Here is a 57,671-nt window from a genome sequence, read left to right on the forward strand (position 1 = left end):
TACCTGGTTGATAGGTCGAAGGTGTAAGTGCAGTAATGTATTTAGCTTATCGATACTAATAGGTCGAGGACTTGACCAAAATAAAATGATTGACTAAATGATATGCAGTTTTGAGGGTACTAAACTTAATCAAAAAAATAATATGCTGGTGTGGCTCAACGGTAGAGCAGCTGACTTGTAATCAGCAGGTTGTAGGTTCGATTCCTATCACCAGCTCCAGTAAAAGACTATGTATTTATACATAGTCTTTTTTGTTATAATAAATTACTTGCAATATTATAACTAATGATAAATCAAAATATAGAGTTTTATATTATATAAAAATAAATATTATATATAAATTATATTTTATAATAAAATTTATACACAATATAATCTAATTATGATATATTGTAATTAGATATATCAATAATGGATATATTAATTAATGATATAGAGGTATAGATAGTAAAATTGTTTAATCAATACCTAGACATATAAGTACAAGAGAAGAGTAGATTATGTGGGAGTAAATAGGTATTAGTGGTTGAGTAGCTTTAATAATAATTTTTGATTTATGTTTTGTTGTTAAGTTAGCTGTTATAAGTAGAATAAACGAATCAGCAATAGTTAATATGGGTAAAAAAGATTCCATTAAACATGTAGAAAAAATATTTGAATATGCGCAAAAAATAAAAATGTAAAGCTAAAGAGAGATTAAATATTGAACTAGGTTTATACCTATAGAAAGGAAGTGAGTAGAGTGAGTAGAAATAATTCACTACAAGAAGAGCAGTTAACGGAATCAGGGTATTATATACTTTTAGCATTATTAGTACCTATGCATGGTTATGGAATTAGTAAATATATAGAGGAGTTGACTGAAAAAGAGGTTATAATAGGTCCTGCTACCTTATATACTATGCTAAAGAAGATGCAAGAACAAGATTATATAGAATTAGCTGGAGAAGAAGGAAGAAGAAAGATATATAAGCTTACAGAGAGAGGACTAAAAGTTATAACTATGGAAAAAGAAAGAAGATATAAGATGGCTCTTCATGGTGCAGAGGCCTTTAGTAGATTAGAGAGATAGATATAAGTAAATCAAAACGATTTAATGATAATGTAGATTAGTTATAAAGGGTAAATATAATAAATTAATGATATTAAAAAGGTGATAATTATGAGTAAAAATGTAAAATATATAGCATCAATGGGATTAGGATTTGCGGAAGAAAAAGAAATGAAAAAGCTAGGAAAATTAGCTAAAGAAGGATGGATATTTGATAATTTTGAGAAATTATCTTATAAGCTTGTAAAAGGAGAACCTCAAAATCTTATATACTGTGTTGATTATAATGAAAATAAAGATGATTTAGATTCTTATATAGAATTAATAGAAGAAAGCGGATGGACTCATGTAACTTCTTATGAAGGCTTTCATTTTTTTAAGGCACCAGAAGGAACACATCCTATATATAGTGATGGATATACTTTAGGACTTAAATACAAGGCTATGAATAAAGGTGTTAAAAAGACCGCGATTTACTCAGTAGTAATAGCGATAATATCAGGATTAATAGCTTATATAATGGAGAATATAGCAATAGATTCAAGTGTATATGAATGCCTAATACTTATTATTTATATGATAGCAGGAGGAGCTTTTGGATTTTTTATAGCTTTAATACCATGTAGTATGTGTATTAAAAACAAGATGAAAAAAGCAATATTATCAGCTAAAAATTAATGATTACAATTCTAAAACGTATATAAAATATTAGATAATACCTATAGGGCTAATTAATTATTATAATAAATAACTATTAAAACATAAATTAACTTATTATCATCAGTAGTTTTGCTTAAGTAATTATATTATTTATTATAAATATAATCATATATTACTAAACTAATGAATTAGTAATAATCCTTTTGAACAGGCATATTAGTTGTATAAATATGATCGATTATAGAACAAGGAAAAGTTGAATTATTAGTCCATATGATAGAAATATAGGTAAAATTTAAATTTTGACATAAATAATAATATATGATATATTATATACATCAATTAAATATTAAGTAAGCCAGACAATCGCGGGTAGCTTTTAGCTACGTGAGGAAAGTCGGAGCTCCATAGAGCAGGGTGCTAGGTAACGCCTAGTGAGAGTGATCTTAAGGAAAGTGCAACAGAAAATAACCGCCACTTTTGTGGTAAGGATGAAAAGGTGAGGTAAGAGCTCACCGTTTGCTAGGTGACTAGCAAAGCCGTGTAAACCCCACCTGGAGCAAGGCCAGAATAGGATAAAAAGGGTATTGCTCGTACCCTCCGGTTGGTAGGCCGCTTGAGTTTATTGGTGACAATAAGCCTAGAAAGATGATTGTCAAATACAGAACTCCGCTTATAGACTTGCTTATTATTTATAACACTAGTTTAGCTAGTGTTTTTTTATTGCACAAATTTATGTAAAAAATAATTAAACTAAATTGAGTATATCGAAAAATAAAGAGGATAAATATTGGAGTTAAAAGAAGCTATAGAGCTTATGCATAAAATGTACTGAAAAATAAAAAAATCTATATTAACTATATTTTTAAAATTTCAAATAATCTTTTTAAAATATCATATCTAATATTAAAATAGAGCTATATACCAAGAGAAGTATTGATAATATATGTATAAATTTATACATATATTAGAATATATTGAATTAAATTATTGTAAAAAGTTTCAGGTAAAATTGTTACATTTCTGACATATTGTTTATCCAATTTGTTCCTTTACTAACCAAAAGTATTACCTTATAATTAGCATTGCAACTTACAAAAATCGACAAGAGGTGGTGCTTATATCCAAATAAAGATTAAATTGATAATATTATATTTACTTATATAATCGATTGTATAAATAGATATAAATAATACAGAAATGTTTATATAAAAAAATATATAAACATATATTTTAAATTGAGAAATTTAGAATTAGAAAAAATTACATTTAATAAAAAATTTTATTTATATTATAATAGAATTCATAATAATTAAAAAGTAACCAAGAGAAGGGTAGAACTACTATGAAAAGAAAACTTAATAAAAAAAGAGTAGCAATAGCAACATTTTTACTACTAGTAGCTATACTAGCCCTATTCACAGTAATTAGAGGAGAAATGAAAAACTCAGGTAATGAAAAAATTAGTAATAGCAAAGAAATAAGTAAAGACAAGAATAACAATGATAATACTAATAGCGAGGAAGTATTTGAAATGGCTAATAGTGACAAAACAGTAGAGTCAGGTATAAAAGCAGTAAAGCGATTAGAAAGTAAAAATATTACAGAGATTCAAGAAGAAATAAATGATATTAAACGTAAAAAAGAAGAGAATGAATCTAAAGATAAAAATAAGAAGGTAGACTATAGCACTTTGTTTGAAAACTCAGTTATAATGGGAGATTCAAGGGCGGAAGGTCTTACAGAGTATGAGATATTAAGTGGCTCATCAGTAGTTGCCTATAAAGGTAGAACTACTGTAGAGGCAAAAGATGATGTATCAACCGTAGTAGATTTATCACCTTCAAATGTAATTATGACTTATGGAATGAATGACTTAGAATTATACAGTAATCCTAAAGATTTTATAAAAAGCTATGAAAAACTAATCAAAGAAGTTCAAAGTAAGTTACCAAGTTCTAAAATTTATCTAACATCTATCTTCCCAGTACAACAAAAAGCCATAAACAAACAACCTATGCTTAAAAATTTAGATAGTTTTAATATAGCATTAGAAAATATGTGTAGTGAATTAGGAATTAGATATATAAATGTAGGCACTTTAGACTCTAAGTATTATGAACCAGATGGAATACACTTTCTACCAAGTGCTTATAAATTGTGGCTAAATTCTATGGTATCACAAATGAATTTATAAGATTAGCATTTATGGACAAATCTATAAGGGAAGTGATTATATTGAAAAAGAAATTAAAAGTTAGTCTAATGATTCTTGTAGTTATGTTTTCTATGATTTTTATGAGCGGATGTGGAATTAATCAAAATAAGAAACTAGAAGATATAGAAAAAGATATAAGTAGTAAAGTTAGCTTAGATAAGATGGAAAAAGGAAATAGCAAAACTTTAAAAAGATACTATGGATTAAATTCAAATGACTTAGATGGTTTTATATTATACACTCCAAAGTCTACTATGGATGTAGATGAGATGTTAATAGTAAAAGTTAAGGATGAAAGTCAAGTTCAGTTCATAGAAGATGTTATAGACTCTAGAGTTAATAAACAATTAGAAAGCTTTAGTGGATATGGACCAAAGCAATGTGAGCTTTTAGATAATTATGAATTAAAAGTTAAAGGTAAGTACATATTTTTTGCTGTATCACCAAAGGCAGAAGAAATGAAAGAGGCTTTTAAAGAAAGTATTGTTAAGTAATATAGTTTAAAATAAATACAATATACAAATGGTAAATTATGCAAAATATATGATTTGTATCGATATAAAAGTCAATTAACGTATACTTTATAAAATGAGAAAGTTTTAAATTAATATTTATTAAGATTTGAAATTTGCTTTAAATAAATATTTATATTTAAAAGTAATAGTATTAAGTAAAAATTGATTAATTTAATTAAATAAAGAAAATAGAAAGTAGGTAAAGGTGTGGTTTTTAGTAGTATAATTTTTATGTTTACTTTTTTACCTATAACACTAATGCTATATTATATAGCTCCTAGAAGTTTTAGAAATTTTATATTACTTCTTATAAGTTTAGTGTTTTATGCATGGGGAGAGCCTGTGTATGTATTTTTAATGATATTTACAACCATATTTGATTATATTATGGGGCTTATTATAGACAAGCATAGAGGCAAAAGTTTGTCAAAGGGTATATTTATACTCACAATAGTAGTTAACTTAGGAATATTAGGATTTTTTAAATATTATGGTTTCTTAATAGAAAATATAAATACTTTATTTTCTTTAAATATTTCCTATTCACAACTACCTTTACCTATAGGAATATCTTTTTACACATTCCAAACATTATCTTATGTAGTAGATGTGTATTTAAATAAGGTAAAAGTCCAAAAAAGTGTTATATCATTTGGACTTTATGTATCTATGTTTCCACAACTTGTAGCAGGACCTATAGTTAGATATTCTGATATAGACTACCAAATAGATAATAGAAAAGAAACTGTTAGTAAATTTGGAGAAGGTGCAGAAAGATTCATACAAGGTCTAGGAAAGAAAGTTTTATTTGCAAACAACATAGGTATGTTATTTACAAGTGTACAAGCAATGGATATAAACTCTATTTCAGTGCTTACATCATGGCTAGGAATAATAGCATACACACTTCAAATATACTTTGATTTTAGTGGATATAGTGATATGGCAATAGGTCTTGGAAAAATGTTTGGATTTGACTTTATAGAAAACTTCAACTATCCATACGTATCTAAAAGTGTTACAGAATTTTGGAGAAGATGGCATATAAGTCTTGGAAGCTGGTTTAGAGAATATGTATATATACCATTAGGTGGTAATAGATGTTCTATACCAAAGCAAGTTAGAAACTTATTTGTAGTATGGTTTTTAACAGGTCTATGGCATGGATCTAGTTGGAACTTTATAGTTTGGGGATTATACTATGGAGTAATACTTTTTATAGAGAAGATATTCTTAAAAAATGTATTAGAAAGTATTCCATCATTTATAAGACATCTATACACTATGATATTAGTTATGATAGGATGGGTATTTTTCTCATATGATAATCTAGGAGCTGGACTTCAGTATATAAGTGTTATGTTTGGATTAAATGGAAATCCAATTATAGATAGTACTTTTATATATTATTTATATACAAATATAATAATTTTAATTCCTATAATACTATGTTCAACACCAATAGTTAACATAGTATACAAAAAAATAGTGTATAAGAAAAAATGGGGTATTATATTGGGAATAGCTATAAATTTAATAATACTATTTATAGCAACAGCATATCTAGTAAATGCAACCTACAATCCTTTCTTATACTTTAGATTCTAGGAAGGGAGATTATTATGAAAAAAAGATGCTTAAAAAATAAAAATGAATCCAAAATATATAAACAAATTAGATATAAAAATAGATATTTTAAAACTTTAACTTTAGTATTTTTAGTATTTATATTTTTAGTATTTACATTAAATATTGTAACTAAGGATAAGGACTTTTCCGAATCGGAAAATAGAATGCTTGCAAAGAAACCAAAGTTTACCTTTGAGAGACTATTAGAAGGTAGATTTACAACAAAATATGAAAAGTATAAGGTAGACCAATTTATAGGAAGAGATTTCTTTATAAATGTAAAGTCACATATAGATAGAATGCTTGGAAAAAAACAAAACAACGGAGTATATATATGTGATGATGGATATCTTATGGAAGGGTTTAGTAAGCCAGATAAAGAAAATTTAAATGAAAATATAAAAGCTATAAATGACTTTGCTAAAAAGCATAAGGATATAAATCAATATATGTTTATAGCACCAAATGCAATTAGCATACTAGATGATAAATTACCTACATATGCTCCAGTATTAGATCAAAAGAAATATCTAGATGATTTAAATAAATCTTTAGATAATAAAATAAACTTTATAGATTCATATAATGCACTAGATAAACATAAGGATGAATATATATACTATAAAACAGACCATCACTGGACGACTTTAGGAGCTTACTATGGATTTTTAGAAACTGCTAAAGCTATGAAGTTAGATAATAAAGGAAAAGAATATAATATAGAACCAGTAGCTAATGATTTTTATGGAACATTATACTCAAAAAGTGGATTTGCATCTAAGGATACTGATACTATAGATGTATATATTCCAAAGGATGATAATGACCAAGTAGTAGTTAATTATGTTGAGGAAAAGAAAAAAGCACCATCTATATATGATAGTGAAAAGTTAAAAACTAAGGATAAGTATGGAGTATTCTTAGGAGGAAACCATCCATTAGTTAAGATAAGTACGACATCAACTAGTGATAGAAAGCTATTATTAGTTAAGGATTCTTATGCAAATAGTATGGTTCAGTTTTTAACTCCTTATTTTAGCGAGATAATAATGGTTGACCCTAGATATTTCTATGAAGATATAGAAAAATTAATAGACAAAGAAAAGATAACTGATATGCTTTATTTATATAATGCTAATACATTTTTCTCTGATAATACATTAGCACCAGTTTTGAATAATATATAAATACTATTTTAAGTAAAATAATAATAGATAAGTATTAACAAAGAAAAACAATACTATTTTATATAGTATTGTTTTTCTTTGTTAATATAAAAATTTTTAGAGTGTGAATGTATATAAAGATAAAAAGGCTAATGATATAGTTAGTGAATAATAAGAGTATATAATAACAAGTAATAAAAAATGAATGAAATAATTTAATTATGAAATGTATAATTGAAAAGAATAAACTAAATTATTTGACGGAGCTTTTTATAATTAATAATTTCACTATAAATAATAAAAGTTACAATACGTAAAATTAATATATAAAAATATCATAAAGTTTTAGATACTAGAATGGTAGAAAAGATACTATGGAGGAATAAATATTGAATCAGCGTGTGAAGCAGAATAAAGTCGTAACAATGTTAATTGCTATATTTTTATTGGTTAGCATCAGTGAAATTAACTCTTATGCAGAGGAAAAATGCTATAAAGAATTAGAAAATATAGAACCAGAAAATAATGAAGAAACAATAGACGAAAAAGAAATAAGTGAAATTATAAATATAAGCGATGTAAATTTAAAAAGAGCAATAAATAAAGAATTAGATAAAAGTGATATAAACTCGTCTGTAACAAGATCAGAAATAGAAAGTCTTAAAAGTATAAGCTCAGATAATGGAAGCAATAAAAATATAAAAAGTCTGTCAGGCCTAGAATATGCAACGAATCTAGAAAGTATAGATTTATCAAATAATAATATAGAAAGTATAAATGAAATAAAAAACTTATTTACAAATGGAAAACTAAAAAGTGTAAATATATCAAATCAAATCATAGATCTTGGAATTGAGAGTATAATAGAAAATAAGTATAAAATATATAATAGTATAGATAATCTAGATAACAAGCAAATAGTACCAAATTATATAAGTGATAATGGAAAATATGTAGAAGGTAATGTACTGTGGGATGATTTAGAAAGCTTTAAGGATTATAACTTATACTATAACTTTGAAGAAAATGTAAACAAAGATGGGAAGCACTTAGTATTTGGTGGTAGAGCATATAAGTATCTTCAAGTGGGAGGAGATGTATCCTCAATAAATAATGATAAACAAGAAAATAATCAAGAATCAAATAAAGGTGAAAATTTAGATTCAAGCAATGATAAAGATGTTGATAATGATAATAGAACAGATAATAATATAGACAAAGATATAAATGTAAACGAAGCAAATATAGATAAAAAAAATAACTCTAATAATGAAGTGACAAATACCGATGATGGTAAAATTGAAGACAGCAAAGAGAAAAGTCAAAAACAAGAAGTAAAGAAGGAAGAAAATAAAGAAGAAAGTAGTTTATTAACACCAGAAGTGATGACATCAATAGCGATATTTGGTATAGGTATAGGTATTAAATTTATGAATATGAAGTAGCATTATATTACTTTAAATGATAAAACTAGATAATTTAGTATAAAGTTTATCAAATAAACTTCATTAAATTGAAAATTGTTGTATAATATAGAATGATAATTAAAATGTTAATAACATTACAGATAAATATACAATAGAAAATTATTATATTAATTTATGAAGGGAAGTAAATGCGATGACAGTTAAAAAAGCTATAATACCAGCGGCTGGATTAGGAACAAGATTTTTACCAGCTACAAAATCTCAACCAAAAGAAATGCTACCAATAGTAGATAAACCAACTTTACAATATATAATAGAAGAAGCAATAGAATCAGGTATAGAGGAAATATTAATAATAACAGGAAGAAATAAAAAGTCAATAGAAGACCATTTTGACAAGTCTGTTGAATTAGAACTTGAACTTGAGCAAAAAGGAAAAACTGAAATGTTAGAAATGGTAAGAAATATATCTAATATGGTAAATATACACTATATAAGACAAAAAGAACCAAAAGGATTAGGTCATGCTATACATTGTGCTAAAAGTTTCATAGGAAACGAACCATTTGCAGTACTTTTAGGAGATGATATAGTTGACAATGAAACTCCTTGTTTAAAGCAATTAATAGGTGCTTATGATGAGTACAAAACAAGTATATTAGGAGTACAAGAAGTTGCTAAAGAAGATACTTGTAAATATGGAATATTAGATGTTAAACACATAGAAGATAGAGTTTATAAAGTTAAGGACATGGTTGAAAAACCAGCTGTTGAAGAAGCTCCATCAAACATAGCTATACTTGGAAGATATATAATAACTCCAGCTATATTTGATATACTTGAAAATCAAGAGCCAGGAAAAGGTGGAGAAATACAATTAACAGATGCTCTTAAGACTTTAGGAAACCAAGAAGCAATATATGCATACAACTTTGAAGGAAGAAGATACGATGTAGGAGATAAGTTTGGGTTCTTAGAAGCAACTATAGATTTTGCTTTAAAAAGAGATAACTTAAGAGATGATTTAATGAACTACATGAGAAAAATAGTAAATGAAGAAGATAAAAAAGAATTAGTATCAGATAAAGAAGTAGCATCAGATAAAGAGTAATAGTTTATATATTTAAATTCCAAAACAAAGACTAAAAACAATAATATATATTTAAACTATTAAGTATGCCTAGACATAAATTTATGCAAAAATATTATGACTAGGCTTTAAAAATAAAAAATATTAGAGAAAGAATGTGATGAATATGGCAGTTTTAGTAAGTGGTGGTGCTGGGTACATAGGAAGCCATACTGTAATAAAGCTATTGGAAGAAAACCATGAAGTAATAATAGTTGACAACTTATGTAATAGTAGCAAAGAGGTTGTAAATAGAATAATAGAGCTAAGTGGTAAAACTCCAAAATTTTATGAAATAGATATTACAGATAAAGAAAAGATGGATAAGGTATTTGAAGAAAATAATATAGATTCCATAATACATTTTGCATCACTTAAGGCTGTAGGAGAATCGGTATCTATGCCTATTGAATACTATTCAAATAATCTAATAACTACACTAGTCCTATTTGAACTTATGAAAAAATATAATGTTAAAAACTTCGTATTTAGTTCATCAGCAACAGTATATGGAAGTCCTAAAACTTGCCCAATAAAAGAAGACTTCCCACTATCAGTAACAAACCCATATGGAAGAACGAAATTAATAATAGAAGATATGATAAGAGATATATGCTATGCAGATAAAGATTTAAATATAGCTATACTTAGATATTTTAATCCAATAGGTGCACATAAGAGCGGAAGAATAGGTGAAGAACCAGTTGGAATACCAAATAATATAATGCCATATATAACTAAAGTTGCAGTAGGTCAGCTTCCATATTTAAATGTATTTGGAAATGATTATGATACAGTAGATGGAACTGGAGTTAGAGATTACATACATGTATTAGACTTAGCATATGGACATGTAAAAGCACTAGAAAAACTAGATGAAAATCCAGGTTTAGTTACATACAACCTTGGAACAGGGAAAGGATATAGTGTATTACAACTTGTAGAGGCATTTTCTAAAGCAAGTAATAAAGAAATTCCATATAAAATAGCACCAAGAAGAGAAGGTGATATAGCAACTTGCTATGCAGACCCTTCAAAAGCAGAAAAAGAGCTTGGATGGAAAGCTAAGTATGGAATAGAAGAGATGTGTGAAGATTCATGGAGATGGCAAAGTAATAATCCAAATGGATATGAAGTAAAAAAGTTTGATGAAGTAGCAATTGGCAAAGAATAGTATACAAGCTATTTTAATAGGTTCTATGTAGAACATATTAAAATAGCTTTTTTAATTACAAAGAAAATAAATATTTAAGTAGATGAAATTTTGTTTAAAATTTATTATAAAAAAGCACAAAAAGGAAATAATGTAAAATAAAAATAATTAAAAGGAGAGATTGATATAAAAAAATTCATAAGTTTAGTAACAATAGTAAGTACACTAATCCCCATACAAATATATGCATCAGAATGTGTAATAGGAGGAGAAAATAGATTTGAAACATCTATAGAAATATCTAAGAATTTTAAAATATCTAAAGAAGTAATAATAGTAAATTCAAAGTCAATTCCAGATATGCTATGTGCAAGTATATTAGCATCTCAAATAAACTCACCAATACTTCTAACTAAATATAACAAAATAGATAATAAAACAATAGAAGAAATCAAAAGGCTAGAAACAGAAAAAGTATATATAATAGGTGGGAAATCCGTAATTCATAAAAACGTAGAAAATCAGCTTAAGGAAAATAACTTAGAAATTGAAAGAATAAATGGAAAAGATAGATATGAAACGTCAGTCCAAATAGCAAATAAAATAAACAGCACAAGCAATGAAAAATGTGATGAAGTAATAGTTGTTAATGGACAAGAAACTTTAGTAGATGCAATATCAATAGCACCAGTAGGAGGAAGTAAAAATATCCCAATCATATTATCAAAAAGAGATAACATAGAACATGGTTATAGATGGATAGAAGATAAGTATATAGATAAGACTTATGTTATAGGAGGGGAAGATTCAATATGTAATGAAATATTTAAAAAACTACCAAATCCAAAAAGAATAAGTGGTAAAGATAGATATGAAACTAATGGGAAAATAATAAGAGAATTTTATCCTGATAAATTAAATAAATTATATTACTGTAAAGGAAATAGTGAAGATTTAGTAGACGGAGTATTAATAACACCGTTAGCTACAAAAGAACAATCTCCTATTGTAGTATTAGGCAAGAGTATTGACAATACTCAAAAAAAAGTGCTAAAAGGAAAAGAAATAAAAGAACTTGTACAAGTTGGGTATGGGATACATAAAAATGCAAAGAATGAACTAATTAGTATTAAAGAAAATTATAAACCACCAAAACCAGTAAATCCACCTACAAAACCATCAAAACCAACACCACCAATAAAACCAGAAGAATCAATACCTCCAGCGCCAATAGAACCACCAACAGAACCAGAAGAATTAATACCACCAACAACAATAGAACCACCTCTAGAGATAGAAGATAAATTAGCACCGAATTATGTGAATCATAGTACTGATAATGAAAAGAGAATAATAAACATAGAATTTGATGAAGACATAGATAGCAATGTAGATTATATAAAAGAAAAAATAAAAATAGAAGTAGATCCTAATTGTATATTAAAATTAGAAAATAAAGATTTTAATACAACTTTAGATGAAGTAAAATATATTAAATTAAGTAAATATGATGATGTAAAAATAGATAACAACAACCTAATAATAAAATTACAAGAAGAAATTGTAGGTAAAGATAGTAAGATAATAATAGAAAAAGAAAGCATAAAAGATAAATATGGCAATATCATAGAAGAAGATATAATAATAGAAAACTTAGATGGAGTAGATAAAAATATAGCATTTGTAAAAAATGAAGATGAAATAAGAAAGTATATAAAAATAGCATCACAAGACAAGGAAACTATAATAAAACTAGAAAATCATATTAAAATAGCAACAAACAACTATTTAAATATAAATAGTAAAGTAACTATAGATGGAAGTAATGGTGAAGAAAATTATAGTATAGAAACACTAAGTTTGCAAAATCCAGGAATATTTATAGGTCATGATGGAGTAGAGCTTAGAAATTTTAATATAAAATCAAGACAAGAATCTATATCTATACAAATGTGTTCAGATATAAAGCTTAAAAATATGAATATAGAAACACAATCGGAAATTTTACCAGCTATAAGTATTTCAAGTTCAAATGTTAAAGTAGATAATATTGTAGGAAAGAGTAATAAATCTACAATTAGTTTAAATGAATCTTATATTAAAAATCGTGTATCAAAACTTATATTAGAAGGAAGGGTGACAAATAGTTTAAATGATGAAAATGTAATAAAATCAAGTGATACTATATACAGCAAGATCCCTTCTATATATGTTGAAAATAAAATAACAGAAGATGTAAATACACCTAAAAATAAAATAATATTAGGAGAAAATTTAGAGAAAGATTATATAAACAATAACTACGAAATAATTAATCAAAGTGATGAATACAAAACATATGAATTATATTTTGAAATATAAAATAACATAAGTTATTATAAAATATAGAAAATCTAACCATTTATGACTACTAATAGAAACTGTAATAATGTATAATAGAAACTGACTAAATTTATAAATGGAGAGATTCAATGGCTTTAGAACAGTTTTTAGAAGTTTTTATTAGAGAATATGGATTAATAAGTATGTTTTTATTAGTAGCATTAGAATATGCAAATTTTCCACTACCTAGTGAAGTAGTACTACCACTTATAGGTATGGTAGGAGCATCATATGATATAAATTTTGTGACTATACTTATAACAACAACAATAGCGGGAATAGTGGGATCTTTATTAAATTATTGGTTAGGAGCAAAATTTGGAGATGGACTTTTAGATTATATTAGAAAAAAGTTTCCAAAAACTAAAAAATCTCTTTCAGCATCTTATAATTTTATAAAAAAATATAATAAATCAGCTATAATGTTATCTAGATTTGTGCCTGTAGCAAGAACAGCTATTTCATTAGTAGCTGGAACTGTGAAAATGAATGTATGGTATTTTATACTATATTCAAGTATAGGAATACTTTTCTGGAACTTAGTATTAATAGGTGGAGGATACTTTATAGGAAACAAAGTATTAGCAAGTGGCGGAATTATAAATACTATAGTAATGGTGACAACAGTATTAGTAGTTGGAATAGTAATAATACTATTTATAAAAAACATAAAAAAATCAAACTGTAAAAGTAAAAACTAAGATTATATATTAAAAATATAATAGTAAAAAGTCCCTTGAGATAATATAGTTATTATTTCAAGGGATTTTTTATATAAAACATTTAGATAGTATTAGTTAAATTAGCAAATTGGATTTTTAATTGTAATAATATATATACAAATATATATACAAAGTAATAAAAAATTTAATTTCATAACAAAAAATAATGAAATAAAAATAATAAAATAAAAGTAAATGAAAAAACAAGGAAAAATAGCAATTAATAACACTAAAGGAAACCCCTTTAAATAAGTCTAACTAAGTAATTCAAGCAATATATTAGAAATCAGGGGGGAGGAATAAGAGTGAAAAAAAAGCTAAAAAAATACATATCTATAATATCAACAATGGTATTAATATTAGCATTTTCTTTTATAAACATAATAAACATAGAAGCAGCGAGTACACATCTATTAGTTATAAATTCAAAAACTAATAGGATGGGATATTATGTTAATAATAAGTTTGTTAGGGAATACATGGTGGCAACAGGCAAAAAAAGTACACCAACTCCACAAGGAAAATTTAAAATAGTAAATAAGATTAAAAATAGACCATATTACTCAGGGGGGATACCAGGAGGAGATCCTAGAAATCCATTAGGTGATAGATGGTTAGGGCTTCAAGTAGGCTTAACTTATGGAACAACATATGGAATACATGGAAACAATAATGAAAGCTCAATAGGTAAACATGTATCAGGCGGATGTATAAGAATGCACAACAAGGAAATTAGAGATTTATTTGAAAAAATACCAAATAAAAGTGAAGTAATAATAAAGTATACAGATCAAAGCTTTAAACAAATAGCAGCAGGCTATAAAATAAGTTTAACTGATGGAAATGAAATAAAAACAGGATGGCAAACTATAGGTGGAAAAAAATATTACTACAACTCTAAAGGACAAAAAGTAACAGGATGGCAGACAATATCAGGAAAAAAATACTACTTTGATGCTAATGGAGTAATGCAGACAGGTCTTAAAAACTTAAATGGAAATAGCTATTACTTTGCAAATGATGGGATAATGAGAACAGGATGGCAAGAAGTAGTAAAGGGAAGAAAAAGTTACTTTGATAGCAATGGAGTAATGAAAATAAAGTGGCAAGTAATAGATGGAAAAAAATATTACTTAAATCCATTAAATGGAGTGGCACTTTGGAATTGGCAATATCTAGATGGTAATAAATATTATTTTGGACCAGATGGAGTGTTAAGAACAGGACTTCAAACAGTAGGTAATGAAAAATATTACTTTGGAAATGATGGAATAATGAGAACAGGATGGCAAGAAGTCGTAAAAGGTAGAAGAAGCTACTTTGATAATAACGGAGTAATGAAAATAAAGTGGCAAGTAATAGACGGTAAAAGATACTATTTAAATCCACTAAATGGAGTATCATTATGGTACTGGCAAGAGTTAGATGGAAATAAATATTATTTTGGAAATGATGGAGTAGTAAGAACTGGTTGGCAAATAATAGATGGTAAAAAATATTACTTTAATCCAGATGGATCAATGCAACAAAGATGGGAAGAACTAGATGGAAATATGTATTACTTCGGATTTGATGGAACAGTTAGAACAGGATGGCAGAATATAAATGAAAAAACATACTACTTTAATGGTGATGGAGTGCTTCAAAAAGGAATAGTAGAGATAGATGGTAAAAGCTATTACTTTAATGAATATGGAGAGATGGAAAGAAACACAGTAGTAGGTAATGGAGTAATAATAGATGAAAATGGAGTGATAATTGATTTTGGAGAGGGGATGTAGAAATACATCCCTTTTTTCATATATAAAAATAGGGATTATATGGTATAATAAACAAGCTATAAACTTATGCAAAAAGGAGTGGAAACTTTGACAGAAAAAATAGCAAAACATAAATCAGAGATATTGTTATTTATATCAGTAGCAATTATATATTTAGCAATAGCTATAATATTTTATTCAAAAACAACAATATTCTATGATACAAATAATACGTATGATGTATTATTAGATACAGATACGGGTGTATTGTTTAATTGGAATACATTTGCGTTAGCGCAGGATAATAGTAAACATATACTATTCATGCAGATAGTATCATTAATTGGATATCCAATACATTTACTGAGTACGAACATAGCTACTAATTTTAATATAGGGTTTAACCATGTATATGGTATGGGGTTAATACTATTACAAATATTAGTAAGCTCAGCGTCAATAACAATGGTATATAGTACAATAAAGAAATTAAATATAAAAAGGGAAATACTAGCACTAATAATAAGTATGATGGTATTTTCATTCCCTCAAATATTTATGACTATGAATGTAGAGAGATTTATATATGGCCAGTTATCATTAGTATTCTTTGTATTCTTAGTAAATAAACTTAAAAATAAAGAATCATACTGGATAGATATAGCTGCAATACCTCTATTTGGAATGACTCTTACTAATATATATATGTATGGAATAAACTTATTATTAGAGTTTAAAATAAACATAAAAAAAATAGTAAAGCATATTGGAGTATTTGTATTAGCTACATATGCAATTATCGTATCATCAAGAGCATATAATAGCTTTTTCATGGTAAAAGATATAGTCAAAAGTGATACAAAATTTATACAAGTAATACCTATGTTTGAAAAACTAAAGATGACATTAGTAAGATTACTATACCCAACAATGTATTTTCCTAGTGCAAAATTTGAAAATGGGATGTTTTTACAACAAGGACTTCCAAATTTACTATTCTTCATATTATTTTTAGTATTATTTGTATGTGCAATAATAGGAGGTATAAAACATTATAAAGAAAGAATACCTCAATTATGTTTAGGGGCAATACTTGCGAATATAACATTACATGGAATAATAGGATATAACTTAAAAAATGCAAACATAATGGCTATATATTTTTCATTTGCAATAATAATACTTTTAGCTTATTTCGCAAAATCTTTACCTAAAAAATATACAAAAATATTCATTATATTCTTAGTAGTAGTATTATTAACTATGATAATAAGCAACATACAAGGATTTTTACAAATATTAGAAATAGGGATAAATAATTATCCTAAATAAAATATAAAGGGGGAAGTATATGGAAAACTCAGTGATAGAAAATTCTTTAGAGGAAAGTAGAGAAAAAGAAAACATAATAGGTCAATACATAAAGCTTATGAGGCCACATCAATATATAAAAAACTTATTTGTAGTAGCAGCATTAATATTTTCAAATAACATAGGAAATTTAGATTTAATATATAAAACAATAATAGCATTTATATCATTTTGCCTAATATCATCAGCTGTATATGTGCTAAATGATATAGTAGATATAGAAAAAGATAAATTACATCCTAAAAAATGTAAAAGACCACTAGCAAGTGGGAAAATAAAAATAAAAAATGCAGTAGTATTGTTAATTGGATTAATAGCAGTAGCACTAGTTTTATCATCAAAAATAAACTTAAAACTAACAGCCATAATATTTATATACTTAATAAACAACTTATTATATTCATTTAAAATAAAAAATGTAGTACTACTAGATGTATTTTCAATAGCAATAGGATTTATATTGAGAGTATGTGCAGGGAGTGTAGCAATAGGAGTAGAATTATCAAGTTGGATAATATTATGTACATTCTTCTTATCTTTATACTTAGGGCTAGGTAAAAGAAAAAAAGAAATAGAAGGACTTAAAAATCAAGCAGGAGAACATAGAAAAATACTAAAAGAGTATAATCCAGAAATAATAAACCAAATGATGGGAGTAGTATTAAGTTCTGTGATAGTATGTTATGCACTTTACTCAACAAGTAATCCAGATAAACCTCAAATGATATATACAACAATATTTGTAGTATATGGAGTTCTTAGATATAACTATATAATAAATACAACAGAAGAAGGAAACCCAACTGATGTAGTATTAAAAGATAGAACTCTACAAATAAATGTGATATTATGGGTATTAAGTTGCCTATTAATATTAATGTAGGAGGGTATATGAAAAAGAAAGTACTATTACTAGATATAGACTATACAGTAATAAATACAGATAGTATGATAGACTTTATACTATACTCACTAAAAACAAAGCCATTAAAAACAATAATAAAAATACCATATATATTTATAACTCTAGTAGGGTATGCATTAAAGTTAACTAGCTTGAAAAAAGCAAAAGAAGCTGTATTTAGCCCAATAGTAAACTTTAGTGAAGAAGAATTAAAAGAATTTTTTGATAAAAAATTAAAAGTTAAGATAAATAAAAATATAAAAGACATAATAGAAAAATCAAAAAAAGATTCAACAATAATAATGATAACAGCATCACCAAAAGCATATATGAAATATTTCAAAGAATATAAATATGCAGATGAAGTGATAGGTACAGAATTATTATATGAAAATAATAGATATAAAAATGAAATAATAGGAAACAACTGTAAAGGGAAAGAGAAAGTAAAAAGAATTGAAGAAGTATTAAATAAACTAGATATAGAAATAGACTATGAAAATTCATATTCATACTCAGATTCAATGAGCGATATGCCAATGTTTGAACTAGTAAAAAATGCATATCTAGTAAACAAAAAAGATGGAAGTATAAAAGAAAAAATAAATCATAAATATATACAAAAAGCATAGCTATAACCATTAACCACCAGTATTAAAAATTGGTGGTTAAATACTAAATAGGAGAATAATATGGATATATTAAAAAAGTATAGAGAAAGCATCATGTATTTAGTCTTTGGGGGACTAACAGTAGGTGTTAATATAGCTACATATATAGGATTAACAAGAATAATAGAACTAAACTATATGGTAGCAAATATAATAGCATGGATAGTAGCAGTAATATTTGCATATATAACAAATAAGTTTTTTGTATTTGAAAGTAATAATACAGAGCTAAAATTTTTAATAAAAGAATTTACGTCATTTGTAAGTTGTAGACTATTATCAGGTGTAATGGAAATGATATTAATGTATGTGATGATAGATACGATGGGAATAAATGACTTTATAACAAAGATATTTACAAACATATTAGTAATAGTACTAAACTATGTACTAAGTAAAGTAATAATATTTAAAAAAAAAGCGTCATAAAATTATGACGCTTTTTTCATATCCATATTATTTTTTATATTTACATTAGATGAATTAAATTTAAGCTTAAAATTCTCAAACCTACCAAAAGTTTTGGCAAATATAATATTAATTAAAATAACAGCAACAATATTTATAAGAGTTAAAGCACATCTTAAAACAAAGTTGTATCCAGTTAAATTAAATAAATATAGATAAATAGGTTGTAGTAATAAATAAGTAAAAGGTTGATATAAATAAAGGGTAAAACCATAAGCACTATAAATATCAACAATATTTCTTATATAAGGTAAATCCCCAAATTTTAATATAACTTTTCTAAACATATATAAAAAGCTAAAAGCAGTCATAGTAAAAACTAGGAATGCAAAATTTGGAGGAAATTTATTAGTAGACATATTTAAAACATATCTATCACTCTTAACAATTAAAACTAAAGCTATAAAAAGAATCGAAGATATAGCTATATTTTTGACTACTGAAATATTAACATCCTTAAATTTTGTATAGAAAAATCCTGTATAAATCCAAAAAGCATAGAAAATAACACTTTTAAAATCAATATTAAGAGTAGTATTTTCAAAATAGAATACTAATATTGCAATAAATAATAAAGGGATAAATTTAAAAATACCTTTTAGACTTTCAAATAACTTAAACATTGGGGGTATGAAAGGTACTAACAATAAGTACACAGGCATAAACCATAAATGCCAAGTAATAAAAGGTATGAAAATCCCAGGTTTCTTTAAAGGATGTAGTGTATCATATACAAATATATTTATAGGAGAATCAGTAATAGAAGTTCCTAAAATATAAGCTATATATTGAATGAAAATAACAAATAGTCCAAAAATAAGATATGGAACTATAACCCTTGGAACACGAGATATAAGGTATTTAATGTAGCTTTTTTTTGAGCTAAGAGAATAACTAGCACCAGTAATAAAAAATACCACAGCCATTTCAAATAAGAAAAGTGACTTTAAAACGTGATTAGAAACAGGGAACCAAAATAGAGTATGTATAACTCCGACTACATACATCATTATAAGACCGCGATAAATATCTAGTTTTTTGTCTCTCAAAATGTCAACTCCTTGTAAAATTAATATGTCCAAATAAATATTATACCATATATAAAAGAAATCTTAGATATATAGTTATTACTTTAATAAACATAAATAGATGAAAATATAAATAGTGCTGTAAATAATATATCAAATGAAATAAGCGTAATATCAAATAATGAAGCTAAAAGTACAATAAATATAGAAAAAACAGCATATACAAAGGAAAATAAATTAGTGACACTATTTAGTGGAGAATTAGAAGCAAATAATGTTATAAAAATAAATTCTAATGCAATAAAAGATAATAGCAATAACAAAATGATGAAATTACAATAAAATATGAAAATAGTGAAGCTCTTGAATTAAAAGGTATGGAATTTAAAATGTTCCTAAAATAGATAAATATGGTGAATTTGTAAATACTAGAACAGTTTTAGATGTAGAACAAGTAGGAGATAGTGATATATAAGCTAAAAGGAGCTAATTTAACAACAGAATTTGGTGCTCTAAGTGATAATGTATATTATGGTGAAACTGGAAGAAAAGTAAATACTAATTTGAACGCTTTAAGGGTCTGAATGATCAAATTATATATATTGAAACAGGAGCAGAAGATAGTGGATACTATGAAGGTAAAGACATTGCACTAGGAAGATTCGAAGTATATGGAAATCTAGTAGGTAGAAGTTCAAATCCTGCAATAATGAATGCTGAAATTGGCTATACACAAGAAAATGGGCAATTAAACTCACTAACAATACCGAAAAATTCATACCCTGGAAAAATAAATGTATACGTTGTAAAACCAGATGTAAAGCCTATTATCGAATCAAAATATGACCCTAAGAATGTATTAACTAATGGTGAAATTATTTGTAAATCTTCAATAGATGTTGATTTAATACCAAATATTACTGATATAGAGTCATTACAGTATAGCTTAGTTAAAGATCAACCACAAAATATGAATGGAAGTTTTATAAAGGATAATTATAGAGTATTAAATTCTATAGTTTTAAATAAAAATACAAAAAATAATGCTCAAGTTACTATAAAAGGATTAGATATTGTGAATCGTGTAGGTAAAGATAAACCACAATATAATATTAATTATACTACATCTAATACAGCTAATAAAAAAGAATTAGAAGCATTTATAGGTGATAGAGTATTAAATAAAATATCTACACAGTCAGGTGAAAAAATTAATTTAGATGGTCTAGATATAGATATACTTGGACTTACAAAATTTTTCAAAGAAACGAATATAAAAAGAAGTACAATACTAGGCGACATGGAGATAAAATATCTAACTATGGAACTTACTTTAGACGTTAATGTAAATGGAAAAACTGAAACTGAAAAAGTAGGTGTAATCTGGAATACATCACTAAAGGATGCACAATAATAGATTTAAACTAAAATATATTAATACAAATAAGGGACTTCATTGATGTTCCTTTTTTATTAAGAAAGAATTATAAAAAAGTTCTAATTCTAACAATGAATGACAAAAAACGACAAAGAGAATATGTATAATATACCTTGGACTTAAAAATATATACAACTTGTAGGAGGATTATATAATGGCAAAATTAATAAATTGTAAAAGCTGCGGTAATGAAATAGCATCTAACGCAAAAGCGTGTCCTAAATGTGGGGCAAAAAATTCTAAACCATTTTATAAAAAGATATGGTTTTGGGTTTTAGTTGTAATAATAATAGCTGCAATTGCAGGATCTGGTTCAAATAAACCAAAATTAGTTTCAGAAGATAAACCTATAGTAACAAAAGAAGAAAAAAGTAATAAAGAAGAAGTATTCAATATAGGAGATACTATTGAATTAGATAAATTTAAAATAACAGTAAACGAAGTAAAAACTACAAATGGAAGTGACTTTATAAAACCACAAGAAGGTAACGAATTTTTATACGTAGATGCAACAGTTGAAAATATATCAGATAAAGAGCAAACTGTATCATCCGTGCTAATGTTTAAAGTAGTAGACAAAGATGGAAGAGCTATGAAACAAACTATAGTAGAAAATGCTAATGGTCAACTAGATGGAACAATAGGGCCAGGAAGAAAAATGACTGGAGAATATGTAGTTGAAGTACCTAAAGATGCAACAGGATTAGAATTACAATTTGATAGCTCATTAGCAGGTAACCAAGTAGTAGTTGAACTTAAATAGATACATATTAAAATATAATGAATAAAGAAAAGAAGGTCAAATCATTTTGAGCCTTCTTTTCTTTATTATATTAAGTTAATTGAAAAATAAATATACATTTAAAAGTATAATGATTTTAAGATGTATTGATAAAAAACTAAAACTATTATACAATTAAATTCATAAAAGGATAAAAATCCCAAAATAACATGAGGTGAGAAGTATGTTAAAGAGAAAAAAGAGAATAATAGCTAAGGTTATGGCGACAACAATGCTTGCAACAACATTAGCATCTACATTTGCAATAGAAGCAAATGCACAAGAGCCAAGAGCTAGTGTAACATCAAGTAAAATATCTGGTGATGACAGATATAAAACAGCAGTAGAAATAAGTAAAAACTACAGCTCAACATCAAAACACGCAGTAGTAGTAAATGGACAAAAAGGAATAGTAGATGCATTAACAGCAACTCCATACGCATCTTTAAAAAACGCTCCAATACTAATGACTGAAAATAACAAATTAAATGAAGACACAAAGAAAGAATTAACTAGAAGAGGAATAAAAACAGTTGATATAATAGGTGGAACAGCATCAGTTAGTGATTCTGTAAAATCTGAAATCCAAGCTATGGGAATAACTGTTAATAGAATAGCAGGAAATAGCAAATATGAAACTTCTTTAAAAGTAGCAAAAGAATTTGATAAGATATCAGATATATCAAAGATAGCTGTAGCTAATGGAGAAGTATTAGCAGATGCAGTAAGTGTGGCAGCACCTGCAGCTCAAAATAAAATGCCAATAATACTTGCACACCCAAAAAATGGATTAGATGCAGATACTAAGGCATATATAAATGGTGAGGGTATAAACACTTCTTATGTAATAGGGGGAACAAGTTCAGTATCGAACACAACTCAAAACTCATTACCAGGAACTAAGAAAAGATTACAAGGAACAGGAAGACAAGAAACTAATGCTGAAGTTGTAGAAGAATTCTACAAATCTAGCACTTATGACAATATATATGTGACAAAATCAGGTCAAGTAAATAAAGCAGATGAAATAGCAGATGCTTTAGCTGTTGGTGTATTAGCAGCTTATAATCAAGATCCTGTTATGATAGTTGGAAAAAGCTTATCAAACGATCAAAAGGTATTATTAGAAGGTAAGAAATTTACAAAGATAACTGAGGTTGGAAATGGTATACCAACTGCAAGTATACAAGCTATAAAGGATACTCAAAAAGATCCAGAAGCTCAAGTAACTGGAGTGACATTAGTTAATTATAAAACTATAAAAATAACAGGAAGAGAATTAAATAGAATAGATAAATCAAAGGTTTCTATAAGTGGAAATACTACTGTTTCTTATACTGCTAATAGTACAGGTACAGAAGCTACTGTAGAATTTGCTAATGCATTTAGTAATGGAACTAATACAGTTAGAGTTACTAGCAACTTAGGAAATACTACTAGTCATAGCTTTACATATAACTCAGAGATATCTAGTGTAGAAGCTGCAACAACTGAGATAGGAACAGGAGCTAATGGAGCTATACAATATTTAGAATTTACGGTAAATGGAAATCAAAAAAGAACAGTAGAAGAATTAAAAGCACTAGGTTGGAATGTAGAATTTAAATCAAGTCAAAGTGTATTCTATAAATCATCAAGTGCATCTGATACAAAATCGACAGATGGAAAATTAAGAACTAATATACCAGATAAAAAGTCAACACCATTTGATTTAAATGAAGTTTTTGATTATGAAGTTGTATTAACAAAAGGTTCGACAATAATACGTTCAGGATTAAAAGCGGTTAAGGTAACTGATAAATCAACACAATATAAAGAAATAAAAGCATTTGATGTAAAATTAGATAATAATGTAAAAATAAAAAGTAATAAATTAGTTGTAGGAGAAAGTGCAAGTATAGTAGATATAGATGTCGTGGATATGAACAATAATACAGCTAAATTGCCTACATCAGAAAACTTTGCAATAACATCATCAAATCCAGAAGTAGTAAGTGTAAATAATAGTGGAGTTAATAAAAATAAGTTAATAGCTAACTCAACAGGAAGTGCTCAAATAACTATAAAAAATGGAAATGTAAGTAAAACATTTACAATAACAGTAGTATCAGAAGCTCGTAAGGTATCAAGTGTATCATTATCAAATAGTACAATATACCTAACAGCAAATAAGAGTGGTGAAGTTCAAGCAACTATAAAAGACCAGTATAGCGATCCTTATGTAGATTATACATTAATAAATTCAGAGCAAAAGATAGAATCTGGAGGAAAAACAGTAGCTACTGTACCTGCTACAGGAAAAAGTGATGTAGAAGGGAAAGTAAAAATAAATGTAAATGGAGCTGACGTAGTTGAAAACTTAAACGGAAGCTTAGCTATAAAGAAAGACGATAAAACATTAGCAACTTTAAGAGTGTATGTATCAAAGGCAGCACAAGCAACTAGTTGGAGATTAGAATTACCAACAGGAAAAGATTCTACATTAGATGTATATACTAAAAATGGGAAAGAAGCAGATAACACGCTTACACTTAAGCTTAATGGATATAATGGAAGTTATTTAGTAAACGAAGAAAAAAATATAAATATACATACGACAGGGACTATACCTAAAGAAGGATTTGTAGTAACATCAACAAACAAAGATGTTGTAGCTATAGAACCAACAGTATCTAAACAAACTCAAAAAGCAACAAGTATCACAGATGGAAATATAAATTTAGTTGCTAAAAAAGAAGGAAGTGCAACTATAAGAGTATATAAAGATGGTACAGAGAAGGCATCAATGAGTATAAGGGTAAATGATACTACTCCTAAAATCACAAATATAAACTTAAAGAGTATAGATACTATAAAAAAAGAAGATAGTTCATTTGATCCGATAGCATCATTATTAAGATTAACTGAATTACCAGGAGATAAAACAGTTGTAGAAGGGCTTACAACAAGTGGAACAACAGAAGAAGTGCTTTTAGGAACTGAAGAAGGAAGAAGCGTATTATTCGTAGATAAAGATAATGATAATGAATATAAAGAAGAAAAGGACTTACTTTTAGCTACAATAGATGTAACAACTGATTTTGGAGCAAATACATCTAATCAAAGAGGTATAAAGATTGAAAATAATAAAGAGGGAAATATTATTGTTAAAATATTTAGAGGAAAATATCCAACACCACAAAATCCTTCAAATCCATTTAAAGTAGAATTAATAAAAGTGAATACAAAAGCATAAAACTATAATAAGAATATGAAAAACAAAAAGCATTACTCATTTGAGTAGTGCTTTTTATATAAAAAGTTTACGACAAAATATTTAAAATTTACAAAAATGAAAAATACCATTTAAAAATAAAATTAAAAAAATAAAAATAAATGTAGTAAAATGTAGAAAAAATGTATTTTAATATAAAAATATTAAATTTAATAAATAATTTACAATAAAACTAAAATAAATGTAGAAAAATGTAAAACGAAAGTTGGTGAAAGTTACTAAAAAGTATATTATCATCTACTTGTGTGAGAAATATAAGTATGTGAGAAATACGAGAAACGGAATGTAAATAAAAGAGATGTAATTTATTTTATATAATGTTGGGGAGGAAATGAATATGTTAAAGAAAAAGAACATAGCAATGATGATGGCAGTAGCTACTGCAGCAACTACAGCTGCACCAGCATTTGCTGCAGTTACTAGCCAAGAAGATGTAATAAGAACAGAAGGAATGAAAGCATTCGTAGACGAAGTAGAAGCTAAATTCAACATGAAGTATGCAGACGTTGCAGAAAATGGAGATAAGAGAGATAAGCATGTTTACAAAATACAATTTGATGCAAAGACTATAGTTGACAAAGTTGAAACTGGTCAAGAAGCAACTCAAGCAACTTTAGATCAATTTAAAGCAGCTGTAAACGGTATGAAAAATGGTCAAGTAATAGATGTTACTATAACAGATGGTGGACATGAAGAGAGAAATGGAAAAGTGTATGTTAATGCTATACCAGAGTACGTTGCTGAAGGTGGAAAAATAGCAGAATTAGAACAAGGAAAAGTAACATTAGCAGGATACACAGTAGTTACTAATAAAAAAGTTGTATCAGATAAAGAAGTAGCATATACTTTAGAATTTAAAAATGATAATACTAAAGATGTAGAATATACAGCAACATTAGGAAATGGAGATAAAGAATTAGACTTTACAAAACCAGTTAGGGATGTAGCTGGTAAGTTAAAAGGATTTGAAAATAAGGCTTATGAAGCTATAACTCCAGAAAAGCCAGTAGAAAAGAGACTTTCTAAATCAGTAGAAAAGACAATGCAAGTTTCTGAATTATTTGATGGAGCAGACTTAACAGAAGCTGGTCAAGCTTTAGCAGGTGTTACATTTGAAGCTAATGATTATTCAACATCTAATAATGATGATAGATTAGCTAAGGAAAACATGGATGAAACAAAGGTTATAAAAGAAGTTAAGGCTGATAAAGAATATGAAGTTAAATTATTTGTAAAGAATATAAACTTAAACAGAGCATCTGTAAGTGACAGCTTAACAAAAGAAGGAGATTTAGCAGAAATAACTATAACATCTTCTAGTAAAGCAGTTATGGCTGCATTTATAGAAAAATTAAAAACTTACACTCCAGGTGAAAATGCTAAATTAATAGCAGGTGCTGATAGATTTGAAACTGCTATAGAAATAAGTAAACATAACAACAAAACAGATGGAACTGTTAATAATGTGGTTCTTGTAGGTCAAGATGCTATAGTTGATGGATTAGCAGCAGGACCATTAGCAGCAGCTAAGAAAGCTCCTATATTATATTCAGCTAAAGATGCTGTAAATGAAAGCACTATGAAAGAAATAACAAGACTTTTCGGAACAGTAGCAGGAAAAACTGTTTACATAGTAGGTGGAGAAAGTCAAATATCTAAAGAAGTAGAAAAGCAATTATCTTCTAAAGGTATAAATGTTAAGAGAATAGCTGGGGAAGATAGAGTAGATACTTCTTTAAAAATAGCTAAAGAAATAGGAGCTGCAGATCATGCAACAAATGCATTTGTTGTAGGTTATAAAGGTGAAGCTGATGCTATGTCTATAGCTTCTGTTGCATCTAAAGTAGAAGTTGACAAAGTAACTCCTATAATAGTATCTGGAGTAAATGGACTTACTGAAGATGCTAAAGATTACTTAGTTAAAAATAATAAAAGTGATGTAAAATTAGTAGGAGGAACTACAACTCTTACTTCAAATGTTGAAGAAGAATTAAAAGCTTTAAAAGTTGCACATGTAGAGAGAATAGCTGGAGAAGATAGACAAGATACAAATGCAAAAGTTTTAAAAGAGTTCTACAAGAATTATGATGGTGATGTATATGTATCTAAAGCATATGCATTAGTAGATGCATTAGCAGCTGCACCTTCAATAAAGGGAGCTCCAATGGTATTAGCTGGTGAAAGTTTAAGCAAATCTCAAGAGAATGTTTTAGAAGACATAAATCAAGGTAAGAATGTATACCAAGTAGGTAACGGAATAGCTAAAACTATAATGAATAAGGTTATAAATTTAGTAAAATAGTAACTGAATACTTTGTATATAATAGTAATAAATAAAAAGCTCATACTTAATAGTATGAGCTTTTATATATGCTCTTTGTTTTAATCGAAAAAATTATAAAATAAATAAATGTACAATCATAAATAATTAAAATTATATTTTTATAAATATCTTTTAATGTGAGAGAAATTTCTATTAACTAAGTGATATTTGAATGCACACTATACATAAAAGGATTTTAGTAGAGATATGATAAACGATCAAAAGTATGCTATTTTATTACTTGAATTGCACCTATTTTGCAAGGATAATGAAGTAGTACGTTATTTTTTAGTGGCTGAATTTACATCTAATAATCTAAATTTTACTAATGAAGCAGAACCTTACAAAAAAGAGCTTGAAAAATGATTATAATTTACAGTAAGTGCTAGTGATGGAAGAATTAGAAACTAAAATATAACTAAGTTAGAATTAAAGATATGGCGGCTACTGCAATAAATAATACAACAAATGAAACTATGAAGCTGAGAAACTTCAAATAAGCAGAAACAGAGAGAATTGTAAGCCGTAAAATAAGGTCTATAATACTTCCACTTCTTGCATACCAAGGGGAGCTAATTATTATATAAGATTATTATCTAGAACTAATAACATTGATGTTTAGAGTAAAGTTTATATACTTTTGTATGTAATGCACTGAAATATCTACAAAGTTATAAAATATATTTGACATTCACCAAAAATACAGCTATTTTATATATTATAGGGAACTTCATTTTAATCAAATCATCAACACATAAAAAAAAATAGGGGAAGTCACATGATACAAAACAAAAAGGAAAATTTCATAAAAAATATATTATACAAGCGAAAAAACAAAAGGCTAAAAAAATACCTCCTAAACTCCATAAAAAATAACCAACTAAAAATATACTACCAACCCAAATACAACATAGATACAAATCAAATAGTAGGCTCTGAAGCACTAATAAGGTGGATACACCCAACAAAAGGAATCATAACCCCAAATGAATTCATACACATAGCCGAAGAAAGTGGATACATAAATGCAATAGGAAGATGGGTGTTTGAAGAAGTCTGCAAAAATTTAAACATTCAACAAAAAAATAATATAAAATCCGTACCCATATCTATAAACTTATCAAGAATAGAACTTTATCAAGACAATTTAATAAATACTATAAAAGAAAACATGAACAAATATAATATAAATCCCACCCTTATAGAAATAGAAATCACAGAAACAACAGCTTTAAAGGATACAAAATATATAAATGAAAAATTAAATGCAATAAAAAACTTAGGAATAAAAGTAGCAATGGATGATTTTGGAACAGGAAACTCTAATTTAAGTGGATTAAAAGATTTAAATATAGATATATTAAAGTTAGATAAATCACTTTTACAAGATATAGAAGTTGATTTGAAAGCAAAAACAATAGTTAAACATATAATGAGTTTATCAAGCGATTTAAATATAAAAACAGTGTGTGAAGGTGTTGAAAATAGTAGGCAAATAGAAGTGTTAAAGGAACTTAAGGTAAAGATAGTTCAAGGTTATGTGTTTTCAAAACCTGTAGAAGAAAAAAAGTATAATAAATTACTAGAACTTAGTAATATAGGTAGTACTAATTTTTCTAATAGTTAAGTTAATATAAATAAAAGTCGGGTTAAATACCCGACTTTTATTGTTTTTTTAGAAAAATAAATTAGAAATATTATTAAAGCTATACTTAAGTATACCATAGTGTACCTATTGGTATAGTAAAAAGAAGTAATGTTAATTACACCAAAAGGTAATAGCAAAGGTGTAATAAAATTTGGCTCTTAAGAGCAATATATTTTTTTATAGTAGTACAGTATCATTATTATTGTGATAATCGGTACGGATTAGCACGATAAAGTTTATTGGGGGGAATTATATTATGAGAAAGAATAAAACTATTGCATTTATGATGGCAGGAGCATTATTAGTTGGAGGAACTTTTTTAGGAACTAAAGCTTATTTTACAGATAAGGTAGAAGCAAGCAATAACTTAGTAATATCTATGGGTAAATTAGATTTAGAAGTAGAAGAGGGAGAATGGATATATGAAAGTACAATTCATGGTGATAAAGAAGCTATGGGTACAAAGGGGCCTATAAATCAATTTATCGGCAATGTAAAACCAGGTGATAAATTTGTAAAAGAAGTAACGATATCTAATTATTCAGATATAAACACTGATCTAGAATTGACAGGTGGAGAACCTGTTAAAGGATCAGAATTAGAAAGTGTTATAGCAAATGGATTTATAACTATAAAAGATAATAGAGATGAGGTATTAAAAGAATTAAATAATAATGATTCTATACAATACGAAAACGCAGATAAGAAAGCTACTTTAAGAATAGAAGTTCAAGTGAACTCTAGAACTCCAGAGCAAGATAATGAATACAATAGAGAAGAAAAAGAAGAGTACATAAACTTTAATTTTGACAAAGATATAAGCAAATATGTTATAGATGCTACACAAGAAGGTGCAAAAAAATAATATAAATTGCAATAATTAAAAAGGCATTCTTATTTAAAAGAATGCCTTTTTTAGAAAGAGGGATTATATGAAAAGTATAAAGAGAGCTTTAAAATCCCTAGCGCTTTGTTCAATTATGTGTATAACATTTACTGCACCAACTTTTGCGAATACTAAGTCCAACAAAGATGCAACTATACAGATATATGAACAACCGACGGGGTTATACAAACCAGGATCATCAGAAACTATGAGGTTTGTCATAAAAAATAATACAAATAAAAAAATGACAGTTAGAAAAATATATATAATTGAAAAATCAAGAGAAAATGGCCTTGATTTAGGTAAAGCTTTTGAAGAGATGGCAAAATATACAACTATAACTATAAAAGAAGCAGGAAATGAAGAAAATCAAGTTAGTGTAAAACTTAAGGATATATTGGGAAAAGATAATGGAGTTAGTTTAGATAAAAGTGTAAGCATAAATGGTAATAGAGAAAAAGAATTTATACTAACTATAGATATGGATGAAGAAATGAATAATGACGCTCAAGGCTTATTAAAAATATTTAGCCTAGGTGTTGTATATAACTTAAGCTCCGGCGGAGGTGGTGGAGGTGGTGGAGGTGGTGGTACAAACCCAGAGCCACCAGTGGATCCAGGTAATCCAAATCCACCGGTAGACCCAGAGCCACCAGTGGATCCAGAAAATCCAAATCCACCAATAGATCCAGAGCCACCAGTGGACCCAGAAAATCCAAATCCACCAATAGATCCAGAGCCACCAGTAGATCCAGAAAATCCAAATCCACCAATAGATCCAGAATCACCAGTAGACCCGGATAATCCAAATCTACCGATAGATCCAGAATCGTCGGTAGATCCAGGGAAACCAAACAAACCAGGCAATGGAAATAATGGAAGTAATGTTGGAGGATTAGGAGGCAAATTACCTCAAACCGGAAGTATAGTAAATGCAACAAGCCTTACAGCACTTGGAGCAGGTGTATTAGGACTTGGAATAGTCTTAGATAGAAAATCTTCTAACAAAGGAGATGATATAGATGAGTAGATTAAAAAAAGCTAAGAAATCAAAAAAATACAAATTAAAAGCAACTCTTAGTGGGGCTGTACTTATGCTAAGTATAGGAAGTGTTGGAGCTTTTGGAAGTTATTCATACTTTAGTGACAAAGTAAGTGCTAAAAATGACTTGGTTATAACTATGGGGAAACTTGACACTAGTTTATCAAATGGAATAGATATTAGTCTGAATAAAGATAAATTAAGTGATACTAAAAGTTTTTCTATTATAAATAAAGGGGATTTGAAACAAAATGTAGAGATAGATTTTTCAGGTAATTCAGGTGGAATAGATTTAGATTTATTAAGTTGTAATTTAAAAATGACATATGGTGGAAAAAGTGTGAAGCCACAGGGATATAGTGTATCTACATTAAAAGATCTTTTATCATTACAAAGTGCATATATTGTTGATAATAATGGAAATAAAGTTGAAGTTGATCCAGGAGAGTCTATTAATGTTTCAGTCACTGTTGGCATAAGAAGTGATATAACAGATGATGTTAAGAAAACATTAGAAGGAAAAAGTGCAGACTTTAACACTACTATAAATGCTATACAAATCGATGCAGGAGGTGTTGAATAATGCATATAAGAAGCAAATTTGTTATGGTAGGGATGAGCATGGCAGTTTTTTTTACAGGTGGATATATTGGTCATAGTTATTTTACTGCAAGTGATATAAAGGGCAATAGTGTTAGTATAGGCCAATTGGTAGACCCAAAACCAGAAGGCGGCTGTGAATTTGAAACTAATGCTTGGGTTCACGATGAAAGAGAAGATTTGTATATACAGTTAAGCACATCAATTATAAATCAAGGAACTGTAGAAAGTGTTAACTTTGAACAAGGAAGTGGGGAGTTCAGTAATAAACCAGAAGAGTCTGAAATTGAAGGTAATGGAATAAATATAGATTTTGATAAAAAAATAAATAGAGAAAATATTAGTACTAAGGAAGGTGGAGATGATTGGCTTATCTTAGAACTAAGAATACGTGATAAGAATAATAATTTAATAAGAGTTCGTTATAAAATAGAAATTACTAAGAATAAGAATGACAAATTAACAGCTCATTGGACTAAGCTTGGCTCAAAAACAGAAATTTCAGAAGAAGTGCCACCAAGTGAAATACCACCGAGTGAAGAGATGCCACCAGGTGAAGAAACGCCAGAAGTACCACCAAGTGAGGAATTGCCGCCATCTGAAGGAGTTCCAGAATCACCAGAAACTCCAGAATCAACAGTAGAGCCAGAAACTAAACCAGAGGAAGAACCAGAGAATAAACCAGAAGAAATACCACAACCAGAAACTCCAGAACCATCAGTGGTCGAAGCTCCTAGTGAAGAGCCTGTTGTAGAATAGAATTTAAATTAAAAAGGAAGAAGAGATTCTCTTCTTCCTTTAAATAAGGGGGACAATTATGGAAATTGAAAAAACACAACAAGATATAAAGCCTAAGATAGGAAAATTCTTATATTACTTTTTTATGGTATTTGCAATAATAATGCTTTTAAATGCTTTAACATCAAGAAGTGATAAGATGTTTAATCTAATTGGATTTAGAACCTATACTGTATTATCAGGAAGTATGGAACCAGAGTTTTATCCAGGGGACTTAGTGGTTACAATAAATAAAAATAAAGTTGATATAGAAAAAGAGGATATTATAACATTTGTAGATAATGGAGAAATTGTTACTCATAGAGTTATGGAGATAACTAATGAGGGATACAAAACAAAAGGAGATAACAATGATGTTTATGATCCAGATATTATTAAAAAAGATAATGTAATTGGGGAAGTTAAATTTAGTATACCTAAGATGGGATATGTTGCTCAATTTTTATCAAATCCAATGGTTATAGCTGCAGAGATGTTTTTATTAGCATTATTTATAATAATTATAAATAGAGATTAAAAGGTGAAACTATGAAAAAAATTATAGGGAAATCTTTAATTGTTATCGGTGCAGGCATAATTTTATTAACTGCATATACAAACTACAATGTTGAAAAAAATAATAATGATTTAGTTAAGGAGTTTGAAAAAAATATCCAAAATAATAAGAATAGTGAAAGTAAACAAATAGAAAAAGGCAAGGAAAAGACCATAAATAATAATCAAGACGTTATAGCTATTCTTGAAATACCAAAGATAGATTTGAAAGTTGCAGTAAAGGAAGGAACTGATCAAAAAACATTAGATTATTCTGTAGGTCATTTTGATCAAACTCAAATGCCAGGACAGTACGGAAACTTTGCAGTGGCAGGTCATAGAAACTACACATCAAATAAGTTTTTTAGCAATCTAGATGAATTACAAAAAGGTGACAATATAGTAGTACACACATTAGATGAAAAATATACTTACATAGTAGATAGTAAGGAAGTTGTAACACCAGATAAGGTGGAGGTTTTAGATTCAGATGAAAATAAAAAAATGATAACACTTATTACTTGTACTCCTAAATATGTTGGTACTCATAGGTTAGTAGTGAATGGATATATAGAGTAATTTTTTTTGGTACGTTAGGTATAATATACCATGGTCTAGTAAAAAACTATTGGGTGGAATAATGTAGTAGAAAAAGGGGGGGAAGAATATGAATATACTAATAATTTCAGAATCGTTTATATTAAAAGAAGCATTATCAACTTTATTTAAAGAAAAGTTTAAAAATATAAATATAAAAAAGGAAAAAGATGTTAAAAATTTAAGTAAAGATATAGGTATGTATGGCATGGCTATTATAGATATAAGGGAAAAGTGCAATTTTGATTTAAATATTATAAGCAATATAAAAGAAAATAATAAAAGAATAAAAGTAATAATTTATAATCTATATAAAGATGAAGAGATATGTATAAAATCTATAAGAAATGGAGCTGATGCATATATTACTGATATAGAGGATAAGGAAGATTTCGGATACATAATAAATAAGATAATGTCTGGTGGGAATTTTTATGATCCTTTTGTAGTTCAAAAGGCAATGAATAAAAAGGAATTTAATTGTAACAACGATATAACTATAAGAGAAAATGAGGTTATAGATGAAATAGCAAAAGGACTAAGTAATAGAGAAATAGCATCTAGGTTAGGGGTTACAGAGTATACAGTAAAAAAACATATAACTAATATTTTATATAAGTTAAATTTAAGAAATAGGCAAGATATAATAATATATATAAATAATTTAAGTTAAAAATGACGATTTATATATATAAATAATATAAAATGTATTTTTATGAAATAATATAGGAATTTATACTATAAAATGGAGAAGAGATTTTGTACAAAAAAATTTAATTTGTGATAATATTTATATATAAATATATTATTATTAAATTAATTAAAAAAACAAAATAAAGAAGCTTTGAAGTATATTCTGTATATGGGCACTTGGAATATATGGAGCTAGTAGTGCAACCGGCTATTTTAATTTATATATAGCTGGTTTTTTTATTTCTAAATTATTTTATGGGAGGAATATAAATATGGGTACATTAATAGTCTCAGAATCTTTTATGGTTAGAGAATCATTAGATAATTTATTTAGGTCTATTTACCATACTAAAAACATAGTAACAAATAGTATAAACGATATAGATAGAAAAAAGCTAATAGATATAAATTATATAGTGTTAGATATTAAAGAAAGCCAAGTAAAATTTCTAGATAAAATTACAAAAGATATAGAAAATAAAAAACTTATAGTACTAGACTTTGCTAAGAATGAGACTATATGCGAGAAAGCTATAAAAAATGGTGTAGATGGGTATATACTTAATATAGATAATAAAGAAGATTTTATATATAAGATAAATAGTATAAGAAAAGGAAAAAAATTTTATGATAGCGATCTTTTAGCAAATGTATTGGGCGGCAACAACTCAGATATAGAATTATTAACAGAGAGAGAAAAAGAAGTATTATACGCTGTTAGTAAAGGATATAGCAATAGAGAAATAGCACAAGAATTATTTATAACAGAGTATACTGTTAAAAAGCATATAAGCAGTATACTTTCTAAAATGAAATTTAGAAATAGAAAGGATATTATATTATACTTCAGGGACAAAGAGTTGGCTTGCTAAGTGACAAGGATTTTTTTATTAAAGGCGAGTAGTTGAATTAGTTATAAGAAAGAGGATGCACTAATTGGTATTGAACTTAAGGTCAAGTTATATAAAGTTGGATATGATATTAATGGTATTATTATTGAATTTTTAAGATAAATATAATAGCTATTACGAGGTAAAATTCGTAGTAGCTATTTTTATATATAATATGTACAGTTTTTTACAAAATATAATGTATGCCATATAGTAGACTAAGATTGAAATATTTTAATATAAAAACATATGAATGTAACTTACAAAGAAAGAATATTGGCAGGTACAATAGCATAAATTGTGTTTTGATTATTAATAATAAATATATATATATATATATATTTATTATTAATGGAGGTGATAAAAATTAAAAAAAGTACAAGGGCTTATAACATTAATATTATAATATTAATGACTACAAAATCAAACGCTATAAACATAAAATAATTCACTGATAAAGACATATACAACACATCAATAAAAATAAGCCAAGAAATCCAACAAGAAAAAATAGATACAATAATATTAATAAACGAAAAATCAACAGTAGATGCAATCATAGCAACACCATTAGCCACAATATATAACGCACCAATGATGCTTATCAATAAAGACAACATATCAATATAAATAAAAAATGAAATTCTAAAAATATAATCCTAATAGGTAAAGATCATACAATATCACAAAAAGTAGTAGATGAAATAAAATTAATAATACCAAATATAAAAATTGATATAATAGGCGAAAATAGTATATATGAAACTTCATATATAATAGATCAAAAGATACATGATGAAAATAATATAGAAGAAATATATATAGGAAATGTATATGATGAAGACGATCTACTATCAATAGTACCAGTAGCAGGGAATAAAAAACAGCCTATAGTGATAACTCAAGAAGATAAATTAGATGAAAAAATGTGTACTTGGTCAAGTGATAAAAATATAAAAAATGTATATTTTTAAAGTTAAAATGTATAATTAAATAATATAAGTAAAAGCCAGGCACATGCCTGGCTTTTATCTATACATTTCATACATAAGACTAACTTTCATATAAAGGTCTTTCTTTTCTTCATCACTAAAGTTATCACTAGAAAAAACAACGCTAGCAACTTCTATTATCTTATCAAAGTCTTTAGTAGTAGGTTTTTCACCTTCAAATTTAAGAAACTTACATTCACTAAACATAAAAAATCCCCCTGATTGTATTATTATAATTAAAATTGTTTAAAATGACATTAAATAACCAAAAGAAGCAAAAATCCAAGTAAATAGTATATATAGTGCGAAAGTTCGTAAAAATACAGAATATATGTTTTGTGCTAAGCTGAAAAATTAGCCACGCTTTGCGTAGCCTATTTTAATGAATCAAAATAAAGTGTAGATAGCTCTTTAAATAGCTTGTCCTTTTCATCTCTACTAATATCTTTATCTTTAAAGAATCCTTCAACAAAATCTAAAAATTGGTCTTTTATATCTATATTAATATCTCTGTCTTCATTTATACATAGTAAGTAATCTAAAGATACATTAAAGTACAGGGCGAAATCTCTAAGTGCTTCTGTTTCTGGCTTTCTCTTGTCGTTTTCATATTGAGATATTGCTGACTTTGTGAATGTATAACCATATATCTTATTAAAATCATCTACTAACTCTTGTTGTTTTAGACCTTTTTGAATCCTAAGTTCTTTAAATCTTTGTCCAAAAGTCATTTTAAATCCACCTCACCATACTTAAAGTATAGTATAAAGTTTCGTTGGTGTAAACTAAAAAACAAATATTAGTAAAAAATATTAAAAATATATTGAAAGTTAACATAAATAGAACTATAATTTAATTAAAGATAACAAAAATAAAACTAATTAACGAATACAAAACTTAAAGGGGGATTTTATGTATAGTAAGTTAAATATTAGAGTCCTTAGGTTTAATCCAATTAAGGATGTAGATAAGATTATATTTAATCATTATCTTATGAGGAGGGTTAATGCTAATAATATTTACAAAAAACTTGAAGCTGGGTATTTTACATTTACTATAAGTGGGGCAGTTAGTGAGCTTGGTTTTTCTAAGGGTAAGGTGCAAAGATTAATTAAAAGCTTTGTAGAGTTAGGTATTATTAGTAGGGTAGTTAAAGGCAATAAAACTAATAAATGTTCTATATATAAATATATAACTGACTCTAGGCATGATACTAAAATTGATACAAAAATAATAACTAAAAACGATAATGATACAAATTTAAGTGAAATATTATATATTAGTGATTTTAAGGATTTAGGGGATAAGGATTTTAAAGATTATTTAGATATTGATACTAATAATGATAATAAATGTGCAACTAAAGAAGGTAACTTAGAAAAAGATAATATAAATAAAAAAATAAATAATATATGTATTGATGTAATTGCTTATTTTAATAAAACCTGTAAAAAGAATTTTAAACCAACCACCAATAAAACAAAAAGCCTTATTAAGGCAAGGGTAAATGAAGGATTTGAGTTAGAAGATTTTAAGAAAGTTATAGATATTAAGTCAAAACAATGGATGTATAGTGATATGCAAAAATATTTAAGACCTGAAACTTTATTTAGCAATAAGTTTGAAGGGTATTTGAATGAAGAAATTTTAAATTATTCAAAAGAAGTGTCTGATGAAGAATGGGAAATTGAATTTGATTATTAGGGGGAACTATGAAGAAGTTTGATGCTATTAATATAGAGCAAAGTGTTATTGGGAGCTTAATAAGTGATAATACTTTAAATTTTAAGTTAGAGGAATTATATGAGGATTTATTCACTATAAATATTCATAAGTATATTTTAGATATTATGAAAGTTTTGTATAAAAATAATATGGCTATTGATATTCAAAGTGTATATACAAAGCTTAAGGACAGAGATATTAATATAGAGATAAGCTATTTAACTGATATGGTAGCTATTGGAGAAAATTATTCTATAGATAGTCATATTAGAATTTTAAAGGACAAGTATCTAAGAAGAGAGATTATCAAAAATTGTACTAATCTTTTTCAAGACCTAGGTGATGATGAAGATATGGATTTGGTTGTATATAATTTTGAGAAAAGAATGAGGGAAATTTTAAATAAAAATACGAAAAACTATAAGGATAGTGTTAAAGATATTTGTGAAAACTTACTTTATTATTTAGAAAATGATGAAGATATGGGAATAAAATTTGGTGTTGAATATTTGGACAATATTATAGGTGGACTTTTTAAAGGAGAGCTTACAACTATTGCTGCCAGAAGTGGTGTTGGTAAGACTGCCCTAGCTCTTCAGATTATGTTAAACTGTGTTTTTCAAAAGAAAAAGGTATTATTTATTAGTAGGGAAATGAGTAATGAGCAAGTATTTATGAGAAATATTACAAAAAAGACTGGAATTAGCACTAAGAAAATGAAGAATAAGCAATTAGAAGAAGATGAGTGGAAATTGGTTATAGATACTTTTAAGGAGTACTCTAGCCAAAACTTAATGTATATAAATGATAAGATAAGCACTATTAGTGCATTAAAAAGAAGGATAAGGGAGTTAGAGCCAGATTTAGTTATTATAGATTATGTTCAGCTTATGAATGTTGAATCTACTATGCAAAATAGAGAAAGAGAAGTGGCTAGTTTGTCTAGGGAGCTTAAAAACATCACTTTAGATTTTAATATACCTGTTATCCAGCTTAGTCAATTAAATGATGAGATGAAGGACTTTAGACCTTGGGGAGAGAGACCAATGAGAGATAGTAAGGCTATATTTCATGATAGCAACAATGTAGTATATATTCATGAGCCTGTTAATTCTGATTTTGAGGATGCTATAAAAGCTATAGGTACAAATAGAGATAAGGTTATAAATTCTAGGAAAAATGGAATAAAGCTAGTTGATTTAATAGTTGCAAAATGTAGAGATGGGGAAACAGGATATAGGCATTATTGCTACAATGGAAAAAGACTTCATTTTCAGTCTATTAATTATTAATGTTTATTAGAGGAAAAGTAAAAAGGAGCTAGCCTCTATTTAGAGACAGCCCCTATATTTTTAGAGAGTTCACTAATACTATCTGTTAGTTTAGTTAGCTTTCCTTCTATTCTAACTAATAAATACATAGAAAGAGCAATAGGAAAGCCAACATTAGCAATCAGATTTTGCAAGTTTTCTTCCAACTAATTATACAACTAAGTCGTATTCAGTAGTATCAGTTTGAACTACCTTAGCATCTACTAAAGCAGCTAATTCCTCTCCATTTACAACAAATACACCTTTTGATAAAACCAAAGTCATAGCAGACTTTATCTCAGATTCAGTTAGATTTTCTCTAGGATCATCTACTGATAAAGAAATATTTTTTCCATTTGAAGTTTTAAAAGTCATTACAAGTTTCTTTTTTATTTCCATAATATATCCTCCTAATTTTAATAATTAAATTTTTTAAATAACATATAAAATAAGTAATTTTATTCTGATAAGGTATTAGTGTCTATTTTAGATACACTTAAAAGAGTATTAGATTGAAGTGATGAAATTGCTGCTGCAACATCATATACATCTTGGTCTAGTGCATCTGGTGATATATTAGCATAAGTTTTACTTTTAACTATGCTTTTTCCAGTTTCATCATCCTTTCCACAATCATATCTTAATTTAAGTCCTGATGGGTTTTTAGTTACTACTACCGCCATAATAATCCTCCTTATATTCTTAGCAATTAGCTAAGTTATTTTAGCAAGTTGCCTTGCTTATACTTATATAATAGGTGAGAAAAGTTATATGTAGTTATAATGTGTGTTTACAACTTATGTAAGGGATATATGTTTCTCAAATACTTTTGTGGAAAGAGGCATTTAGTGACACTACTATATAAATAGAAGGAAAAAGTAAGGAAAATAATAAAAAACAGGAGGAAAGTATGATAAGAGAAGACTTAGAGGCTTTATATGAGTTAGTTGGTGAAGAAGTATATTTAGAGATATGCAAACTATATGGAGGTAACAGTTTATATGTTCCAACTTATAGTAGCGCTATAAGGGATAAAAGGAATGAAGAAATTATTAAAAGATTTAATGGAGTTAATGCATCTATATTAGCTAGGGAATATAAAATGAGCGTTAATCATATAAGAAGAATAGTTAAATGTGGTTAAGATTTAGAAAAATATTTGTGAATAATGTTTGAAATGATAAAGTTAGAAATTGAATCTTTTATTCAAAAATGTAGTGATTTCAAATAAAAAGGGGAAAGGTGTCGAAAAAAGGGGATGGCTTTAGCTATGTAATGGCAGTATATAGAGAAATTAAAATGTAAAAAAATGGATTTGAATGTTAGAAAATGTCGAAAAAAGGGGGCTTCGCAAATTTGAAATATTGGCTAAAATCATTGAAATAAATATTTTCCTGGACTATGATTAATCTTGTGAGAGATACAAAGACCTGAGAGATGTTAAAATAACATAAATCGGAGGGAAATATTATGAAAAAAAGAAATATGGCTATAACAATAGCTGCAGTTAGTGCGGCAACTTCAGTAGCTCCAGCCTTAGCTTTTGCTGATACTTTAGATAATCAAGTAATAGCTTCTACTGATGCTAACGCAGTTAATCAATTAAAAGGGGAAATACAAGGATTTTTAAACACTAAGTATACTAACGAAGCAAATATGTTAAAGGATGTAACATATCAAAATTCAGAAAAACAAAATTTAACAAAAGCTGTAGCAGGACAATGTGTTTATACTATACAAGTAAAATGTGAGAACGCTAAAAATAACATATCTAACTTAACAGATATGGATCAATTAGATGTTGCTTTAGCACAACTAAATAATACAGATAATAGATTTTTAAATATAGAAGTAATAGATAATGGACATAACACAGTTAATGGACAAATAGTTAACTGGAAAGAAGGAAAATATACTCAAGAAGAGGTACAAGCTTTATTAAATACACCATTAGATAAAGAAGCTGCACAAAAAGCTCTAGCAACTGCACAACAAAATGCAACAAATGCAGCAAATGCAGTAACAGCTGCACAAAGTAAAAAAGATGCAGCAGATAAAGCAGTAACAAGTGCAGGAGGTTCAGCTACAACTGAACAAAAGCAAGCTGCAGCAGCTGCAGCAACTGAATTAACAGCAGCGCAAGAAGCAAAAACAGCAGCAGATAAAGCAGTAACAGATGCTCAAGCTGCAGTAGCTAAAGCTCAAAGTAATACAGGTATAGAAGATGTAACAAAAGTAGATGATAATACTGTATCATTAACATTAAAAAATAACAAAACTCCATTAGTTATAAAAACAGGAGATACTATACTTAACTTACAAGCTCCTATATATTCTCAAGATAAATCAGGAAGCTACTTAGATAAAGATGGACAAGTAATAGCTGGTGTAACAACTAATGAACAAGCTGCTACTAATGACAATACAGTAGTAACTGGATTTGAAGTTGCTAGAGAAGACTTACAAACAGCTCAAAATGGACAACCAAGTGACTTTGAAGCTACTAGAAACTATGGTGTTGATTATAAAGCAGTTGCAACTACTAACTATAAAGCACAAGACTTATATGATTCTTCAATAGGTAGATTTACAGATGCAGGAAATCAATTATATAAATTTATACAAGACTACAATGCAATAAAAACTCCAGCAGGAAATGCTACTATAGGTGATGTTACAAACGGTACATTAACTATAACATTCCCAGTAGACAAAACTGAAGCAATGAAAAATAGTGTAGCTACAAATGCAGCTGATGGTGCATTTGCTAAAACAGTTATATCAGGAAGCAACAATGATTTAACTGCATTAAAACAAGCATTAACTAACAATGCTCCAATAAAAACATTAGCTGGTGCTGATAGATATGATACAGCGGTACAAGTAAGTAAAGCTGCATTTACAGCTAATAACTCAGCACAAAATGTTGTTTTAGTTTCAGGAACTGCCTTAGCTGATGGATTAACAGCTACTCCATTTGCTGCAAGTAAAAACGCTCCAATATTATTAACAGGAAAAGATAAAGTTAATGATAAGACTATGGCAGAAATAGCAAGAGTATTACCAGCTAATGGAGCTAAAAACGTATATGTTATAGGTGGAGAAAACACTATATCTAAATCTGTTGAAACTCAATTAAAAGCTAAAGGATATACTGTAACTAGAATACAAGGTGACGATAGATACCAAACATCTTTAGCAATAGCTAAAGTTATGGAACCAACATTAAATGGAGACATATATGTTGCTGGTGGATATGCAGAACCAGATGCTATGAGTATAGCACCGATCGCTGCTAGAAAAGGAGCTACTAATCCAATATTATTAGCTAATGATAAAACTGGATTAAGTACAGATCAAATAAATTATATATCAGGAAATAAGGCTGCTAAATCATATATAATAGGTGGTGCTGATAGAGCTCCAGAATCTATAAAAACTCAATTAAAAGATGCTGGTATGACTAATGCTACAGAAAGATTATCAGGTGCTGATAGACAAGGAACTAATGCTGCAGTTATAAAAGAATTTGCTACAGCTGATAATATGAAAAACTTATATGTTGCTAAATCAGATAACCAAGGATTAGTTGATGCTTTATCTGCAGGTGTATTAGCTGGTCAAACTAATTCTCCAGTAGTATTAGCTACTAATGCTGTAAATGCTGAGCAACAATCAGTAATAAAAGCTAAAAACCCAACTATAACAAATAAGACTCAAATAGGTGAAGGTATAGCTGCTCAAGTTTGGTCAACTATAAATAACTTATTCACAAAATAGTATTTGTTTAATATAATTTCATCAATCTTCCTAAAAGAGTATAGACGAAAGTCTATACTCTTTTTAAAGTTGCTTATAGTTAACTTATTTAAGTATAAAACTAGTATAATAGCCATAGCAGCTATTATCGTAATATTTCATGTAGTTACAAGCACATTTAGATGATGGAAAACTTCTTTGAAATAATGAAACAAGAAATGTATTAAAAATTATAGAATTGAATAAGAATTAAAGATTGCATAAAGTAAAAATACTGGAATGAAAATTCATTCCAGTATAAAGTTCAATTTTGTGTATTAGTACAATAACTAAATAGAGATCTTTTTATTATCAAAATCATCCAACTGCCCATAAGCACAACAAAGCAACAAATAAAGCTCCTTTTTCCTATCATCATCCACATTATCATCAACAAAAACCCTACTAGCTAAATTTATCATCTTATCATAGCTATTAGAGTACGACCCTTCAACATCTTTGTCCATAAAAATATCATTAAAAAACATAATAATCCCCCTGTTATAAAACTATATAAAATAAATTAAAATCTCAAATAGAAATTCCTATCTATAAATAATTGTATCATAATATGGAAACAAATGGTAAAAAAATTAAAACAAATGTTTGGTAAAAACAATCACTCATTCCTAGTAAATGATATATAGATACATTAAAAAACAATCTATTGATATATATAGCATTTATAGTTTGTGCTGAAATAAATATTTAAAAGATTAGACATAAAAACTTTAAATAAAGCAAAAAGGCAAAAGTAAAAAATAGTGAAAAACATGGAAAATTATGTTAAAATGATTTTAGTATTTAATAATTACTAGAGTAGATGTTAATATGATTTGAGAAAATCAAAAATTTCAAAAAAATTGTAATTAATTATGGATATAACAATAATAGTTATATCCTTTTTATTTGCTTATACAGATACTTATATAAATTAAGGTTGGAATTTAAATATATTCTAAGCTATTCAATAAGGCACCTTAAATTTAGGTACAGGAAAAATTATAGGAGGTTAAGAATATAGGATAATTATGAGGGATGAAAAATTAGATATATATAGGGGTTTAATTATGATGTATATCATTGGATTTATACATACATTATATTGGTTTCCGAATTTTGGAACTAAAATTAAATCCTTCTTTCTTTTTGAGATGGCAGTTGTATTTTTTATAACTGGAGCAAGTTATTCATTGAGTAATAAAAAATCATATGGTAAATATATTATCTCAAGGATACCTAGAATATTAATACCATATTTTATATTTATAATACTATTTAATATTTTTATGCATGGAATTGTTGGATTTAATTTAATAAATGCTAATATAATGACTATACATTTTGGTTTTGCAATAATAATATTATTAGCACATTTTTGTAAGAATATTAAAAGTGAAAATATAAAAAGTGTAAATTTATTTTTAATTATAGTTTTGACTACAGTGATATTAAGTAATGGGCAAGGTTTTATAAAAATATTTAACTTAGGTGTACAAATGTTACCTAGACTATAAATTTAACAACAGAGAGATATTTAGGTCTTGGAAAAAGAAAGAGATAAATACTTTAAAAAGTAGTGCAAGTGATCATAGAAAGATACTTAAAGATTATAATGAAGAAATAATAAATCAAATGATTATGGTAGTTCAAAGTTGTACAATAGTTTGATATGCGCTTTATTCTGCGAGTAATATAGATAATCCTAATATGATATTTACAACTGTATTTGTAATATATGGTATTTTTAGACACAATTATATTATTAATATCAGTGATGAAGGAAAACCAACAGATGTGGTATTAAGTGATACTAGTTTAAAAATAGATGTTTTGTTATGGGTAGTAACATGAATTATTATATTATTATTCTAGTATATAATTTTCATGATAAATAATATAAGGGGAAATAAATTTAATGGAATTAAAGTTATTGATAGAAGAGTTTATAATAAATTATGGACTCATAAGTATTTTTATAATAGTAGCCCTTGAATATGCAAATGCTCCCTTACCTAGTGAGATAGTATTACCGTTTGTAGGAATACTAGCATTTAAATTTGATATGAATATATTTTTAGTTATACTAGTATCAATAATCGGTGGAGTATTTGGATCAGTATTAAATTATTATTTAGGATACAAATTAGGGCAACCACTATTATCATTTATAAAAAATAAATATCCAAAAACTAAAAAATCTATAAAAGTATCGTATAGATGGTTAGCAAAATATGAAAAAATATCTGTTATGTTATCAAGATTAGTTCCATTAGCTAGAACTTTTATATCTATAGTAGCAGGTGTTACTAGAATGAATGTATGGCAGTTTATATTGTATTCTGCAATTGGAATATCTGTATGGAATATAGTTCTTATATTAGTTGGCTATTTTATAGGAGATAATATGGATTTAATTGTTAATATAATGAATAAGTACTCTCTAGTAGTAGGAATAATAGGTATTTTAGTAATAGGTTTTTATTGGATAACATTAAAAAATAGAAAAGAAAAAGATAGTGATAAATATATAAATCAAGAAGTATAATATACTAAAATAATGAAAAACACTGTAAAATACTTTAATATATAATAATTAGTAAAGTAGGAGTTAAAATTATTAGGAAAAATCAAAAATTTTTAAATAAAATACAAGTAATTATGGATATGGCAATAATAGTCATATCCTTTTACTTGCATATTATATTTGTTTTTATATTTTGTATGGTAAATAATATTAAAGTAATAGCAGAAGGTGTTTAAAATAAAGAGTAAGTAGATATTTTAAAGAATATAGATAATGATAATGTATTTAGATAATGATATTTTTATGCTCAGCCTCAGAGTAAAGGAAATATAAAATTAATAATATGTATAAAAAATATAATAGATAGTAGTAAAAGGGTGGTTTGTAAAAGCCATCCTTTTTTAGATAAACAATGTAAAAAAAAATAGAACGAGCACAAAGGCAAGAAAAATACTAAAACATACAAAAAAATACAAAAAATACAAATAATATCAAAAAAGTGTTGAAATTTTGTAGAAAAGCATATATAAATATATAAATAAAATAATTTTAAAATTAAATTGAATTAAATAAAAATATTTGAATGATAAAATAATTTTGAATTGAGATTAATAAAATGTTATTTAACTAAAAATTTAAAATAGGAAATAGTATTAAATTTAAAAATGCAAGGAACTTAATTATAAAGTAGTATTTGAAACTTAGAGGGGAGAACTGAATGTGATAAAAAATAAGTTTTATAAAATCTTAATAGTAAATATATTACTTGTAATAGTTGCATTAAATTGCAGTATTTTATATGCCAATGAAAAAGATATAACCATAAAGTTAGGGGTATATAATTATGAACCATATTTTTATATTAAAGATGGAGAAGTTAAAGGGTATTATAAAGATATTTTAGATAAGATTATTCATGATGTTAATAAAAATAATACTAGTAATAAAAAGATAAAGGTTGAATATGTAAAAGGAAAGGTATCTTCATTAATCAAAGATTTAGAAGCAGGTAAAATAGACATTATGATGGACCTTCAGTATACAAAGGAAAGAAAAGATAAGTTTATTTATTCTAAAAATTATATTGGAGTAGAGAGAATATCAATTTACACTTATAAAGATTCTGAACCTGAAGATATAAAATATCTAGACAAAAAAAAGGTTGCTTTTATAAAAGAAGAATATGGATCACAATGGTTATTAGATTGTTTACAATCATATAATATAAATCCTATACCTATATGGGTAAATGATTATAAAGAAGCATTACAAAAGTTAGATGACAAATCTGTAGTGGCAACAATTTCCCCATCAGACGAAAATAAACTTGATAGATACAACGAAATTCAGCAGTTTTTATCAGGTCCTGTATATATAGCAGCATCAAAGGATAATAGATGGATTATAGATAAAATTGATAACACTATAGACAATTATACTAAAGAAGAGAAAGAGGAATTAGAAAAGATATATTTTAAATACTTTCACAATAAAATTGCAAAGAAAGAAGTTTTATTATATATAATATCCTCAATATTTATATTATTTATATTAATAAAATATATAATACCAGCTAAAAAGAAAAATAATCTAAGAAAAAAAATAAAAGATGACTTAATAAAAGATAGATATACAGTTTATTATCAACCAATAGTTAATCCTAAAAATGATAAAATTATAGGATTTGAAGCTTTAATTAGATATATAAATCCTGAAGGCAAAATAGTACCACCACATTTATTTATAAATGATATTGAAAATAGTAATATGACTGAGGAGTTATCAATATGGGTGTTTAAAACCATATTAAGAGATTATGAGTGGTTTAAATTAAACACAAATCTAAAGGATGAAAAGTTCTATATTTCTATGAACATATCTTTTAATGAGATAAAAAGCAAAAAATTCTTACAAACAGTCAATTCTATAATTGAAATGGATGAGAGTTTTGAGAGTAAAAAGATTGTATTTGAAGTTGTTGAAAATATAGAATCAGAGAATTTAAAAGAAATAAAAAAAGGTATGAAGTTTTTACAAACTAAAAATATAAAAATAGCTTCAGATGATTTTGGCATTAAATATTCAAATCTAGATATATTATCCAAATTTAATTTTGATATGGTAAAAATAGATAAATATTTTATAGATGAGATTAAAAATAACGAATCTAATCATGAGGTTATAATGTTTTTAAGTAAGATATGCAAGCAATATAACAAAAGTATAGTATTAGAAGGTGTTGAAGATAAAGAACAAGTAGACATTATAAAAAACATAGACTACGATAATATATTTATACAAGGATATTTTTATGCAAAGCCTCAGAGAAAAGAGGATATAGATTTGATTAAAATAAGGAAATAACAAAAAGTTAATAAAACAATAATATAAAGCGAAAAGGAGCAGACATTGTCTGCTCCTTTTCAGTGTGAGAAATACTTGAAAAAAGAGATGTTTTAAATTTTTCAAGTATTTACATTATATACCACCTAAACATATATGTCTATATAAAAACTAAAATATATAATATAAAAATTATTAAAAAATAAAATGAGGTATGTAATTAATAGTTTTTACTTATATTAAGTAATTTTGGGATATATGGTATAATAAGGTTATAAATTAAAAAAACTAGTGATAAAAATGTATGTAACTAGACGAATTCTATTGAATATTAGGGGAGGCAGTAAAAATATATGTCAATTTTAGATAGATTAGTCAGTAAAGCTGATGAAAATGAAATAAAATCATTAAATAAAATTATAGATCAAATCGATAGCCTTGAAGAAAGTATGGTAGGCTTAAGTGATGAACAATTAAAGGGAAAAACTAAAGAATTCAAGGAAAGGTTAAAATTAGGCGAAACATTAGATGATATATTAGTAGAAGCTTTTGCAGTATGTCGCGAGGCATCAAAGAGAGTTTTAGGTATGCGTCAATATAGAGTTCAGCTAATAGGTGGTATAGTTCTTCACCAGGGTAAAATAGCTGAGATGAGAACAGGAGAAGGTAAGACATTAGTTGCAGTAGCACCAGTATATTTAAATGCTCTAGAAGGCAAAGGGGTACATGTAATTACTGTAAATGATTATCTTGCTAAGCGTGATAAAGAAATCATGCAACCTGTGTATGAGTTTTTAGGTATGAGTGTAGGGGTTATACTTGCAAACCAAGATCCATCTGAAAGAAAAGCACAGTATAATTGTGATATAACATATGGTACTAACAATGAGTATGGATTTGATTATCTAAGAGATAATATGGTAACTAATAATGAAGAAAAAGTACAAAGAGAATTAAACTTTACTATTATAGATGAGGTGGATTCTATACTTATAGATGAAGCTAGAACACCACTTATAATATCTGGTACTGGAGATGAAAGTAATAAGCTATACGAATTAGCAAATGCTTTTGTTAAGACCTTAATAGAAGAAGATTATGAGATAGAAGAAAAAGATAACACTATATCACTTAGTGATAGTGGTATGACTAAGGCTGAGAAATTCTTTGGTATAGAAAACTTAACTAACATAGAAAATATAGAAATATATCATCATATTAACCAAGCACTAAGAGCTCATAAGTTAATGGATAAAGATGTTGATTATGTAGTTAGAGATAATGAAATAATGATAGTTGATGAGTTTACTGGAAGAATAATGGATGGAAGAAGATATTCAGAAGGACTTCACCAAGCTATAGAAGCTAAAGAAGGTGTTGAGATAAAAAGAGAATCAAAAACACTAGCAACAGTAACATTCCAAAACTTCTTTAGAATGTATAAAAAACTTTCGGGTATGACTGGTACTGCAAAAACAGAAGAAGGTGAGTTTGAATCAACATACAATATGAATGTTGTTACAATACCTACAAACAAACCAATTCTTAGAGCTGACTTAAATGACTTAGTATTCAAAACAGAAGAAGACAAATACAATGCAGTAGTTAATGAAATAGAAAGAATACATAAAACTGGACAACCTGTACTAGTTGGTACTGTTTCTATAGATAAATCAGAATATTTATCTTCTTTACTTAAGAAAAAAGGTATAAAGCATGAAGTATTAAATGCTAAAAACCATGAAAAAGAAGCTGAGATAGTTAAAAATGCAGGTAAATTAAATGCAGTTACAATAGCTACTAACATGGCAGGTCGTGGTACAGATATATCTTTAGGGGCAGAAGATAAAGAAGAAGAAGTTAAGGTTAAAGAACTTGGAGGTCTTTATGTAATAGGTACAGAAAGACATGAAACAAGAAGAATAGATAATCAGCTAAGAGGACGTTCTGGTCGTCAAGGAGACCCAGGTACTTCAAGATTCTTTGTTAGCTTAGAAGATGAAGTTATAAAACTATACGGTGGAAGAAGTATAGAAAAAATAGCTAAAAAAATTACTCCAAATAAAGATGGTTCATTAGAAGGAAAGAGCTTATCTAAAGCAGTAGAAAGAGCTCAAAGAGGAATAGAAGGTAAAAACTTTGAAATAAGAAAAAACGTAATAAAATACGATGATGTTATAAATGAGCAAAGAAAAGTAATATATTCTGAAAGAAACAAAGTCCTAGATAAAGATGATTTAAGCGAATCAATACAAAATATGGTAAAAGATATAATAGAAGAAACTGCACAAAGATATTTAAGACATCAAAAGGATTACTATGGATTCTTAAATAGTCTAAATGCTAGTTTTATGCCAAAAGAATCTTTAATGATACCTGGTATGGACAAAATGACAGTTGAAGAAACAATTGATTACACTTATGATTTATCTAAGAGAGTGTATGATCTAAAGAAAATAATGATAGGGCCAGATAAGCTTAAAGAATTAGAAAGAAAAGTATTATTAGAAGTAGTGGATACTAACTGGATAGATCACATAGATACAATGGATCAGTTAAGACAAGTTATAGGGCTTTCGGCTATTGGTCAAAAAGACCCAGTTAAAGAATACACTATTCAAGGTTATGAAATGTTTGAAGATTTAAATAGAACAATAAGAATTGAAACTGTAAAATATTTATATAAATTTAACTAATTTGCTAATTCCCCTAAGATATAATTTTTTATATATTAGGGGAATTATATTTTTATATTATAAAAGTAAAGAGGTCATAGACTAAGTCTATGACCTCTTTTATGTGAGAAATACGGAAAAAAGAGATGTTAGAAATTTCTTTCTTCCTAAGACAATTATACTATAACTTATTTTAAAAGTCGAGTGAATAAGTAAATATTTATGTTAATTAATTACAAAAATGTAACAAAATATCATTAAATAAATTACTTAAATAAATTGAGAAAATAAATTAATTTATTAATTATCCTACTTTTATTAATATAAAAATATAATTATAAAATTTATAAATATACGATAAATTAGAAAAAAAATTGAACAAATTTGAAAGTTTGATAAGTTAGTAAAAGTGTGTAAAAAATTGTAAATTTCAACGTTGTTGTGATATAATGTTACATATTGAGTAAAATTTGGAGAATTTTTGCTTTACAAAATTTGGAGAGAATATTAATTAAGTAAATTTGGAGGAATATTAATGAAGAAGAGAAGAAAGATGTTGTCAACAGGAATAATGGCAACTATGTTAGCTATGCCAACAATGGCTTTTGCTAACGAAACTAATGTTAACAGTTCAGATATAAATATAAACTTAGAAAAAAGAAGTGTTATATATGGAGACACTTCAAAAATAAGCATATCTTTTAAAGAAGACTTAAAAGCAAATAGCATAACTTTAAATTATTTATGTTATGACCAAACTTTAAGTACAACATTAAATTACAATCCACAAACTAAATCTTATGAGGGAACTATAAATTTCAATATAGACCCAGAATATCTAAATGTTTGGCAAATTGAAAATATAGTAGTAAATAGTGATGAAAATGCACAAACTTTAGATAAGTCTAAATTAAAAGAAATGGGATTAAACTTAGACGATTACAAAATAACTCAAGAATATATAGTATCAGATTTACCTAGCATGGCAAACTATATACAAAGAACTTCATCACCTGTTAAAAAGCTTGTAGGAAGCGATAATTTTGAAACAGCGGCTAAGATAAGTCAAGAAGGATGGAAAAATGGAAGCAACAAGTTAGTTGTAATAAATGGAGATAAAGTAGCTGATGGTATAACTGCAACACCACTTGCTGCAGTACACAATGCACCAATATTAACAGTTGGCCAAAATAATATACCAGATGTTATAAAAAATGAAATAAAGCGTTTAAATCCAAGTGAAATAATAATAGTAGGTGGAACAAATACTATAACAACATCAGTACAAAATCAATTAGCAGGAATAAACAATGCTAGAGTTAGTCGTATTGGTGGAGTAGATAGACACGATACATCTTTAAAAATAGCACAAGCTATGGATAATCAATATGATGTTCAAACAGTCTATTTAGCAGAAGGATTTAAAGGAGATATAGATGCTGTATCTATAGCAACAAAAGCAGGTCAAGATAAGCAACCAGTAATATTAACAGAAAAATACAAAGTTCCAACTGCTACTTATAACTGGTTAAAAAATGAAGGATTAAAAAATGCTTATTTTATAGGTGGACCAGAAACATTAGATACTAAGGTTATAGACCAAATAGCAGATATAACTAATGTAGCTAGTGGACAAAGTGTATATAAAAATAGAGTATATGGTGCAGATAGAAATGAAACTAACGCAAAAGTTATATCAAAATTCTATCCACAAGCAAATTTAAATGCTATGTTAGTAGCAAGATCTGATAAGCTTACAGATGCATTAGTAGCAGGACCACTTGGAGTAAAATTAGGTTCACCAGTACTTATAACTCCACAAACATATTTATCAAAATACCATGAAGCAAACTTAGATGCTAAAAATGCAGATATGGTTTATCAAATAGGTGATGGAATGAGACAAAGCGTTATAGATGATATAGCTTATAGATTATCACCTCATAATGCGGGTAGTAAAACTGTAGTTGTTGACCCAGGTCACGGTGGATCTGACCCAGGAACTAGTAATTTAGAAAAAGATTATACGTTAGATACATCATTATCAACAACAGAATACCTAAGATCAAAAAATGTTAATGTAGTTCTAACAAGAGATACTGATAAATATATAACTCTAGCAGAAAGATCTAGCATATCAAATGCAATGGGTGCAGATTTATTTGTAAGTGTTCATTTTAACTCTTTTAATGGACAAGCAAGTGGTTCAGAAGTTTACTACAAATATAAAGACAGAAATGGTGGAACTAGTAAAACACTAGCTACTAATATATTAAATAGTATACTAAGCAAGTTTGACTTTAAAAACAGAGGAGTAAAAACTAGAACAACTGATAGTGGTCAAGATTACTATTCTGTAATAAGAAGAACTGATGCACCAGCTGTAATAGTTGAAAGTGCATTCTTAGATAACTCTAGTGATTTATCTAAATTAAATACATTAGAAAAAAGAAAGACTTTAGGTGTTCAAATAGGTAAAGGAATAGAACAAACTTTAAAGTAAAAATTTAGTCGAAAAATTTAAGAAAATAAGCAAAAGTATTGAAATATCAAGAATAATTTGAACTAATAAGCATTTATTTTATTGATTAACTACAAAATATTGAGTATAATATAAAAATGAGTCGAATTATATTTTATGCAAAATAACAATATATGGAGGCATAATATATGGATGATTATACTAGTGAGGGAAATGAAATGAATGTAACTACTTATAATAGTGAAAAAGAGCAATTATTCAACGATATCGATTACAGCTTAGTTAAAGGTTCAGTATTATTTAGCGTATATCAAAGAAGTTTAGATATAGTACTATCTTTAATTGGATTACTAGTAGGTGTGCCTATAATGATCATATTTGGTATCCTTATAAAGTTAGAAGATAAAGGGCCAATGACTTATAAGCAAGAAAGAATGGGCAAAGGTGGTAAGAGATTTTATATATATAAATTAAGATCTATGAGAACTGATGCCGAAAAATTTGGTGCTAAGTGGGCGGAAAAAGATGACCCAAGAATCACTAAAGTTGGACGTTTCATCAGAAAAACTAGAATTGATGAAATACCTCAACTATTTAACATACTTAAAGGTGATATGAGTATAATAGGTCCAAGACCTGAAAGACCGTCTTTTACTATTGAGTTTAATGAATACATTCCTGGATTTATAAATAGATTGGCGATAAAACCTGGTCTTACAGGATGGGCTCAAGTAAATGGTGGTTATGATATTACTCCAGAAGAAAAGTTGGTAGAAGATTTATACTATATAAGAAATAGAAGCATACTACTAGATATGAAAATACTTCTTAAAACTGTTAAGGTCGTACTAACAGGTGATGGAGCTAGATAATTTAAAACTTAGATTATTAACCTAAAAAGCTCTTTTTTAAAGAGCTTTTTTTAAATTATAAAAAAGATAGGAGGTTAACATGATAAAGAAAAAAATTCTAACTTTATTGGTAGGCTTTATGTTTGCTACTACATATATAGATGTATATGCAGACTCTAATTATAAAAAGACACTTATAAATGGAGATAACAAGCAAATATCTATGGAGCTTAATAAAAGTTATTTTAAAAAAGCTGATGAAGCAATAATTATAAATGAAAACGCAGGAGTAGATGCTATAAGTGCAACTCCATTAGCATACTTAAAAGATGCGCCTATTATAGCTGTAGATGGAAAAAAAATTAGTAATGATATACTTAATTATATTAAAGAATTAGAAGTTAAAGACGTAACTATAATCGGAGGCGTTAAAAATGTTTCAAAATCTGCTGAAAAACAATTACATGATATGGGAATAAATATTAATAGAATTCATGGAGAAAACAGATATGAAACCTCTCAAAGTATAGCTGAAGAAATGGGAAAAGAAAAAGATATATCAAATGTTGTAGTTATAAGCAATACTGCAGGTCTTGAAAATGCCATAGCAATATCTAATTTTGCTTGTAAAAAGAATGCTCCAATAATTTGGGCAGATGATAACTCTTTTAGAGATACTTCAGATTTTGTTGAAGAGCAAGAATATGATAATGTTTATGCAGTTGGAAATTCAGCTAGATTTACTTATGCAAGTAAAAATGAAATGAACAATGTTAAAATAATAAAAGAAATGAGTAGATATGAAACCAACATAGATACTATAAAAGAAAATAATAAAAATTTAGATACGATTTATACAGTTAATATTGATTATGGAAATCGTGCAGATATAAGTAAATATGTATCATTACCAGTAGTGGCAGCAAAGGAAGATATACCTATATTAGTTTGTAACGATAACTTTACATACCCTCAAGAAGAATTTATTAAAAAAAATGTAGATAAAGTAATAGAGGTTGGAGAAGCAGTAGAACCTTATAGTATTATCGATACATTAAAAAATAAATCGTTTATAAGAGTTTATATAATAATTTTAGCTATGATAGCAATTCTTATAAGAGGAGTTAAAGCCTAGTATATATACAAGTAAGGAGATTTAAAAATGTCAAAAACAGCTAAGGCAACTTTATGGATTATGATAGGTACTATGCTTTCTAAAATATTAGGATTTTTTAGAGAGATTGTACTAGCTAATTTCTATGGTACGAGTGCACATACTGATGTATTTTTAGTAACACTAAATATACCAGGTCTTATAATAGCAGTAATAGGATCGGCTATTGCAACTATGTATATACCAGTATATATTTCAACCAAAGAAAAACATGGTGAAGAAGAAGCTCTAAAGTTTACCAATAATATGTTAAATATTTGTTGTGTAATCGCAATTATAATAGCCATATTAGGATTATTATTTACAAAAGAGTTTATAGATGTACTTGCAGGTGGATTTACTGGTGCAAAATTTGATACAGCAGTCAAATTTACTAGAATAATGATGCCAGGAGTTATTTTCTTAAGTGCTAGTAAATTACTTAGCTCATATTTACAAGCTAATGATAAGTTTACAGTACCAGCGTTAATAGGTATACCTTATAATCTTATAATTATATTAGCAATAGTAGTAAGTACATTTACTGATTTTAAATTCTTAGCAATAGGTGCACTATTAGCAATGGCAAGTCAAATGATATTCCAAATACCTTTTGCATTTAAAAGTTCATATAGGTATAAACCATATTTCAATTTAAAAGAAGAAAATATAAAAGAACTATCTGCATTAGTATTACCTATGCTTATAGGAGTTGCAATAGGTCAATTAAACATAGCAGTAGATAGAGCATTAGCTACTACATTAGGAGACGGACCATTATCTGCTTTAAACTTTGCATCAAGATTAAATGACTTTGTAATGGCGTTATTTGTTGCCTCAATTATAACTGTTATATACCCAAAACTTTCTAGATTATCTAATGGAAATAATAAAGAAGGTTTTGTAAGCACTATTGTAAAAACTTCAAATTGTATAACATTAATTGTACTTCCAATATCAGTTGGAGCAATAGTACTTGCAGAACCAATAGTAAGGATACTTTTCCAAAGAGGAGCATTTGATGCAACATCAACACATATGACTTCTATCGCACTAAAATTATATTCATTAGGATTAATAGCAGTAGCAATTAGAGATGTACTTATAAGAGCATTTTATTCTTTATCGGATACGAAAACACCAATGATAAATGGTAGTATAGCCTTACTAATAAATATAGTACTTAACTTTATACTTATAAAGTTCTTAGGATACGCAGGACTAGCACTATCAACAAGTATTGCATCCATAGTAACAGTACTACTTTTATTTAGATCTCTAAAGAAAAAGCAAGGATATTTTGGAGGAGATAAGATAGCAAAAACAGGTATAAAGAGCTTAATAGCTTCTATAATTATGGGTGGAATAACTATAGTCTCATATAAGTACCTATATGCATTTATAGGAACTAGTAAAATAGAAGAAATAATAGCAGTTGCCTTATCTGTTTTAATAGGAGCAATAGTTTATGCAGCATTAATAGTACTATTTAAAGTAGATGAAGTTAAATTAGTATTTGATATAATAAAGAAGACTATAAAAAGATAAAAGGTAGTCGTAAATAACATATAAAAAGATGGACATAAAGAGAGGTCAGTATTATGGACTACAAATTAGCATATAAAAACTGGATAAATTGTTCTTACTTTGATGAAGAAACAAAAAATGAGTTAAGAGCAATAGAAAATGATGAAAAAGAAATACAAGAAAGATTTTATAAAAACTTGGAATTTGGAACTGGTGGACTAAGAGGTATAATAGGTGCTGGTACAAATAGAATAAACATATATACAATAAGAAGAGCTACTCTAGGAGTTGCTAATTATATACTAAAAAATATGGGAGAAGAAGGTGCTAAAAAAGGAGTAGTAATAGCTCATGATAGTAGATTTATGTCTAGAGAATTTACATTAGAAGCAGCTAAAACTTTAGCAGCTTGTAATATAAAAACATATATATTTGATGAGTTAAGACCGACTCCAGAACTTTCTTTTGCAGTAAGATATTTAAACTGTTCAATTGGAATAGTAATAACAGCTAGCCACAATCCAAAAGAA

At 27.2% G+C, this 57,671-nt stretch carries 51 protein-coding genes, 1 tRNA gene, 1 rRNA gene, 1 other RNA gene and 1 riboswitch (1 of these 55 running past the window's edge); of the genes, 47 read left to right on the plus strand and 7 right to left on the minus strand.

The genetic code is table 11. From position 1 onward, the window contains the following. The 19 genes from ABHC41_RS06440 to ABHC41_RS06530 form a co-directional block, all read left to right on the plus strand. Positions 1 to 79: ribosomal RNA gene (locus ABHC41_RS06440) — 23S ribosomal RNA — on the plus strand; the annotation flags it as partial. A 65-nt stretch (positions 80 to 144) separates the two neighbouring features. Further along, positions 145 to 219 (plus strand) — tRNA-Thr (locus ABHC41_RS06445). 523 nt (positions 220 to 742) lie between these two features. After that, complete coding sequence (locus ABHC41_RS06450; protein ID WP_092923816.1) at positions 743 to 1,072, plus strand: helix-turn-helix transcriptional regulator; 330 nt, start codon at positions 743 to 745, stop codon at positions 1,070 to 1,072. A gap of 90 nt (positions 1,073 to 1,162) precedes the next feature. Next, positions 1,163 to 1,729: a DUF2812 domain-containing protein gene (locus ABHC41_RS06455; RefSeq protein ID WP_271892686.1), complete on the plus strand. Its 567-nt coding sequence runs from the start codon at positions 1,163 to 1,165 to the stop codon at positions 1,727 to 1,729. Positions 1,730 to 2,061: 332 nt separating this feature from the next. Then, positions 2,062 to 2,403: RNase P RNA component class A (gene rnpB / locus ABHC41_RS06460), an RNA gene on the plus strand. Between the two features lie 653 nt (positions 2,404 to 3,056). Beyond that, positions 3,057 to 3,908 carry a GDSL-type esterase/lipase family protein gene (locus ABHC41_RS06465; protein WP_092923822.1) on the plus strand — a complete coding sequence of 284 codons (852 nt, stop codon included), beginning with the start codon at positions 3,057 to 3,059 and terminating at the stop codon, positions 3,906 to 3,908. A 32-nt stretch (positions 3,909 to 3,940) separates the two neighbouring features. Beyond that, a complete protein-coding gene (locus ABHC41_RS06470) occupies positions 3,941 to 4,423 on the plus strand; it encodes a DUF4358 domain-containing protein (protein WP_272013374.1) in 483 nt (160 codons plus the stop codon). Between the two features lie 252 nt (positions 4,424 to 4,675). Next, positions 4,676 to 6,052 (plus strand): MBOAT family O-acyltransferase, encoded by a 1,377-nt coding sequence (locus ABHC41_RS06475; RefSeq protein WP_330405532.1) that lies wholly within the window; start codon positions 4,676 to 4,678, stop codon positions 6,050 to 6,052. A 14-nt stretch (positions 6,053 to 6,066) separates the two neighbouring features. Continuing rightward, a complete protein-coding gene (locus ABHC41_RS06480) occupies positions 6,067 to 7,260 on the plus strand; it encodes a DHHW family protein (RefSeq protein ID WP_271892678.1) in 1,194 nt (397 codons plus the stop codon). A 368-nt stretch (positions 7,261 to 7,628) separates the two neighbouring features. Continuing rightward, complete coding sequence (locus tag ABHC41_RS06485) at positions 7,629 to 8,684, plus strand: Ig-like domain-containing protein (protein ID WP_271959430.1); 1,056 nt, start codon at positions 7,629 to 7,631, stop codon at positions 8,682 to 8,684. Between the two features lie 175 nt (positions 8,685 to 8,859). Further along, positions 8,860 to 9,777: a UTP--glucose-1-phosphate uridylyltransferase GalU gene (gene galU, locus ABHC41_RS06490; RefSeq protein WP_092923848.1), complete on the plus strand. Its 918-nt coding sequence runs from the start codon at positions 8,860 to 8,862 to the stop codon at positions 9,775 to 9,777. Positions 9,778 to 9,922: 145 nt separating this feature from the next. Beyond that, complete coding sequence (gene galE / locus ABHC41_RS06495) at positions 9,923 to 10,969, plus strand: UDP-glucose 4-epimerase GalE (RefSeq protein ID WP_092927393.1); 1,047 nt, start codon at positions 9,923 to 9,925, stop codon at positions 10,967 to 10,969. Between the two features lie 240 nt (positions 10,970 to 11,209). Beyond that, the gene (locus ABHC41_RS06500; RefSeq protein ID WP_271892712.1) at positions 11,210 to 13,309 is read left to right on the plus strand and encodes a cell wall-binding repeat-containing protein; all 2,100 of its coding nucleotides are present in this window, start codon (positions 11,210 to 11,212) and stop codon (positions 13,307 to 13,309) included. A gap of 110 nt (positions 13,310 to 13,419) precedes the next feature. Further along, positions 13,420 to 14,031 carry a DedA family protein gene (locus ABHC41_RS06505; RefSeq protein WP_271892671.1) on the plus strand — a complete coding sequence of 204 codons (612 nt, stop codon included), beginning with the start codon at positions 13,420 to 13,422 and terminating at the stop codon, positions 14,029 to 14,031. 326 nt (positions 14,032 to 14,357) lie between these two features. Next, positions 14,358 to 15,833 (plus strand): L,D-transpeptidase family protein, encoded by a 1,476-nt coding sequence (locus tag ABHC41_RS06510; protein ID WP_271892668.1) that lies wholly within the window; start codon positions 14,358 to 14,360, stop codon positions 15,831 to 15,833. Between the two features lie 87 nt (positions 15,834 to 15,920). Beyond that, positions 15,921 to 17,144 carry a DUF6080 domain-containing protein gene (locus ABHC41_RS06515; protein ID WP_243278783.1) on the plus strand — a complete coding sequence of 408 codons (1,224 nt, stop codon included), beginning with the start codon at positions 15,921 to 15,923 and terminating at the stop codon, positions 17,142 to 17,144. A gap of 19 nt (positions 17,145 to 17,163) precedes the next feature. Further along, positions 17,164 to 18,066 (plus strand): decaprenyl-phosphate phosphoribosyltransferase, encoded by a 903-nt coding sequence (locus ABHC41_RS06520; protein ID WP_195928465.1) that lies wholly within the window; start codon positions 17,164 to 17,166, stop codon positions 18,064 to 18,066. A gap of 8 nt (positions 18,067 to 18,074) precedes the next feature. Continuing rightward, entirely contained in the window at positions 18,075 to 18,719 is a 645-nt protein-coding gene (locus ABHC41_RS06525) for an HAD-IB family hydrolase (RefSeq protein WP_166505969.1), read from the plus strand. Positions 18,720 to 18,779: 60 nt separating this feature from the next. Next, entirely contained in the window at positions 18,780 to 19,187 is a 408-nt protein-coding gene (locus ABHC41_RS06530; protein ID WP_271892661.1) for a GtrA family protein, read from the plus strand. Positions 19,188 to 19,189: 2 nt separating this feature from the next. Here ABHC41_RS06530 and ABHC41_RS06535 read toward each other — a convergent pair whose 3' ends face one another. After that, positions 19,190 to 20,275, minus strand: a complete 1,086-nt coding sequence (locus ABHC41_RS06535) for an acyltransferase family protein (RefSeq protein WP_271892659.1) — start codon at positions 20,273 to 20,275, stop codon at positions 19,190 to 19,192. A 688-nt stretch (positions 20,276 to 20,963) separates the two neighbouring features. On the opposite strand from ABHC41_RS06535, the gene ABHC41_RS06540 reads away from it, so the two are divergent. The 13 genes from ABHC41_RS06540 (at position 20,964) to ABHC41_RS06600 (ending at position 35,740) form a co-directional block, all read left to right on the plus strand. Then, entirely contained in the window at positions 20,964 to 21,668 is a 705-nt protein-coding gene (locus tag ABHC41_RS06540; RefSeq protein ID WP_271892658.1) for a hypothetical protein, read from the plus strand. A 178-nt stretch (positions 21,669 to 21,846) separates the two neighbouring features. Beyond that, a complete protein-coding gene (locus ABHC41_RS06545; protein WP_271892656.1) occupies positions 21,847 to 22,455 on the plus strand; it encodes a DUF4352 domain-containing protein in 609 nt (202 codons plus the stop codon). A 202-nt stretch (positions 22,456 to 22,657) separates the two neighbouring features. After that, positions 22,658 to 25,708: a cell wall-binding repeat-containing protein gene (locus ABHC41_RS06550; protein WP_271892654.1), complete on the plus strand. Its 3,051-nt coding sequence runs from the start codon at positions 22,658 to 22,660 to the stop codon at positions 25,706 to 25,708. Positions 25,709 to 26,084: 376 nt separating this feature from the next. Further along, positions 26,085 to 28,049 carry a cell wall-binding repeat-containing protein gene (locus tag ABHC41_RS06555; RefSeq protein ID WP_271892652.1) on the plus strand — a complete coding sequence of 655 codons (1,965 nt, stop codon included), beginning with the start codon at positions 26,085 to 26,087 and terminating at the stop codon, positions 28,047 to 28,049. A 799-nt stretch (positions 28,050 to 28,848) separates the two neighbouring features. Then, positions 28,849 to 29,697 (plus strand): EAL domain-containing protein, encoded by an 849-nt coding sequence (locus ABHC41_RS06560; protein ID WP_271892650.1) that lies wholly within the window; start codon positions 28,849 to 28,851, stop codon positions 29,695 to 29,697. A 277-nt stretch (positions 29,698 to 29,974) separates the two neighbouring features. Continuing rightward, on the plus strand, positions 29,975 to 30,583 hold the full coding sequence (locus ABHC41_RS06565) for a hypothetical protein (protein WP_271892647.1): 609 nt from the start codon (positions 29,975 to 29,977) through the stop codon (positions 30,581 to 30,583). A gap of 67 nt (positions 30,584 to 30,650) precedes the next feature. Further along, positions 30,651 to 31,634 (plus strand): LPXTG cell wall anchor domain-containing protein, encoded by a 984-nt coding sequence (locus ABHC41_RS06570; RefSeq protein ID WP_271892645.1) that lies wholly within the window; start codon positions 30,651 to 30,653, stop codon positions 31,632 to 31,634. Continuing rightward, on the plus strand, positions 31,627 to 32,229 hold the full coding sequence (locus tag ABHC41_RS06575; protein ID WP_271892643.1) for a hypothetical protein: 603 nt from the start codon (positions 31,627 to 31,629) through the stop codon (positions 32,227 to 32,229). The genes ABHC41_RS06570 and ABHC41_RS06575 overlap by 8 nt, the downstream gene beginning before the upstream one ends. Further along, positions 32,229 to 33,005 (plus strand): hypothetical protein, encoded by a 777-nt coding sequence (locus tag ABHC41_RS06580; RefSeq protein ID WP_271892639.1) that lies wholly within the window; start codon positions 32,229 to 32,231, stop codon positions 33,003 to 33,005. The genes ABHC41_RS06575 and ABHC41_RS06580 overlap by 1 nt, the downstream gene beginning before the upstream one ends. 58 nt (positions 33,006 to 33,063) lie before the next feature. Then, complete coding sequence (locus ABHC41_RS06585) at positions 33,064 to 33,561, plus strand: signal peptidase I (protein WP_271892636.1); 498 nt, start codon at positions 33,064 to 33,066, stop codon at positions 33,559 to 33,561. Positions 33,562 to 33,572: 11 nt separating this feature from the next. Further along, positions 33,573 to 34,157, plus strand: a complete 585-nt coding sequence (locus ABHC41_RS06590; RefSeq protein WP_271892633.1) for a class D sortase — start codon at positions 33,573 to 33,575, stop codon at positions 34,155 to 34,157. Positions 34,158 to 34,245: 88 nt separating this feature from the next. After that, a complete protein-coding gene (locus ABHC41_RS06595) occupies positions 34,246 to 34,848 on the plus strand; it encodes a response regulator transcription factor (protein WP_271892630.1) in 603 nt (200 codons plus the stop codon). 155 nt (positions 34,849 to 35,003) lie between these two features. Then, positions 35,004 to 35,087, plus strand: a riboswitch (cyclic di-GMP riboswitch). A 53-nt stretch (positions 35,088 to 35,140) separates the two neighbouring features. Continuing rightward, a complete protein-coding gene (locus ABHC41_RS06600; protein ID WP_271892627.1) occupies positions 35,141 to 35,740 on the plus strand; it encodes a response regulator transcription factor in 600 nt (199 codons plus the stop codon). A 1,046-nt stretch (positions 35,741 to 36,786) separates the two neighbouring features. Here ABHC41_RS06600 and ABHC41_RS06605 read toward each other — a convergent pair. Next, a complete protein-coding gene (locus tag ABHC41_RS06605) occupies positions 36,787 to 36,957 on the minus strand; it encodes a hypothetical protein (RefSeq protein ID WP_271892624.1) in 171 nt (56 codons plus the stop codon). Positions 36,958 to 37,124: 167 nt separating this feature from the next. After that, positions 37,125 to 37,481 (minus strand): helix-turn-helix transcriptional regulator, encoded by a 357-nt coding sequence (locus ABHC41_RS06610; RefSeq protein WP_092923892.1) that lies wholly within the window; start codon positions 37,479 to 37,481, stop codon positions 37,125 to 37,127. Positions 37,482 to 37,662: 181 nt separating this feature from the next. Between ABHC41_RS06610 and ABHC41_RS06615 the strand changes: the two genes are divergently transcribed. Both ABHC41_RS06615 and ABHC41_RS06620 read left to right on the plus strand, forming a co-directional pair. Further along, positions 37,663 to 38,454, plus strand: a complete 792-nt coding sequence (locus ABHC41_RS06615) for a conserved phage C-terminal domain-containing protein (protein ID WP_271892621.1) — start codon at positions 37,663 to 37,665, stop codon at positions 38,452 to 38,454. A gap of 8 nt (positions 38,455 to 38,462) precedes the next feature. Continuing rightward, on the plus strand, positions 38,463 to 39,767 hold the full coding sequence (locus ABHC41_RS06620) for a DnaB-like helicase C-terminal domain-containing protein (protein WP_271892618.1): 1,305 nt from the start codon (positions 38,463 to 38,465) through the stop codon (positions 39,765 to 39,767). Positions 39,768 to 39,802: 35 nt separating this feature from the next. Here ABHC41_RS06620 and ABHC41_RS06625 read toward each other — a convergent pair whose 3' ends face one another. Genes ABHC41_RS06625 through ABHC41_RS06635 form a run of 3 tightly spaced genes read right to left on the minus strand, consistent with a single transcriptional unit; the run spans position 39,803 to position 40,468 of the window. Beyond that, positions 39,803 to 39,952, minus strand: a complete 150-nt coding sequence (locus tag ABHC41_RS06625) for a YvrJ family protein (protein WP_092923898.1) — start codon at positions 39,950 to 39,952, stop codon at positions 39,803 to 39,805. 4 nt (positions 39,953 to 39,956) lie between these two features. Continuing rightward, positions 39,957 to 40,184, minus strand: coding sequence for a DUF2922 domain-containing protein (locus ABHC41_RS06630; protein ID WP_195928472.1), 228 nt, complete (start codon positions 40,182 to 40,184; stop codon positions 39,957 to 39,959). A gap of 59 nt (positions 40,185 to 40,243) precedes the next feature. Further along, complete coding sequence (locus ABHC41_RS06635; protein ID WP_092923904.1) at positions 40,244 to 40,468, minus strand: DUF1659 domain-containing protein; 225 nt, start codon at positions 40,466 to 40,468, stop codon at positions 40,244 to 40,246. 182 nt (positions 40,469 to 40,650) lie between these two features. Between ABHC41_RS06635 and ABHC41_RS06640 the strand changes: the two genes are divergently transcribed. Together ABHC41_RS06640 and ABHC41_RS06645 are read left to right on the plus strand one after the other, a co-directional pair. Beyond that, positions 40,651 to 40,929, plus strand: coding sequence for a Mor transcription activator family protein (locus tag ABHC41_RS06640; protein WP_330383783.1), 279 nt, complete (start codon positions 40,651 to 40,653; stop codon positions 40,927 to 40,929). A 326-nt stretch (positions 40,930 to 41,255) separates the two neighbouring features. Then, complete coding sequence (locus tag ABHC41_RS06645; RefSeq protein WP_271892613.1) at positions 41,256 to 43,565, plus strand: cell wall-binding repeat-containing protein; 2,310 nt, start codon at positions 41,256 to 41,258, stop codon at positions 43,563 to 43,565. A gap of 308 nt (positions 43,566 to 43,873) precedes the next feature. On the opposite strand, the gene ABHC41_RS06650 is transcribed toward ABHC41_RS06645, so the two are convergent. Further along, entirely contained in the window at positions 43,874 to 44,071 is a 198-nt protein-coding gene (locus tag ABHC41_RS06650) for a hypothetical protein (RefSeq protein ID WP_195581415.1), read from the minus strand. Between the two features lie 543 nt (positions 44,072 to 44,614). Between ABHC41_RS06650 and ABHC41_RS06655 the strand changes: the two genes are divergently transcribed. The 11 genes from ABHC41_RS06655 to ABHC41_RS06705 all read left to right on the plus strand — a co-directional run. Beyond that, positions 44,615 to 45,100: an acyltransferase family protein gene (locus ABHC41_RS06655; RefSeq protein WP_092923916.1), complete on the plus strand. Its 486-nt coding sequence runs from the start codon at positions 44,615 to 44,617 to the stop codon at positions 45,098 to 45,100. Further along, a complete protein-coding gene (locus tag ABHC41_RS06660) occupies positions 45,075 to 45,254 on the plus strand; it encodes a hypothetical protein (protein WP_166505950.1) in 180 nt (59 codons plus the stop codon). The genes ABHC41_RS06655 and ABHC41_RS06660 overlap by 26 nt, the downstream gene beginning before the upstream one ends. Positions 45,255 to 45,293: 39 nt before the next feature. Then, on the plus strand, positions 45,294 to 45,437 hold the full coding sequence (locus tag ABHC41_RS06665; RefSeq protein WP_166505949.1) for a hypothetical protein: 144 nt from the start codon (positions 45,294 to 45,296) through the stop codon (positions 45,435 to 45,437). A 64-nt stretch (positions 45,438 to 45,501) separates the two neighbouring features. After that, positions 45,502 to 46,131 (plus strand): DedA family protein, encoded by a 630-nt coding sequence (locus ABHC41_RS06670; protein ID WP_271892606.1) that lies wholly within the window; start codon positions 45,502 to 45,504, stop codon positions 46,129 to 46,131. A 699-nt stretch (positions 46,132 to 46,830) separates the two neighbouring features. Continuing rightward, a complete protein-coding gene (locus ABHC41_RS06675; protein ID WP_271892605.1) occupies positions 46,831 to 48,474 on the plus strand; it encodes an EAL domain-containing protein in 1,644 nt (547 codons plus the stop codon). Positions 48,475 to 48,806: 332 nt separating this feature from the next. Continuing rightward, the gene (gene secA / locus ABHC41_RS06680) at positions 48,807 to 51,149 is read left to right on the plus strand and encodes a preprotein translocase subunit SecA (protein WP_271892602.1); all 2,343 of its coding nucleotides are present in this window, start codon (positions 48,807 to 48,809) and stop codon (positions 51,147 to 51,149) included. A 514-nt stretch (positions 51,150 to 51,663) separates the two neighbouring features. After that, positions 51,664 to 53,631 carry an N-acetylmuramoyl-L-alanine amidase gene (locus ABHC41_RS06685; protein ID WP_092923927.1) on the plus strand — a complete coding sequence of 656 codons (1,968 nt, stop codon included), beginning with the start codon at positions 51,664 to 51,666 and terminating at the stop codon, positions 53,629 to 53,631. Positions 53,632 to 53,798: 167 nt separating this feature from the next. After that, positions 53,799 to 54,482, plus strand: coding sequence for an exopolysaccharide biosynthesis polyprenyl glycosylphosphotransferase (locus tag ABHC41_RS06690; RefSeq protein ID WP_092923930.1), 684 nt, complete (start codon positions 53,799 to 53,801; stop codon positions 54,480 to 54,482). Positions 54,483 to 54,561: 79 nt separating this feature from the next. After that, the gene (locus ABHC41_RS06695) at positions 54,562 to 55,596 is read left to right on the plus strand and encodes a cell wall-binding repeat-containing protein (RefSeq protein WP_195928479.1); all 1,035 of its coding nucleotides are present in this window, start codon (positions 54,562 to 54,564) and stop codon (positions 55,594 to 55,596) included. 27 nt (positions 55,597 to 55,623) lie between these two features. After that, a complete protein-coding gene (gene murJ, locus ABHC41_RS06700) occupies positions 55,624 to 57,162 on the plus strand; it encodes a murein biosynthesis integral membrane protein MurJ (RefSeq protein ID WP_271892595.1) in 1,539 nt (512 codons plus the stop codon). Positions 57,163 to 57,215: 53 nt separating this feature from the next. After that, positions 57,216 to 57,671, plus strand: the start of a protein-coding gene (locus ABHC41_RS06705; protein ID WP_092923939.1) for a phospho-sugar mutase. Its footprint extends 1,248 nt past the window's final position; 456 of the gene's 1,704 nt are visible here — the first part of the coding sequence; its start codon is at positions 57,216 to 57,218; its stop codon lies off the right edge, out of view.

The organism is Romboutsia sp. 1001216sp1, from assembly GCF_039841805.1.
In the GTDB taxonomy this organism is placed as follows: Bacteria; Bacillota; Clostridia; order Peptostreptococcales; family Peptostreptococcaceae; genus Romboutsia_C; species Romboutsia_C hominis.

What these genes read in the sequence shown, in the direction of transcription:
- ABHC41_RS06455 (WP_271892686.1), top strand. Translation starts at nt 1,163, where the DNA reads ATGAGTAAAAATGTAAAATATATAGCATCAATGGGATTAGGATTTGCG.
- ABHC41_RS06465 (WP_092923822.1), top strand. Translation starts at nt 3,057, where the DNA reads ATGAAAAGAAAACTTAATAAAAAAAGAGTAGCAATAGCAACATTTTTA.
- ABHC41_RS06475 (WP_330405532.1), top strand. Translation starts at nt 4,676, where the DNA reads ATGTTTACTTTTTTACCTATAACACTAATGCTATATTATATAGCTCCT.
- ABHC41_RS06480 (WP_271892678.1), top strand. Translation starts at nt 6,067, where the DNA reads ATGAAAAAAAGATGCTTAAAAAATAAAAATGAATCCAAAATATATAAA.
- galU (WP_092923848.1), top strand. Translation starts at nt 8,860, where the DNA reads ATGACAGTTAAAAAAGCTATAATACCAGCGGCTGGATTAGGAACAAGA.
- galE (WP_092927393.1), top strand. Translation starts at nt 9,923, where the DNA reads ATGGCAGTTTTAGTAAGTGGTGGTGCTGGGTACATAGGAAGCCATACT.
- ABHC41_RS06505 (WP_271892671.1), top strand. Translation starts at nt 13,420, where the DNA reads ATGGCTTTAGAACAGTTTTTAGAAGTTTTTATTAGAGAATATGGATTA.
- ABHC41_RS06520 (WP_195928465.1), top strand. Translation starts at nt 17,164, where the DNA reads ATGGAAAACTCAGTGATAGAAAATTCTTTAGAGGAAAGTAGAGAAAAA.
- ABHC41_RS06525 (WP_166505969.1), top strand. Translation starts at nt 18,075, where the DNA reads ATGAAAAAGAAAGTACTATTACTAGATATAGACTATACAGTAATAAAT.
- ABHC41_RS06530 (WP_271892661.1), top strand. Translation starts at nt 18,780, where the DNA reads ATGGATATATTAAAAAAGTATAGAGAAAGCATCATGTATTTAGTCTTT.
- ABHC41_RS06540 (WP_271892658.1), top strand. Translation starts at nt 20,964, where the DNA reads ATGAATGCTGAAATTGGCTATACACAAGAAAATGGGCAATTAAACTCA.
- ABHC41_RS06545 (WP_271892656.1), top strand. Translation starts at nt 21,847, where the DNA reads ATGGCAAAATTAATAAATTGTAAAAGCTGCGGTAATGAAATAGCATCT.
- ABHC41_RS06550 (WP_271892654.1), top strand. Translation starts at nt 22,658, where the DNA reads ATGTTAAAGAGAAAAAAGAGAATAATAGCTAAGGTTATGGCGACAACA.
- ABHC41_RS06555 (WP_271892652.1), top strand. Translation starts at nt 26,085, where the DNA reads ATGTTAAAGAAAAAGAACATAGCAATGATGATGGCAGTAGCTACTGCA.
- ABHC41_RS06560 (WP_271892650.1), top strand. Translation starts at nt 28,849, where the DNA reads ATGATACAAAACAAAAAGGAAAATTTCATAAAAAATATATTATACAAG.
- ABHC41_RS06565 (WP_271892647.1), top strand. Translation starts at nt 29,975, where the DNA reads ATGAGAAAGAATAAAACTATTGCATTTATGATGGCAGGAGCATTATTA.
- ABHC41_RS06570 (WP_271892645.1), top strand. Translation starts at nt 30,651, where the DNA reads ATGAAAAGTATAAAGAGAGCTTTAAAATCCCTAGCGCTTTGTTCAATT.
- ABHC41_RS06575 (WP_271892643.1), top strand. Translation starts at nt 31,627, where the DNA reads ATGAGTAGATTAAAAAAAGCTAAGAAATCAAAAAAATACAAATTAAAA.
- ABHC41_RS06580 (WP_271892639.1), top strand. Translation starts at nt 32,229, where the DNA reads ATGCATATAAGAAGCAAATTTGTTATGGTAGGGATGAGCATGGCAGTT.
- ABHC41_RS06585 (WP_271892636.1), top strand. Translation starts at nt 33,064, where the DNA reads ATGGAAATTGAAAAAACACAACAAGATATAAAGCCTAAGATAGGAAAA.
- ABHC41_RS06590 (WP_271892633.1), top strand. Translation starts at nt 33,573, where the DNA reads ATGAAAAAAATTATAGGGAAATCTTTAATTGTTATCGGTGCAGGCATA.
- ABHC41_RS06595 (WP_271892630.1), top strand. Translation starts at nt 34,246, where the DNA reads ATGAATATACTAATAATTTCAGAATCGTTTATATTAAAAGAAGCATTA.
- ABHC41_RS06600 (WP_271892627.1), top strand. Translation starts at nt 35,141, where the DNA reads ATGGGTACATTAATAGTCTCAGAATCTTTTATGGTTAGAGAATCATTA.
- ABHC41_RS06605 (WP_271892624.1), bottom strand. Translation starts at nt 36,957, where the DNA reads ATGTTTAGTGAATGTAAGTTTCTTAAATTTGAAGGTGAAAAACCTACT.
- ABHC41_RS06610 (WP_092923892.1), bottom strand. Translation starts at nt 37,481, where the DNA reads ATGACTTTTGGACAAAGATTTAAAGAACTTAGGATTCAAAAAGGTCTA.
- ABHC41_RS06615 (WP_271892621.1), top strand. Translation starts at nt 37,663, where the DNA reads ATGTATAGTAAGTTAAATATTAGAGTCCTTAGGTTTAATCCAATTAAG.
- ABHC41_RS06620 (WP_271892618.1), top strand. Translation starts at nt 38,463, where the DNA reads ATGAAGAAGTTTGATGCTATTAATATAGAGCAAAGTGTTATTGGGAGC.
- ABHC41_RS06630 (WP_195928472.1), bottom strand. Translation starts at nt 40,184, where the DNA reads ATGGAAATAAAAAAGAAACTTGTAATGACTTTTAAAACTTCAAATGGA.
- ABHC41_RS06635 (WP_092923904.1), bottom strand. Translation starts at nt 40,468, where the DNA reads ATGGCGGTAGTAGTAACTAAAAACCCATCAGGACTTAAATTAAGATAT.
- ABHC41_RS06645 (WP_271892613.1), top strand. Translation starts at nt 41,256, where the DNA reads ATGAAAAAAAGAAATATGGCTATAACAATAGCTGCAGTTAGTGCGGCA.
- ABHC41_RS06650 (WP_195581415.1), bottom strand. Translation starts at nt 44,071, where the DNA reads ATGTTTTTTAATGATATTTTTATGGACAAAGATGTTGAAGGGTCGTAC.
- ABHC41_RS06655 (WP_092923916.1), top strand. Translation starts at nt 44,615, where the DNA reads ATGAGGGATGAAAAATTAGATATATATAGGGGTTTAATTATGATGTAT.
- ABHC41_RS06665 (WP_166505949.1), top strand. Translation starts at nt 45,294, where the DNA reads ATGATATTTACAACTGTATTTGTAATATATGGTATTTTTAGACACAAT.
- ABHC41_RS06670 (WP_271892606.1), top strand. Translation starts at nt 45,502, where the DNA reads ATGGAATTAAAGTTATTGATAGAAGAGTTTATAATAAATTATGGACTC.
- secA (WP_271892602.1), top strand. Translation starts at nt 48,807, where the DNA reads ATGTCAATTTTAGATAGATTAGTCAGTAAAGCTGATGAAAATGAAATA.
- ABHC41_RS06685 (WP_092923927.1), top strand. Translation starts at nt 51,664, where the DNA reads ATGAAGAAGAGAAGAAAGATGTTGTCAACAGGAATAATGGCAACTATG.
- ABHC41_RS06690 (WP_092923930.1), top strand. Translation starts at nt 53,799, where the DNA reads ATGGATGATTATACTAGTGAGGGAAATGAAATGAATGTAACTACTTAT.
- ABHC41_RS06695 (WP_195928479.1), top strand. Translation starts at nt 54,562, where the DNA reads ATGATAAAGAAAAAAATTCTAACTTTATTGGTAGGCTTTATGTTTGCT.
- murJ (WP_271892595.1), top strand. Translation starts at nt 55,624, where the DNA reads ATGTCAAAAACAGCTAAGGCAACTTTATGGATTATGATAGGTACTATG.